Here is a 55,886-nt window from a genome sequence, read left to right as displayed (position 1 = left end):
CGCGACCGCATCGCGATGGAGGACGCACGGAAGCTGGACGCCATCATCTTCGACAAGACGGGGACGCTCACCGAAGGCGAGCACGGCGTCGTGGATATGGCGACCGTCGAGGGTGTCGACGAGGACGACGCGCTCGCGCTCGCGGCGGCCGTCGAGAGCGACTCCGAGCACATGATCGCGCGAGCCATCCGCGAGGCCGCCGACGAGCGCGATCTCAGCGCCCCTGATGCGACCGACTTCGAGGCGATCAAAGGACGAGGGGTTCGCGCGAACGTCGTTGGAAGCGAGGTGTACGTCGGCGGGCCGAACCTGCTCTCACAGCTCGATAGCGAGGTTCCGGGCCACCTCCAGCGGTTCGCTGACGATGCGGGAGAGAACGCACAGACGGTGGTGTATCTCGTCCGTGATGGGGAGTTGATCGCCGCGTTCGCGATGGCCGACGTGATCCGCGAGGAGAGTTTCCGCGTTGTCGACGCCCTCCACGAACTGGGGATTGAGGTGGCGATGCTGACTGGCGACTCCCAGGACGTCGCCGACGCCGTCGCGGACGAATTGGGCATCGATACGGTGTTCGCGCAGGTTCTCCCCGAAGACAAAGACGAGAAAGTCCAGGAGCTCCAAGACCAGGGGAAGCTGGTGGGGATGGTCGGCGATGGCGTGAACGATGCGCCGGCGCTGACACGAGCCGACGTCGGCATCGCGATCGGGAGCGGCACCGACGTCGCCGTCCAGTCGGCGGACGTCATCCTCGTCCAGAACAACCCCATGGATGTTGTTCGACTGGTCAAGCTGAGTACGGCGAGCTACCGGAAGATGCAGGAGAACATCGTCTGGGCGGCCGGCTACAACGTCTTCGCGATTCCGCTTGCAGCAGGCGTGTTGGCACCAATCGGAATTCTGCTGTCTCCCGCCGTGGGCGCCCTCCTGATGTCGCTGAGTACGGTGATCGTCGCAGTCAACGCACAGCTGCTTCGGCGCGTGGACCTGTCCATTCCCGAGATTCCGGGCGGGACACCATCGGCGGAGGCACAACCTGCAGACTGAAACGCTCCCGATCGCTTCGGACACTGCGTAATTTTGGTGGGTATCGCTATGCGGTCACCGATTCCACCGTTTTCCCGAGGGGTACGTAGTTCGGTATACACAGACGCTTCCTCTGATGGGCTACATAGCTACGCCAGCACTAGGTTTATACCGCTTGACGGACTTCTTTCCGGTATGACCCTCGAAGAGACGGTCGACTATCTCGCCGAGGAACTTGACCTCGAGCGAAGTGAACACGTCCGTGAGGTCGGTCAGTCGGTCGCCGAGCTTCGCGACTGATCAGAACATTTCTCTGAAGTCGCGTTCGACGAGTCCGTCCTCCAGATACGTGATGAACTCTTGTTTCGTTGGTCCTTGACGGTCGAGCAGATCGTTCCGCTCTGCACGTTTGAGGACTGCCTGCGCGAAGTCCGTACAGTGGGACTCATGCTGCTTAGCGTACTTTGAAAGGGCTTCTCGCCAGTGCATATCCAACTCGAACTCGGCTAATCGGATTTGGATCCCGTCTTTCCGTTCGACGAGGTCGACCTCCAAGTCTTCGAGTTGCTTGAATCGGAGATTGTTCCGGCGAACCGTGATGAGCCGCTTGGAATCAATGATGTAGGGATCGACCCACTCTCGCCAGGTATCGTCATCGACGTGTGTTCGTGGCATCGCAAAATCCGGGTTCACACTTTCAATACAGAACTGAAGCATCGCGATGCCAGTTCGATGATTCGCATTCGGGAGGGAATGTCGGAGAATCAAATTCGACATCACCTCTCCAGCGACGTTCGGGAGTGGGGCTCCCCAGGATACGTGATCAAGTGCCTGCTGGATCTTTCGTGGTTCGAACTCCTTGTAAAGCCGAAACTCATCCTCATCTCGAACATCGACAGCAGCTTCGAGCAATTCCACTAATCGGAAGGCGACAACTTGCCCAGGACGAGGGAGGTCACGAATACGGTCGGTCAGCCATTCCTGATCGAAGTCAATATCTTGGGCTGATTCAATCTCTGAATCGCCTTCGTAGAGCACATAGACCGGTGTCTCGAAGGGATATCCGATGAGTTTCGTCGACTCATCGGATTGCTTTCGCTGAGACCGGATTTCTGCTACCGATGCCGAGCTGTATTTGAGTGAAAAATTCTCGGCCTGTGGGTGATGATAGAAGACGAGCCGAGCCATCTTACTGTGTATTCGTCGGAAGTCGATAAAGCAGTCCCGCTTGTTTGTTGATTCTACGACTGGGTGGGAACGTTCACGTCCTCTAAATACTGGCTTTCCCACTCACGTCGCGCCTCGATCTCCCGCACTCCGCGTTGTGTGACCGTGTACATGTTCGTCCGTTTGTCGAGTTCACCTTTCTCCAGGAGGCCTTTGCCGACGAGGTCGTCGAGATTCGGATAGAGGCGGCCGTGGTTGATCTCTTGTTCGTAGTAGTCGTCAAGTTCGGCCTTTACTGCGAGCCCGTGTGGTTCCTCGAGCCCGGCGATCACGTACAAGATGTCCCGCTGGAACCCAGTTAGCTCGTGCATCCGTGTGTTCCCTATTTTTGAGGGGTGGCATATGTTCTCTCTGGTACTCAAAGGCGAAGATTCGGACCAAGGGTATCTACTAGTATACTCGTCACCGAACAGCGTTTAATATCGAGGCATCTGTATCACCGGTAATGTCCCTTCGGCTGAGGTCGCCGTTGAGGTTCCGTGGCTGTGATCGGCCGACTATCAGATGGTGGTAATCAATTGTGTCTCCATCTCAATCGCTATCTTCCACATGCGCGCTTTGTGGGGGGACTGTCCCCGATGATCGAGACGTAGCTGAAGACGACATCGTCTTCTGCTGTGATGGATGTCGAAACGTCCATCGAGTGCTCGGTAGCGATGGAGATCACAGTCGGATGGCTCCGACGGACGATATCATGCGCAAGCCTGAGTCTGGAACGGACGAGCGCGAGGCAGCCATGCATCGATCAGGAGCTGAGGACCGTGTCTTCCTCCAAGTCGACGGGATGCACTGTGCGACGTGTGAGGGATTTCTCGAATCGGTCGCCAAGGATTGCGAAGGCGTCGTCGATGCGGCAGCAAGCTACGTGACCGAGACGGTTCGTATCACATACGATCCTGATCGCGTCTCAAAGGAGACTCTCTGTGATGCCCTGAGTACGCTCGGTTATTCGGCAACCCTTCGTGCTGGAGGGAATAATGGCTCACCGACTGTAATCGGACAGTCACGGCGATCTGACGAGCCGAATGAACGAGGGATTGATGAGGTGCTGGGATTCCGTTACGCTGTTGGCGTCATTTTTGGGACGTTCATGGTCCTCCCGTATGCGGTTCTCCTCTATCCGGCGCAGCTCTCGTCATTCTTTGGCGATGGGACGCTCGATATGTACGCGAGTGCGTCCGGACTCGGCGGTGGAGATGGCCTGTTGATCCTGCCACTCTTCCTCGTTTTGACAGGGGTGGTTCTGTTATTCACTGGCCTCCCACTGTTACAAGGTGCGTATGTTAGTCTGAAGATGCGACAGCCGAACACAGACCTGCTCGTCGCACTTACCATCGTGAGTGCCTACGTGTACAGTACGATTGCCTTTCTCCTCGGTCGGATCGATGTTTTCTACGACCTCACGATTCTGGTTGCCGCGAGTGTGGTGGCTGCTATCTTCTACGAATCCCTGAGCAAACAGCGAGCGATGGATCGCCTGACGAATCTCACTATCTCTCACGTCACCGAGGCCAGGCGGTATGGCGCCGATGGGATGACAACGATGGTCGACGTACACGATCTGGAACCTGGGGAGCGTGTCCTCGTCTGCGAGGGCGAACGAATCCCGGTCGATGGAGTTCTCGCTGAGGGTGAGTGCACGGTCGATGAAGCGATCGTGACGGGCGAGTCGCTCCCGGTATCGAAGCGAGCGGGCGACGACGTCGTCGGCGGGGCGGTCGTCACAAATGGTGCTGCTGTTCTCACAGTGAGCGATGGGACAACCAGTAGTATCGATCGCCTCATCACCTCGGTCTGGAATCTCCAGAGCGGGGAGCACGGCGTCCAGCGGCAGGCCGACCGGCTCGCGTCGGTCATCATCCCGGTCGTCGTCGGTGGGGCGGTACTCACTGGATTGGGGTCGCTTCTGGTGGGGACTGGCATTCCCGTCGCCGTCCTGACGGCGCTGGGAGTTCTCCTGGTTGGGTGTCTGTGGGCACTTGGCCTGGCAACCCCGCTCTCGGTGGCAACCAGTATCGAACAAGCGGTAGAGCGGGGAATCGTCATCTTCGACGAGACCGTCTTCGAGCGCCTTCGGAACGTCGACGTCGTCGTCTTCGACAAAACGGGGACTATCACAACCGGCCAGATGGATGTCCTCGAGGCGGATGCACCGTCGGATCTCCTTGAAATCGTCGCGGCCCTCGAACAGCGAGCATCCCACCCGGCGGCCGCCGCGATCGTGAATACGTTCGTACAGGGGAGCCAGGACGACGACCGACCGAGGGCCGATGGGGGTGTTACCGATGGAAGTGACCACGAGCACGCAGCGGACATCACTGAATTCACGAGCCACGCGACCGGCGTCGAAGGAGTCGTCGCGGACACGCGCGTTCTCGTCGGGAATCTCGATCTCTTCGCGGACCTGGGGTGGTCGGTGAGCGAGCAGATCGCGACGCGGGCCACAGGGGCACGAACGGCCGGTCAGCTACCGGTCGTCGTCGGCCGTGACGGTCATGCAGAGGGCGTCATCGTCGTGGGAGACGAACCACGCCCGAGTTGGGATGACACACTCACGCAACTGAGTGATCGTGATATCGAGATCGTCGTTCTGACCGGCGATGACGAGGCCGCCACTGACTTTCTCGACAGCCACCCTGCCGTCGATCACGTGTTCGCGGGGGTCCCACCCGCAGGCAAGACCGCGACGATTCGGCGGTTGCAGTCCCGGGGACAGGTTACGATGGTCGGTGATGGAACGAACGATGCGCCGGCCCTAGCGACCGCAGACCTGGGAATCTCGCTCGGTGGGGGGACGGCACTCGCATCCGATGCCGCGGATATTTCTATCGTCGATGACGACCTCGCGGCGGTGGAGACGACGTTCGATCTCGCAGATGCAGCTCGTCGGCGTGTCACACAGAACAACGGGCCAGCGCTGCTCTATAATCTGGTCACGATGCCCCTCGCAGCGACGGGGTTGCTGAATCCGGTGTTCGCGATGGGTGCGGTCGTGGCGACCGGCGGTCTCCTCGCGGCGAACTCGTTTCGAGACCTGCTTCACGAGTAGCGGATCAAATCCTACGAAGCGGCAGATACCTACTGTAACCGGATGAAGACGGCCCCTATTGCTTCATTCGAGGAACTCGAAGGCACCGAGGCCCGCGTACCCGACTACAAAGCCTGCTACGATGATGCCTCCAGAGAGAATCTGGTAGAACGGCGTCGACGGCAGGAAGCCGGTCGCAAGGGTACCGACAACGATCAGTACCGCTGCCAGTCCAAACAATCCGTAGCGTCGATGTTTGCTCTCCATATCTTGAGACATCCGTCAACCGTGTTCTCACGGTAGATCTCTCATTTCAGTCGGCTGGGATGATGGCGGCCGATTGATCGGGCTGTCGGGCTGCTTGGACCGAGTAGAGTAGACTCCCGGTGAAGAGGATGAAGCTCCCGACAATGAATACCGCACTGAGCGGCGAAGCGGAATCGACGAACACCCAGTAGAGAGGGGCGGCAATCGATGGCCCGGCAGCAAGCACCGCGATCTTCGCGACGAGTGGCCCACAGCACCCACAGGTACACGTCCCGACGATTGCAGCACTTCCCGCGGTTCCTTCGGTCATACCAGCCCGTTCCTCAACACGCCAGTGCCGGGCGATGAGAGCGGCGTTCAGCCCGATGAGTGCGCTCAGCAGCCCGACGATGATGACCTGGCCGGGGGACACGGCCAGGAAGAACGGGATATGTACGTACGGGAGGTGCGGAATCGCGATTTCGAGCGTGGGCCACGACACCAGCTGATAGATCGCGGGCAGCACGACGACCGTCACCTCCTCGGGGAAGCCCTCCTCGGGGAAAAACGAGAGGTAGCCCGTCACGGTAACGAAAAAGAGCGCTAACACGATGCCGACGCCGATGCCGAAGCGACGCGCAACCGGATCACGCATAACTGCGCGAATGACACTCCCTGCGTCCTTCCAGACGACATACCCGACCAGGAGTGGCGTGCCGAGGACGATGGCGTACCCGAGTGGATGGGTATCGCTTGCCAGTCCATGAAGCAGGTAAGGGTACGAGATCCACAGTCCCATGAGGATACCAAGGAACGTGTACCGTGGCCGGGATGGCCAGCGGAGCCACCCAACGACGAAGCTCGCGACCATGATGCCCAAGCCACTCAGTAGGGCAAGTGGTTGATACCACGACCGGGGAAACGGCATCGAGCTCGCGGTATATGTGGGATCTGGCGAGAGTCCTTCGAAGAGTACGGCTCCAAGCGCAGTGATAGCGATACCGGCGAACACGCCGTACAGAGCGGTTGTCGCCGTGACTCGATCGAACCGTTTGAGGAGGACGAACCCTCCGAGGATGAGGGCACCGACCAGTGCCAAGATGAGTCCGTGTTCTTGGGAGAGTCCACCGCTTCCGGTTGTACCGTGGGCGGACGCGACTGGAACCTGAGTGAGCGTACCAATCGCGGCGAGAAGTACAGAGAGTGGCCGAACAGACCCAATTCGAGAGGCCTGTCCACGGGAGGATTCCCCCCGTTGTTGGCGCTCTTCCGGTGACATTATTCGACCTTGGATAGGGAGCCACTTCTACCTGACTGATTTCTCCTCTGAATCCCGGATTTGCCTGTCTTGTATCCTCAGGGTGTGGAAATACCCTCCTCCGAAAGTATGACCAACACGGTGAATTCACTCGCCGTCCAGAAACACGAGGAACTGTATGTGCTTGAGGAACCAGACCGGAAGAACGGCCCCAACCCCTGCAGCGAGTGGGAGACTATTCGATGCCGTCCACACAATCTGTCCAAGTACGGTTCCAATAATCAAAACGCCGTTGTATGCAATCGCATTCACCGCTAAATCGCCTTTCGACTCAGGTCGGGGCCACTTGATGAGACTGAGCTTGACCGCTGACGTCCGGCCGGAAGCTACTGCGACAAGAAGTCCGAGTAAGCCGGATACAAACCATCCGAGTACAGCCGGTGGCCAGCTATATACGACCGTGGCGGCGGCAAGAACAAACAGACACGGGCTAGTGAGTGTACCGATTTCTACAGAGAGATAGCGGGTCAAAATGTGTTCTTCGGTCTCTTGTTGTGCGGTGGCCATCTGTGATAGTTATGAGTAGAGCAGTGGAACGGATCAGGGATGCTCCGTCGAGGATTTGAACCCCGGTCCTCGACGAGAGATGCCGAGATGATTGGCCGAGCTACACCAACGGAGCATCTTGAACTCGCTGGTCACTCCTGTTAAGCCTGACCACTTCATCAAACGGTTCGATATACTCAGGCGCCTACGTGGAATCTGTAGTATCGATCACCCATTGTTTGATGAGCTCATTCACGTTGTAGAAGAGAATTCCAACCGAGACGAGTGTTGTGACAAAATAAATAATCAATCCTGGCGGGCCACCAATCGATGTGCCAATCGCACCTCCTCCGAACCCGACAACCGTAAGCTCAACCCACGTCACTACGATACGAGACAGCAATCGGGGTTCCGAACTGGATTGTATTGATACCATCGTCTCAGGTCACCATCTTCACGAACTGATGTTGATTTCTCATTGGATTCTATCCTCACAATTCAACGACACGCTGTTGCCTGATTATGCGTCTCATCCGTACGTTCCCTCAGTATCGACGGGACCACTGAACGCTGAATAGAGCACGATAAAGTATATGAGCACAATCGGCAGCAGCACGCTCGCCATGATCGACATGAGATTGAGCGGAAGCGTCGAGATGATCGCATCTCGGATGGTGAGTCCAGCCGTTCGATCGACGACGGGGAACAGTAGGGTCGCAACGAGCCCTACGAATCCGAAGACGAGCGCGACTGTCGCCGCGAACGCGGCGTAGTACCGACGTTTGCGGAGCGCGACGACGTAGATTCCCGTCAGAGTTGCAGTGAGAATTATAAGTGCAACGACGGTGGGGGATCGGAAAGAGGAGCGCAGCCCTGGTTCGGTCACGTATATCGCTCCGAGAGTGATGATTGCTCCACCAAGATAACCCACGGCGGCTCGAATACCGTAGGTCCGCATTTCGCCTCGCAGCGCGCCGCGGGTTTTCAGCCCGAGGAATGCCGCCCCGTCGACGATCGTGAGGGTGAGGACTGTGAGACCACCGAGGACCCCCACTGGGGTGATCAGGCTGGTCGCCCCGAGCAGCCAGTTCATCACGAACAGCCCTAGCAGAAACGGCGTCACGGTACTCCCGATGACGAACGAGTAGCCCCAGAGTGTCCGCCAACGGTCATTTTCGCGCTCCTCGTACATCTCGGGAGCGAGCCCTCGGAGCCCGAGTGCGGCGAGAATCGCGAACATCAACAGATAGTACCGGCTGAAGAGGTTCGCGTAGACGGACGGAAACGCCGCGAATAGTGCTCCACCAAAGACGACGAGCCAGACCTCGTTCCCGTCCCAGAACGGCCCAACAGCCGCCAACAGCTGTTCTTTCTCGTGGTCGTCGTCACGGGTCGCAAACAGGACGCCCACGCCGAAGTCGAACCCGTCGAGAAAGAGAAACATCCCGAATATGAAGAACAGCAGCGCGAACCAGAGCTCGGCGAGTGGTAATCCGAATAGCGGCTTCGTGGCCAGCGATCCGACGCTAGTCACTAGATGTCACCTCCGTTTTCGATGGAGGGGCGCGGTCACTCAGTCTGAGTTCATTGTAGGATGGTGGCCCTTCTCTGATGATGCGACTGACGACGTACGTGTAGAGGCTCAACAACAGGGCGTACCCGGTGGCGAAGCCGATGAGCGTGAACGTTGCTTCTGCACCTGTTAAATCGGAGGAAACGCCAGCACTTGTTTTCATCACTCCTTGAATGACCCATGGTTGTCGCCCGACCTCGGTAACGATCCAGCCGACTTCCACGGCGAGGAACCCTAAGAGAGATGAGGCCATCAAAGCCTTGTGTAATAGGTCGTCCTCGAAGAGTTCCCCACGCCACCATCGATAGGCACCCCAGACGGCCAACAGGATGAACCAGAAGCCGAGCGCAACCATGATTCGGAACGCCCAGAAGACGATCGCCACTGGTGGGGCTTTCGTCGAGAAGGATTCGAGGCCACGTATTGTCGCCTGTGGGTTTCCGCCACTCGCGAGCCAGGATGCTCCCCCCGGGATGCCGATGCCAAATAGCTCTTTCGTGCGTGGGTTCAGCAGGTCGTTGACGTCCGTGGGGAACGCGACAATATACTCGGGGACGTAGGAGTCTGTTTCCCAGACGGCTTCCATCGCGGCGAATTTCTGGGGTTGGGTTTCAGAGACGTGGCGGGCATACTCATCGCCCTGAATTACCTGTAGTGGAGCCGTGATGAGGAGAACAACGAGCGCGATTTTGAGCGTCTTCTCCCAGACATTGATGTGTTCAATTGGGTAGCCCCAGACGTGGTGCCGGAACACGTAGTAGGCCGCGACGCCGGCCATGAAGAGCGCCACCGACTCGACTGCGGCGTTCTGCATGTGGACGAACATATAGGGGAATCTCGGGTTGAGGTAGGCCGCGAGCGGATCGGTGAGTTTTACGACTCGCTGGCCGTTCTCGACGACGATCTCGAAGCCCCGAGGCGTCTGCATCCAGGAGTTCGCGATAAGGATCCACACGGCCGAGAGCCACGTCCCGAGCCCGACCGCGATACTCGAGAGGAAGTAGAGGCGGTCCGAGACGCGGTCACGGCCGAAGACGAAGATGCCGAGGAACGTCGCCTCCAGCATGAACGCCATCATCCCTTCGAGCGCGAGCGGGCCGCCAAACAGCTCCCCGGCGGTAGTCGAGAACGCGGCGAAGTTCGTTCCGAATTCGAACTCGAGGACGAGTCCGGTCACTGTGCCAACGACGAAGCTGACCGCAAAGATGCGCGTCCAGAACCGACGTAACTGTTCGTACACTGGCTGTTCTGTACGAATCTCTTTCCATGTAAAATAGATGAGAAACGGTGCAAGTCCCATACTCATCACTGGGAAGATGATGTGAACGATCGTGGTGAGCGCAAACTGGAGTCGGCTCGCAAGAACGGGATCAACCATCGGGCTCACCTCGACAGAGGTAGCTATTGGTCTGAACGGTGGCCCAGAGATCGAATGAAGAATGGGGCCATGCCAAGCGGAATGCCATCACTCCGACTTTGCGACTTCGGTACGTCAAACGAAGGCGGTGTCCTATGTATTGGGAATCCGCCTTCGACCCTTATATTGGGGAGTTTGATAAGTGGGTATGGAGCGTCGACAGGTCCTCAAGACAGCCGGACTTCTCGCAACAGGTGGCGTAACTGGTCTCGCCGGATGCAGTAGTTCGGGGAACGGAGATAGTGGCGGTGAGCCAACCACGACTGAAACGCAGGAGACAACTGGTGGGTCAGGAGACTCGAATACCGTTATGATGGTTACCGAAGGGAGCGAGTATTATTTCGATCCCATCGGTCTGTTCATCGAATCCGGGGAGACAGTCACGTTCGAAATCCAGAGTGGGAGTCACTCGGCAACTGCCTACAAACAAGGAACGAGTTCAGCAGAGGTGACACGGATTCCCGAGGGAGCAGAAACGTTCAATAGCGAAATCCTGAGTGAACAGGGGGCAACGTTCGAGCATACGTTCGAGACCACGGGGACGTACGATTATTTCTGTATCCCGCACAAGTCCCTGGGGATGGTTGGTCGGATTGTCGTTGGCGAACCCGGCGGTCCCGCGGAGGGGAGTATGCCGCCGGACGGAGACGTTCCCGAAAGCCAGACCATCGTCGATCAGGGCAGCGTCTCATACAGCTCGTTCTCCGGGTAGGCGGCCGCGTATACTGCGAGCTGTGCGCTCTGGAATCGCTTGTACACCATATGGCCGACATTGACTCTGCTTCGGACTTCCAGTATGGAGACATACGCTGTCGATGACGCTCGCACAAGGCTCGTGGCCGACATACACGGATGCTGCCCTCGATAGTGTTCGGCGAGAACGACGTGAGGTCGAACGTGAATGTCGAGCCTTCCAACGGTTTCGCCAGCGTATTCAGACAGTCGACACACAGACTCCTCGGTTCGAACGGTCCGTTGTTGGAGTGAATCAGAACTTTATATCCGAAGAGAAGTCGATCCGTGATGCCATCGAGCCGTGGTATCATGATACTGTAATGGCAGTCGACCACTACGGCGACGTGTACGGTGATTCGTTCGAGGCGAGCCTCAGTGCCGAGTTCGGGGTCGATGTGTTGGTTCTAATCTCGGAAGCGACTACGTTCTCACCAGTCATCAAACAACGACTCCTCGAGGCCGCACAGCAGTGTATTGACAACCGCCAGGTCTTTCTGGAGAGCCTCCAGGATGAATTCACTACGCTCAAAGATGCGCAATCTACAGTTCAGGAGATTCGAGAGGCGATAGCAGAACTTGATTCTACGGAATTACAGAGGGGCTCAGATACTGAACTGACCGACCGATACGACACGCTTCACACGTTGAATAGTGAATGTAAGAGTTGGATCCAGCAACGGCAGGAGGAAATCCACACTCATCGAATCGATCGATCGGCAGACGTGGATACCCACACTGATCTCTGTTCGTATCTCTATGAGGGTCTGGAGGTTGATTATCCGGTATTGGCGACGTTTGTCGATATCTTGGAAATCATTTCCCAATATGAGTAGTTCCTTCTTTCACTTCCTACTCAGTCGTCAGTGTCGGTTTCCAGCAAATCTACAGAGAAAGCAAGGCGAGTGCCTCGGGGCTTGACCCCGAGGTGGTTCACTTTGTTAACGGTTTTGTCTATCCGGTCACAACAGTACATATGGAATTCGACTTTGTGCGCTCGGTGGCTCCCCTTGTCGTAATTGTCGCCGTCGCGGCGATCGCGCTCACGACCGTGATGACCTCCTCGACAGTCTTCATGATGGTTCTGCCCTCGATGATCGTCTTCTCAGTCATCGCGTTCTTCTTCGGGATGAAACACGGCGAGTTCCGCGCCAGTCCGTAACAGGCCGACCCAGTAGCCGAAATCCGCCAGATTGCGATCCATGCTAGCCTCCAGCTGTGTTGATTCCGATTCATTTCGATGACCGATTCGCAGTCCTGGCGACGGCTGTTTCAACGGGGCGGTGTCGAACCAACGGTAGTCCACCAGGGGCGGTTAACCACTATCGTTCAGTTAGATCCAGTCCGGGTCGTCGTATAGAGCGTCTCTACGTGGAGTAGCCGGCGTACTCCATAAGCTGGTTGAAGATGTCCGTATCCATGACGGACCGATAGACCACTCCAGTAAGCATCCCGCCGGGATAGAATGTGCCGTTCATCACGTGGTTGACTTTGTGACAGTGCATCAGGTAGATGCCGGGGTCTGCATCGGCAGTAAATTCGATCGTGTGTCGTTCAGCAGGGGCAACGTTCGTGACGTCCATGTCGTGTCGGGCAGCCTCCGGAATCGTCCCGCCGTCCTTTTCGACGCGCTGGAAGCGGTGGTTATGGATGTGCATCGGGTGCGACATGTACCCGCCGTTGACGAGGTGGATACGAACTGAATCGCCCTCGTCGACGATGATCGGGGACCCTTCTTCGGGGTGCAGCGTCCGGGGCGCGCTCTTCCCATTGACGGTAAACACGTCTGGATTTCGACTTGCCGAATTGTAGGTGAAGTCCGCCTCACCGGCCCACTTCCGTGGAACCCGCGAATCCCAGTCCTTGATCGTCATAAAGTACTCGCGGTCCGCCGGTTCGTAGCCTTCGGGATCGACTCGGTAGACCCCGTACATGCCCATGTCGATATGTCGGTGGGTCTGGAAGTGACAATGGTAGAAATGCGTCCCAGGGACGTTAGCGGGTATTTCGTAGGTGTGTGTCTCCCCTGGCGGGACCTGAATGCCGGTCGTCGTCGGAACACCGTCGTTCTTCCACGTCTTGCGAACCCCGTGGAAGTGAATCGTGTGGGGACGTCGGCCATCGGTATTGTCGAGTGTCACCTCCATCGCGTTACCCTCGGTCGTTCTAAGAATTGGGCCGGGGACGCTGGGGTCGTTGTCGTCGGCCTGGAACGCCCAGACGCGTGGGAATTCGACGGGCCCACCCATTGTATCGAGCGGGTGGACGGCGTGGCGGGCCTGCTGAGTCCGCACCGTCACTTCGCCGCCCTGCTCGTCGACGTTGACGACTGTTGGAGGGCTGGTGTATGGGAGATTAGGCGAGTCAGTTTGTGCCTGCGTGGGCTTGTCGCTCGTTGCTGCTGGCTCGTTGGTTCCGCCCGCAGAACAGCCTGATAACGAAGCGAGACCAGTCGCGCCAGTTGCCGCGAGAAACTCACGCCGGGACAGTCCGGTTCCGGGTGCGCCGAAACGTGTAGTCATGATACACTCGGTATTTTGGTTGGCCTAAACATAGGGCGACTGCGGCGTCCCAATTCACGGGACAGCGCGTGGATATGTTCGGCAAAAGGCGAATGAAGATCGCGGCCTTTCGCCTATACTTGTTCGCCGTTAGGAGTCCGAAACTGAGGTTGAAAGCGATCAGACTTTTAGAGTCCGCCTGTCGCCGTCAGATAGGCCCCTGCGAACTGCACCGCGTTATACGTCCCGTGAATCACAGCCGGAACTGTGAGGTTGTCCGTGTACTCGTACGCTGCTCCCAGTACCAAGGCCAGGACGAATGCGATACCGATGTACACCAGTTTGCCTTCCCCTGACAACGAGAAGAGATGGATCGATGCGAACAGAGCGCTTGCGAGGATGATTGCACGAGCCGGATGGAGACTTTCACGGAGGGTGCCCTGGACGAGGCCCCGGAACAACAGCTCTTCTCCCGGGCCGACCAACAGAAATTGGAGCGGGATCAGAAGAAGGAAGACACTCGGATTTTGTCGCCCGACCTTGACGATCTGATTCTGAGCCGAGTTCAGACCCAGGGCCGTGATTACTGAGGACGCCACAAAGAGCAACCCAAGGATCGCTATACTCCCTCCGATAATCACCGCCCCCTCACGCTTGTCAGGCAGACGAACTGGAACGAATCCAAATCCGAGATCACGGCCTTTGAGATAGAGGATGGCGATGCCCCCAAACGTCACTCCTTGGAGGAAGAACGTACTCAAGACCAACCTGAGGGCTGGACGTGACGCGAGGTCGACTCCGAACACTCCGACGACCGTCGCGACGGCAAGGATTACGATAGCCCCCGCGACGTATGATCCATACGTGAGACCAATCGCCGAGGCGACAGACCGGAAACGAGATATCGACGACATACTCAGATGTGTGCGTAGGGCTCCACCCTACAAGCTGGCTGTAATAGGTCGACTCCGGCACTATCCATTACAGGACTTCCCGCGGTAGTAATTTTATTCATGGCTGATGTTCAGGTTCGACGAGGTTCGATCCAGCGAGGACTGTAATGGTCACGAGTACGAACGCGATCAGTGAGAGATTCGGAATCGTGAGTCCGAGCACCGGAGCCTGCCATTGGACGACTGCACAGGGGCCAGCAAAGGTGCATGAGGCCGTCGTTGCTTGGAGCACGGAGTGATATCCCGCGATTAAAACACCCACCACGGACAGTGGCACAACTGTTCGCCAGACTGTGTTGTGACTCTCGAGGGCGGCAACGCCGAGAACGACGACAAGCGGATACATGAGGATACGTTGATACCAACAGAGGGTACACGGAACGAGACCGAGGCCGAGACTGAACCAGAGGCTTCCCAGGGTCGCAACCGCCGCGACGCATGCCCCGCCTGCAAGCCAGAATCGTCCTTCGGACATCCATGATTCAGTTTGATCCAGTTGCATCTTCGATCAACTGTCTTGTTCGCTCTTCGTTTCCGAGTGGATTGACCGTCGTGCCATTGATGAGGAGCGTGGGTGTGGCGTCAACACCGGCATCGCTCGCAGCCCTGTCAGTCGCCCGCAGCGCGTCGTCGTACTGCTTTTCTTGGATCGCCGTGCGGATCGACGCAGTTTCCGAGACGCCTGCCGACTGCGCAAACTCGACCAATCTCTCGGCGGTCGCCCACTGGTCGCTTTCGGGTGGCTGATTCCGGAACACGTATTCGTGAAACGACCAGTACGAGGCTGGGTCGGTGTTCCAGACGGCTAATCCGGCCTGTCCAGCTGCCGGGGCATCGGGGCCCAAAAACGGGTCGCCACCGATATATGCGAGATTGCGGAACTCGAGCGCGATCGTGCCTGGTTCCACGTAGTCCGTCACGAGCTGTGAGAGCATCCCCGTACTGAACTGGGCGCAGTACGGACACTTCCAGCTCCCGAAGTATGTTACCGTGATATCAGCATCAGCGGACCCCATCGTCGCATACCGGAAATCGCTCGACGATTCGGGAATCGGGGCAGTGGCGACGGCGCCCCCCTCACCTCCAGCATTCGCACCGCCATCCGGTTCAGTACCCGTATCGGTAGAGAGAGCGGTGGCGCCGATCACGAGACCGGCAGTGGCGGCACTACCACCGGCGAGGAGAAGTTGCCGGCGGGTCAGTCCTCCAACAGCAGCTCCGACACCTCCCTCGGAGAGCCGCTCTGAGAAGGTGATTGAATCAACGACTGTATCGGCCCGTTTGTAGTCCACACGTGAGAGGTCGTCGGGATGCGCGGCGAGCCAGTGTCTGTAGAGTTGCTCGTCGGTTTCGTCACCGAGTTGTTCACCACAATAGTGGCAGGCGCTGTGATCGTTCCATGTATGGTCACGCGCTGCTCCAGCTGTTTCGAACTGATCTGTACAGATCGGGCAGGTATGGGCAGTCATTCGTGATCACTACTCCAGGTGGCAGATTTCATAGGCTCCGTGTTGTGCTCTCGTAGTGAGCTGAATCGTCGGTGTCTGTGGCATTATTTTATACGGAAGGTGTCATCAGCGGCGGAGATATGTGACAAGGAAGGTCGTCAGGAGACAGAGGAGAATAAGAATTGCCACGCCGAGATGAGTCGTCACGATGATCGGTTGGAGATTTTCCGTGACGGTCAGTCCTCCGAGGATAACCTGTAACGGAAGCAGGACAAGAGCAGCCGTGGCCGACCATTTGACAATCGGGGTATTCCGGTGTGTCACCCACGCTCCCAAAGTCGTGGCGACGATCAGAACCCCGGCCGTCATCGCCAGTCCACGGTGAGCCCACTCTGCGAAGATTTGGAGTGCAGAGTATGGCGAGTTAGTAATGATATCGGGTTGGAGGAAGGGGACCCACGTCCCGTAGCAGGTCGGCCAATCAGGACAGGAAAGTCCAGCACCGATTGCACTAGTGTAAGCTCCGAGAAGCATCACGATATACGTCACTAGTAGCGTGAAGCCGGCGATATGTCTGTACCCGATCGGAATCCTTGAAATCGTAGCTCGCACGTCGTGCCAGCGGAGTCGGGCTTGAGACATAATATTGGGTAGGGACGCTGACTGGCGGTGTGACTAGTTGATGTCTTGGAGGCAAAGTGTTAGGCCGGATTCCCAGCGAGTGGGACACCGCCTGCTATTCATTGAGGAGCCGTCCCACGGCACTGTTAAGAAGACCCACGGTTTGTAGGGAAACCCCCTATACGCCGATAGTATGATGGCTCAAGAACATACCCAGGAACGATCAATAGATGAACGCGACCGTGAGGTGAAGTCTGCTAACGACAACACCTGTCCAGAGTGTCAGGGCCATATTACCCTGAATAGCGACAGCGGTGAGGCGACCTGCGAAAGCTGTGGGTTGGTTTTTGAAGATGATCCAATTGACCACGGCCCGGAGTGGCGTGCATTCACGTCGGACGAACGCGATGAAAAGAGTCGGGTCGGTGCTCCGACGACGCAGCTGATGCATGATAAGGGCCTGAGTACGACTATTGGTTGGCAGGACAAGGATGCCTACGGACAGGCTGTCTCCGGTCGCAAACGTGCTCAATTACAGCGCCTCCGGACGTGGGACGAGCGGTTCCGGACGAAGGATGCCCACGAGCGGAATCTCAAGCAAGCGCTCGGGGAGATAAGCCGCATGGCTTCCGCTCTGGGACTTCCGGAATCGGTTCGGGAAACTGCAGGCGTGCTGTACCGGCGTGCTGTAGAGCAGAACCTGCTCCCAGGTCGCTCGATCGAGGGCATGTCGACGGCGTCGTTGTACGCGGCTGCTCGACAGCATGGAATGCCACGGCCGCTTACGGAGTTCGCCGATGTCAGCCGTGTCGAGAAAATCCGGATCCAGCGAGCGTACCGATATCTGTCCCGAGAACTTGGGCTGGAGATCGAGCCAGAGGATCCCATGCAATACATTCCCCAATTCGCGTCCTCGCTTGACGTGAGCGACGAAGCAGAACGGCGCTCTCGAGAACTGCTTGAGGTAGCTACAGATAATGCCGTCCACAGTGGAAAGAGTCCAGCTGGATTGGCGGCTGCCGCTCTGTATGCTGCGACCCACCTCACGAACGAGCAGCTCACACAGGAGACGGTGAGTGAGGTCGCCCACGTCAGTCGAGTCACGATCCGAAACCGATACCAAGAGCTTCTCGAGGTGTATGCGCAGCATGACTGACCGGATAGCCCCTGCCGGGCGAAATTCGGCCACTGATTGGGTCGTGACACGATATTTACCATGAGCGAGTTCTCAATACAGACCGAGCTCGAAGTATTGGAGCTGCTCGTGGAAGAGTCACCGTGCCATGTGATGGAGATCACTAACGCCGTCGATGGACACCCGATCACCATTGACCAAACGTGTGCTCACCTCCATAGTGAGGGCTGTATTGTTCCACTGGGGAGGGGTCTCTACGAGATCACAGACGCAGGCGAACAACGACTCGAAATTCAGCACGATTCATAACCGCTTCACAACTGTGTCACCATGTCTCCCCTCTTTCGATGGATCGGCCGTCATGATTCTGGAACCACGATCCCGACTGAGTTCGTGGGACCAATGGGATGCCTCTCCAGCAATCGGACACCATATCCCGAGGACCACGTATTATCGAATAATGGGAGATGATTCAGTGTCGTCCGAGGACACTCCGGAGGTACAAGATGTCCTTGATGCGCTGGATGATCCCGCGTGTCGGGCTATTCTCCAGGAAACTATCGAACCAATGACTGCGAACGAACTCCTCGACGCATGTGACATCCCCAAGTCGACGCTGTATCGAAAATTAGAACTCCTCAGTTCCGCTTCCCTCGTTCGAGAACAGGAGACGATCAACCCCGGAGGTGGACGGGTCACCTACTACGAGCGGTCGTTCGAGGACGTCACAATCTCTATGGACGACACAGGGACGTTTTCGGTGAGTGTCGACCGACCGCCGCAATCTACCGACGAACGGCTTGCAGATATCTGGTCGATGATGGGGGACGAAGTATGAACGGCGTCATCACGGCGATTGCAGTCGTCAAATTTGTAATTCTGCTTCTCGGTGGCGGGATCACCTACATTGCATTTAAAGCCTATCGACGGACGGGTGAGGACTCGCTACGCGTCCTTGGTGTCGGGTTCGGTATCATCACACTCGGGGCAATCCTGACTGGCGTGGCCAATCAGTTCTTTTCTGTCGGATTGGCCCTCGGCGTTCTCATTAACAGCCTGTTCGTCGCCCTTGGCCTCGCGGTCATCATGTACTCTCTCCACATACAGCAATGATCGTGGCTCAATATCTAACTCTGGGGCTAATTCCAAGAACTAACCCCGAACGAGAATTCAGCTAATGCACCGCATCACGATTCCAGAAAAAACCGATATCTCGCATCGGCAGTGGCAACAGGCGTGGAACCCAATAGACATATTGATTCGATATTTTGTGGCCAGTTTTGTCCTGGCCAGCGTACTCTTAATCCCGCTTGCATGGGTGGTCGATTCGTATGCTCTTGTTGTTTTTATATTATTCCCGCTTATTGGAGTTTCACTCAGTATTATCATTTGGCGACGCTCCTGTTCAGCAGTTAATACTACCTATCAAGAAGTTCTCGATGACATGACCAACTGGCGTAACCTATCTGAAGACGAGATGCAGGTTTGGACCTCTGAACTGAATGGCTCAGGCGAACAGTATGGCGTCGATCCGGCTCAAAAATATACGCTAACCTACGTTGAGGCGGCTGACGAGTATACACTGATTAAGGAGATAACTATTGATTTTGCTAATTTGGAGCCTTCCACGAAATCTGAGAGGATTCCATCTCAACAGATTATATCACAGTCATTTGAGTCGGGAACATTTAGACTTCGTTCGTCGAAAGGGATTTGGAACATTGATGGTCTCAAGAGACAATGATTGATCGTTCTGGAGTTTCAAGAATTTGGAATCGGATCTCATCTATCTCCCTTGGCACCTTCTTGTTCGTCGGGGGAATCATTCTCCTAGTAGGTACCTTCACCGTGAGTGCAGCGCTTGCCCCATCAATAGACCGAACAACGAAACTCGATTACCAGCCACATACGTTAGTCGGGTCTCAGGGGGGTGGCCCGGGCTGGCACGAATACGGCAGCGTCTACCTTCTCAACGGTACGAACACTACCTGGCGTGAATCGAGTGCTGATAGCTATTTCGACGTCACACAATCGGAGAACGGAACAGTGTTAGCTGGGTTTATGGATAGCGGATATACTTCGTGCGGACCGTACGAATCTCCCTGTACCCGAACGGGATTCCGAGTCATTGACCCCGGACAAGACCCACAGGTGCTTTCGGAGTATAGCTTCCCGGTCCGAACGAACAAGAACAGCGAAGTCCACGATGTCGAACGACTTCAGACAGGAGAATACCTCGTGACGGATATGGAGTACGAGCGTATATTTACTGTCAAGAACGGCGAAGTCACGTGGCAGTGGAATGCGAGTTCGTTCTACGACGCCCCACAAGATCCGACGACGACCGACTGGCTACACATCAACGACGTGGATGTCATCAGCACCGGGCGCTATCTCGTCTCAGTACGGAATGCCAACCAACTTCTCGTCATCGAACGCGGTGAGGGCGTCGTCGACGTCATCAACGAGGACACGACCGATTCAAACGATGCCAACTGTCGGAAGTCAGATCAGCTAGCCGACTATGACAGTGATGGCGATATTCGATGTGGTGACCCCGACGTGCTCAACCACCAGCACAACCCCCAGTGGCTCGGTGATGGTGCTGTCCTCGTCGCTGACAGCGAGAACGACCGTGTCGTCGAACTCCATCGAACGGAGACCGGTGAGTGGGAGCCAGCGTGGGCCGTAGATCAGGTAGAGGGGGTCGCATTAGATTGGCCTCGGGATGCAGATCGCCTCCCGAACGGAAACACGCTCATCACCGACACCCTCAATCGGCGACTCGTAGAGGTCGACGAATCCGGGACTGTCGTCTGGAGCGTTCGAACAGAGCGTATCCCATACGAAGCCGACCGGCTGCCATATGGCGAGCCTGTCGGAGCCCCGACCTACACGAATAACGGCAGCAGCGTCGACAGCCCTGACGCCGGCGTGCCGGGCCTCTCACTACTACTGGTCGGGCTTCGGGCAGTCGTTCCCTCAACGCCGTTCTGGTTCCGGGAACCACAACTCGGACTGACGCTTGTCTCCGCACTCCTCATCGCCGTCGGCGGAGGTAACCGAATTCGTAACTAAATTTCCTCTCGAAGCCAGTTGAGAGCTTGCTCGCGTTTCTTGACCTCAAAGTATCGCATTTCGTTGGGAGCAACTGGCCAGATCGGCCGGATTGCATACCACCAGTCGAACAAGAGTTTCGCCCATCGTGTATCGCCGACTGCGGCGTACCGGTCGATATCGAAGTCAGGGCCGTACCGGAGATCGGGAACCACTCCGTGGAGGTGTGTGAGAAACGTCCTGAACGTCCAGTTCGGAACTTCCTCGTACACGTGGATGTGCCCGTACTGGTCACTCTTTTCGACGAGCAGCGAGTACAGCTCTTGATAGCCTGTTCGCGTGCCCTGCCCGACGCGAATCGCAATGAGGTTCTCGTTCGTCTCGTCCAACACCTCGAACATTCGATTGGGTGCTGTGTGGGACATCGCTAGTGGGAGTGATTCGTAGTACCGACAGGGTCGGTATCTGGGTCGGTATGCCCGACGAGCTCGACGGTTGCATGGTCGATTCCTCGATCCGTGAGATGGTTGTGGACCTGTGACTGAATTGTCCGTTGCTCCTCAAGTGTGGTCGACGTATCGGTGAGCCGGACGGTTGCGACGGTGAGTTGACTACAGACTTGCCAGACGTGGAGATCCTCAATCTGGTCGACGCCGTCGAGTGTCGTCAATTCATCCCGGAGTTCTTCAGACGACACCGGGCTCCGTTCCAGCAGGATCGAGGTGCTTTCCCGGAGGACGTTCCCAGCCGACGCGAGTACCAGCAGCCCAATGAGTACGGCCGCCACAGGGTCTGCGATAGGGAGGTCGAACACTGCGACGGCGGCGGTCGAGACGATTACCGCAACAGAGCCACCGGCGTCACCGAGCAGGTGGTAGAACGCCCCGCGCTCGTTGAGACTCATCTCACCACCCTGCAACACGTACACGGAGCCGATGTTCACCAGCAGTCCACCCGTCGCGATGATCAGCGTCAACTCTGGATTGATCGCCACTGGCTCAAGGAACCGCTGGTAGGACTCCCAGACGATGTATCCGACCATTGGAAGGAGCAAGACGCCGTTCAGGAAGGCCGCAACCGGCTCCAGTCGGTGGAGACCGTAGGACCACGCCTCGCCACCCTCGAACCGTTCGGCGGTGTAGCTCGCGCCAAACGCCATCGCGTACGCAAGCATATCGAACAGCATGTGGAGTGCGTCGCTGATGAGCGCGACCGACCCGAACAGGAGTCCACCAGCCAGTTCGATGACGAATCCGAGGAAATTCACGACCGCGACGAGCGCAAGCCGACGCGTACTACCACTTGTTTCAGACGGGTGTTCGTGTTCTGCCGTATCCTCTTGTGCGTGCTCGTGGAGCGTCATACATTCACGTTGGAGGGAGTGCTATTTCGATTCCGGGGAATCTGAGGATTCCTGAGTAGACTCCTCCGACCTATCTTCAGTCGCCAACGTCGAATCCTCCGTAGAGGATTCAGTACGATCCGAGGAGTCAGACTCGCTATCCCGTTCCTCAGCTGCTGTGTCGGAATCTTCCGATTCCTCGGTGAGCGATATATCCTGGGCGGAGGAGCCACTGAAGTCGAGCGGACGAAGCCAGATGTACCAAACGACAAATATGGTTGTACCATAGCCGACGATCCACACGAGATCAGCTACGGCAGAGAGATTCGCCTGTTCGAGGGTGTATACCAGCAAACCGGGACCGATGAGCCCAACGAGCACAACGAGGACAGCAAACTGCGGAGACGAGAGTCCGAACGGGTATTCCTGCTGATCTGACTCCGTATGGGATGTTGCATTTCCCTCGTTCTCAGCACCCATCTTACCCCTCCGAAGCGTTGGTTTCGGTGTCTGTGTCTGGCGTAATTCGAGAGAGTCGCATCGCATTCCCGGTAACGGCCGTCGTCATCCCGGCGTCGCCAGCGAGGACCGCCAGCCAGATTGGGACGTATCCGAACGGGACTGCGACGGCCAGCCCGGCTTTGACAGCGAGACTCGACCAGATGTTCTGCCGGATGACACCGTTCGCATCGTTTGCGAGTTCGTAGAGGTACGGGAGCTTTGCGAGGTCATCGCCCATCAAGGCGATGTCCGCGGTCTCCAGCGCCGTATCCGTCCCGGCAGCCCCCATCGCCACACCGACTGTGGCGGTGGCGAGCGCCGGTGCGTCGTTGATGCCGTCACCGACCATCGCAACCCCATCGAACTCATCGACGAGTTCCTCTATCGCGGCCACCTTCTCTTCGGGGAGTAGTTCGGCCTGATACTCGTCGACACCGACCTGGTCGGCGATCGCGCGGGCAGTCCGTTCGTTGTCCCCCGTCAGCATCACCGTTCGGGAGACACCGAGTTGCTTCAGTCGCGTCACCGTTCGCTTCGCTTCCGGCCGAATCTCGTCGGCGACCGCGATGACGCCCTCGAGTTCGTCTTCGGTCCCAACGAGGACGACGGTCTTGCCTTCAGCCTGGAGTTCGGGAACGGTCTCTTCGAGGAGATCGAGACAGTTGTTCCGGTCACACATCTGCCGGGCTGTCTGTGTCACGACGCCACCGTCGGTCGTCGCGTGAACGTGCGAAAGATCGAAATCTAACTCCTCAAACAGACCCGGTTTGCCTGCGAAGTGTGGAGTCCCGTCGAGGTCGGCACGAACACCCTTGCCGGTGATGCTCTCGAAGTCATCGATCTCGCGCTCGGCGACCCCTGCGCTGCCGGCTTCGGCGACGATCGCCTCGCCGATGGGGTGTTCACTCCGTTGTTCGAGTCCCCGTGCACACCGGAGCACGTCCTCCTCCGAATTCCCGTTCAGAGGAACGACGTCCGTGACGGTGAGCTCACCCTTCGTCAGGGTTCCCGTCTTATCGAACGCGACGACGTCGACCGCACCCATCGCTTCGAGGTGGTTACCGCCTTTGATCAGGACGCCGTTCTTCGCGGCACTCGTAATTCCCGACACCACCGAGACAGGCGTCGAGATGACGAACGCACAGGGACAGGCCAATACCAGCAGCGTCAGCCCGTAGACGACGGCCGTGGACCAGGTTGTGCCGAGGACATATGGGCTTCCCACCGTCGTCAGGATGGCGAAGGCGACGACGACTGGTGTGTAGTACGTCGAGAAGCGCTCGACGAACTGCTCGCGTTCGGTCTTGTTCGACTGTGCATCTTCGACCAGCTCCACGATGCGCGAAAGCGTATTATCACCGGCTTCAGAGGTGACCTCCACTTCGAGATAGCCCTCCTCGTTGATGGTGCCGGCGTACACCTCGTCGCCCGTCGTCTTGTCGACGGGGACGCTTTCACCCGTGATCGGTGCCTGATTGACTGCGCTTTCACCGTCGACGACGGCCCCGTCCATCGGGATTTTCTCCCCCGGCTTGACGACGACGATGTCTCCCACGGCGACCTCATCGACGGGAATCGTCTCCGTGCTTCCATCACGCTTGACCGTCGCTTCATCCGGAGAGAGGTCCATCAGCTCGCGGAGGGAGTTCCGGGCGCGATCCATCGAGTACCGCTCCAGCAGTTCCGCGACGCTGAACAGGAACGCGAGGGTGGCGGCCTCGAAGTAGAGTGCCTCACCGAAGACGAGACTCGCAACGAGTGCGCCGAGGATAGCCACCGACATCAGAAAGTCGATATCGAGGTTCAGATTCCGCGCCGAGTAGTAGCCGTTGCGAAGGATCTCCTGGCCGCCGGTGGCCACTGCAATCAGAAACAGTACGTCGGCGACCAGCAGATCAGTACCGAGAAGGCCTGCGATCTGTATATTCTGGCCGATCAGGAAGAATTCGAAGAGTAAGCCGAGGGCGACGAATCCACCACTCACCCACGTCTTGAGTGCGCGCGAACTGGTCCAGATACCCTCGCGCTCTCCGCCCGCTTCCTGCCGTCCTGATTCGTCACCTGTCGTGGCTGTGACCTCGTACCCAGCGCTTTCGATCGCGTCGATGACATCAGCTTGCCCAGCCCGCGACGAATCGTACGTGACGACGACGGTTCCGGTCGTCGGCTGCGTCTCGTATGTTGTGACTCCACCGACCCGGTTGAGGGCGTTTTCGATTTTACCCGCGCACGAAGCGCAATCCATCTCTGGGACGGTGAATTTCGAGGTCACTTCGCCAGTGTTCTCGACGGTGTATCCAGCTTTTTCAACACGTTCAGCTATTGCGGTGGCGCTCGTTTGCTCGCGGTCGTACGAAACCGTCAGTGTTCCCGTCGTCACCTGTGGATCGACGCTATTGATTCCGTCCAGCTTTCCGACGCTGTTTTCGACCTTTCCTGCACAGGATGGGCAGTCCATCTCCGGAACGGAGAACTGTGCAACATCCCCTTGATCTATCGATTGGGCAACGTCATCACCGTCTTGTCCTGTGTGCCGGATATGCTCGTGCTCCTCGTGCTCGTGGTCATGTGTATGAGCCTGCTCGTGAGAATCCTCTCCGTGGTCGTGGGTGTGATCCGGTGGTTCACCACTTCCATCGTGGGATTCCTCGTCAGGTGAGGTCATTACATACCGCTAGCTACTACAGACTTATTAAATCGACTGCTACTAAACGGCCTTATTATGGCAGTCTCTAATAAAATATTCGGGCCGAGTTATTAATTCGGCCGGTAATCCGTCCCATTCTCCGGACCTAAGTCCGAATTGCTCGATACTCGCCGTGTTTGATCCCGAGGAGAAGGTACGGACTTCACACACGGTGAGACCGACGCTGACCACATCACCACTGGTACTCACCGGATTCAGTATCGTCCCCTCCTGATTCTGATAGCAAGTAGAACCACGAACGTGATCTCTCTCTTGTGGTATCGAATATTATTGTAGTACGGTACTGTCGCTCAATCAGATGTTGTTTCCGGTGTCTCGGTCTTCGACATTTTGGCGCGGGTCTTCTTCCGAACGAAGCCGACCCAGAGAGCTGCGCCAACGAGACAGATGATGCCAGCGATAGCAATCGATTGACCACGGATTGTTGTCCCAATCTGATTTTCTGTGATCAACAGGATTCCGATGCCGATGAGGACGAATCCTTGAATACCTGCAGCTTTCGCTGGGCCAGAGATATACCCCGCCTCCGTAAGAATGCCAGCAACAGACCCTACGAACAACAAAAGTCCTGCAACGGATACAGGACGAAGGCCGAGAACAACACCGACCTCCGAGAGAGCAAATCCAATCGCGACGAAGAGTGGCCATGGACTCGACCCGGTGAAGGTTGCGTCCGAGTCAGATGGATCGCTCATTATCTCGAATTGAGTTTCACGATATAATAAATCGGCTGTTATTGATCCCTTCATCGTTAATAGAATATGGCTGTGATTCAGACGTTAGTTAATATTCGTGCGATATAACGTCTCACTCTTAAGCCGGTAATGCTTCTTCATCCTAATTCTCCGCGATATCCCATCTTACGGTCAAATGGTTTTATAGAGACGCTCTGCCTACTCTTTTTCATGTGCATCTACTGCGACGCCTACGAAGAAGAGCGAGAAGCGAAGAGTCAGTCCCCGGCCGAGGACAACCACTCTGAACAAAAGGCTACTTCAACGCCGTCAAAGGGAGTGTTTGTACAGCTTCGTTCTTCGCTAGTAGATCTGTTGTAGCCGACCATTCTGCCCGCTGATATCGCCACGTAAGTCGATATACGAGCGGAGAAGTTCGAACGTCGAACCAGAACGGTTTCAACGCTGACTGGCCTACGGCCGATTAACAGCTTTCGAGAGTATGTCATACGAAGGCACTACGGTTCCACAGCGTGACTCTCCTGCAGGGGAGTGTGATTACTGTGGGCATCCGTTCCCAACGACCGACCGCCTCGTCCTCCACAAAGGCTTAGAACATCCCCAAGAGTTGGATGCCGACGAGGAAGACGCGTTCCTCTCTGCCAGAGCGGACGAAGAAGACGAGTTACGCACGCTGCGTCTGAAAGCACTTGGAGCCCTTGTGCTCCTATACTTCGGTTTCTTAATGCTATATGCCATCGTCGCCTGACTCAGACACGAATTCTGGAGCACGCAGGGAGGGAGACACAGACTCAGGGCTAGAGTCGAGGCTTCATAATTGGGTCGTATCGAACACAAAGCTCAGACTCCTGATTCAGTTTGTAACCTGGGTCTCGGTATTGACGCTGTTTACCGAAACAGTCGCTGCCGGGAACGGAATGACGCTCTCGAAGCAGCCACGGGATACCCTCGCCGTTCCCCGATGGCTGTACCTTGCCACCGGTGGTGCCACAATCGGAGCCTCCGCTTTGCTGGCGAGTTTCGTCACTGATCGGGCGTTTATCCGTTATCTCCACAGCTGGTCGGTTCCTGGCCCAACGATTGATGACTGGCGAACACCTGTTGTGTGGACCGGACGTGGACTCGGGATCGTCGTCCTCGGACTGGCAGTGTACCTCGGAGTGACGGGCCCTCAACTCCCGACAGCGAGTTTCACCATCTTGGTCACGTTCGTCGTCGTTCGTGCAGGCTTGCCGATGCTCACGTATCTCGGAGGCAATCTCTGGCCAGTGCTGAACCCCTGGCGAGGAATCGTCTCGCTACTTCCAACTGGATTCCGGACGTATCCAGAAGGATTAGCCCGATGGCCAGCTGTTGGTGGCCTATTACTTCTCGTGTGGGTTGAGGTGATTTTTCCTGTCAGCACGATTCCGTCCGTTCTTTCGATTGCGATCCTCGGCTACAGTGTCGTCACAATCGCAGGCGCGGTACTCGTCGGTCCCAACGCATGGTTCGGGAACGCAGATCCGTTATCCGTCCTGTTCCGATTCTTCGGGGCTGTCGCCCCTGTAAAACGGCGGGATGGGAAGCTTACTGTAAAACTGCCCGGTAGTGACCTGACCAACGCAGACGTAATCACTGACACATCCGATGTTGCGTTCGTCATTGCGCTAATCTGGGAACTCACGTACAGTGGCTTCATCACGACGCAGACGGGCGCAGCAACTATCGAGACACTCGTCAGCCACTCCAATATCGGAGTGGGAGCTGTACAAATTCGTGCGATCCTCATCTACACGCTCCTTTTCGTCAGTGGCTACGTCGTTTTCTTCGGCGCGTATTGGTATGCTGGCGTACTCTCTCGGCGACGGACTGGGACATACATCTCAGCGAAACGCATCGCCTTTCGGTTTGCACCCTCGCTATTGGCTATCGCAGCGGGATATCACCTCGCTCACTACACTGGACTGGCCGTATCCCTCAGTCCGGCTCTAGGGATGGCGATTGTCTCCCCACTGTCGCCTCCAGCGAATCCCCTGACATTGTCTCCACCTGGATGGTTCGAGGGCTTGAGTATCGCCTACGTGCTCGTTGGGCATCTCCTCGCTATTTGGGCAGCGCACGCGACCGCCTACGAACTCTTCTCGAGTCGTCTCGTCGCGATCCGGAGCCAGTACCCATTCATTCTTGTGATGATCGGTTACACCGTCATTAGCCTCTGGATTCTCTCACTTCCAGGAGCGACGCCCCCTTATCTACCCTGATTCTGGTGGATTCGAGGGTACAGCTGGTCGCACACTGGCTGACAGAAGCCACCCTTCGGAACTTCACTCGACAGTGAACTCAACCGGATCCATATCGAGAAATGCGGTTTCGTAGCCATCGTGCCGCGCCAGTTGGGGTGGTGTCTCGACGGTGAGTCTGACCGTATCGCCCGTCTCGAGTTCATCGAGACCCATCCCATAGAAACTCCCGAGGTCGGGATCGAGGGACGCTTGGAGTGTCCCTTGTGTGATTGTGTCCCCTCCTCGGTCGAGTGTTGCTGAAAGAGCCATCCTCGGGAGCATCACGCGATTGTACGGTGTTCGAGGAGAGACGATCAGGAAGGGACCGTCACTATCACTAAACCGATGGTCACCGTCAACGAGAGCAACGAGTATCGTCGCATCACTGGATTGCCCTTCGTGGAGAAGTCGACCAGGAAGCTCGGATTTTGTCGGTACGACCGGTTCAGGGACCATTTCCATGTCCATTAGATCGACTGTCCCACGGGTACCGGCTTTGTCGCCTAACCGGCGAATCTCCAAATTGTACGTCTCATCCGTATCGAACGTGAACTGCATCGTGGCAGACTGTCCCTCTGTAAATCGCCCGTCGATTGGATTCGTACGAGCTGTCTGCAAGGGGCCGACCTGGAGCGTCACATCGTACTGTCCTTCCCCCGGAAGCGCGATATTGTCGCCGTAGTGGAACCCCATATTCGGCGAAATCATCGGCCAGAGGTTGGTCGAAGACACTCGACCGTCGCTGTTACTGATTTCGACAGAGACGTCGACCGGGAGGATCGTCTCCGTCTCGGTGTCCCAGACACTCGCCATCAGATGCACCGAATCATCCGACTGAACGACGACTTTCGTCTTTCGTGAGCCAGTGAGATTCCAGAAACGGTGCGGGAAGGAATGCATCAGTGCAAATCCGAGATCGCCGGCCGTCGTCGTTCCGTACATTCCCATCCCTTCGATGATTGCCGGATAGTAGACTGCGTCAGGTCGATCCTCCACCAGCGGTGGATCACGCCACGCGGACTGCGTCTCGAACCCGAGCTGACCCAAGCAACCAGACAGCAGCAGTCCTCCCGAGAGGGCGGCTCCCTGTCTGAGAAACGTTCGTCGATTCATCGTCCCATCTGCGATGGTATGTTTGGTTGGTTCATATTGAGTCGACCTCGCTGTCATCAACCGGAAGTATCTGAAACTGCCAGCCTCGGTCACTTTGTGACTGTCTACGCCAGGCGAACGACGAATCCGGTGAGTACCAGTAGTGAGACGACGCCGAGTAACGCCGCCAGTAAGAGGTGTTTCTCTTCCATGGGTTTGGCTTCGATTGGATTTCTAAAGACACCTTTGAAACTACAACGTCACCTGCACATCTGGCATATCAACGAAGGCTGTCTCGTATCCTTCATGGCGAGCCGTTTGTGGGGGCGAATCGACTGTGATCGTCAGTTCATCTCCCGTCAGTACGTCCGCAACCGTCGTCCCATAGTGATAGCGGAGATCTGAATCGATGGTTGCCTGCAGAATTCCGTCGAATACCGACGTACCGTCGCGTTGTAGTGTTGCCGATAGTGACATCATCGGCAGCATGGTCCGATTGTAAGGCGTGCGCGGAGACACAGCGAGGTACTTCTGCTCCTCGTCACCACCGAAACGCGACGCGTCTTCGACGACCGTAATCGCGAACTTCGCGTCTCCGCTCGTCTCCGAGCCACGCACGTCGCCGGGGAGTGCGTCTGGTGTCGGCACCTGCGAGTTCGGTAACATCTCCATGTCCATCAGGTCGACAGCACCCTTCGTGCCTTCCTTGTCGTCGGGGATATCCGTGTACGAGATCTCATTGAGCGTCGATTCGCTGAACTCGAACTCGAACGTGAACGATGTGTTTCCTTGGTTCTCGGCCAGCGAGCCGGTCCGTCGCGTCGACGGCCCGCCGATGCTGACCTCGACAGTGTATGTGCCGTCGCCCTGAAGTTGTGCGTTATCACCGAAGTGAAAACCCATCGGCTGGGAGAGCATCGGCCACGGCGCGAACTGATCAATCGACTCACCGTTCTGTGTAATCGTGAGCTGTGGATTGATATCGGGTGGGATAATCCCCGTCTGTGTCTCCCAAACGACCGGCATGAGATGAATCGAATCCTCGGGTTGAATCTCGACCTTCGTGATCCCATTCGGCTTCATCAGCCAGAACCGGTGCGCATACGAGTACGTGATCGCACACCTGTACCCGCCCTGTTCCTTCATCCCGGGCATTTTCATGCCCTCATAGTGGGTCGGATAGTATACTGCGTCCGGCCGGTTCTCGGGGAGCGGTGGTGCCCGCGCTGATCGCGTCTCGAACAGGCCGGCACACCCCGCGAGCCCTATGAGTGACGTGCCCCCGACCGCTCGAAGTACGTCACGACGATTCATGCGTCACCTCCTGTGCGTCCCCAGCCGGCTGTCCAGGCGGCAGCGCGCGCAACGATCGCGGGGGGACGAGGAAATTACCGCGACGCTCCGTACGGATGTACTGCAGGATGCCGTTGTTGTTTCGCTGACCGACGGCCGACTGCTCGGTAACATCAGTTCCGTTCATCGCTTCTCTCGTGTCGTCGAAGTCGGTGATCCGTCGCTGGAGCGCTAAAAAGTGGAGACTAGCGGCTCCACCGTCGGTAGAATCGAAGTCACGCCGAAGGATGAGCGGTGAGTCATCGTCGTCGCGAGCGCGGGCGGATTTTTGAGAGTGGCCGACGACGCCCATCTCGCGGGCCGTTTCATCCGTCGGCTGACAGTCGTCGATTTTGCTGCTGGTCCCGAGATTGTCTCCAGCCCCCTCGATGACGTCGTTCTCGGCGTGGTACGGACAGAACATCTTCGCCTCACGCTGCCAACGATCGTCCTGATTGTACCACTGGTTGAGGTTGAGCTGGAGCTTGGAGATGTGCTGAGTCGTGCCACCGGCGAACGGCCCCGACTGGATCGTGACACGGTCTTCACTGGCCTGGTTCTTTTTGAATCCCGATTTGAATCCCGATTTGAATCCCATAAACAGGGGTGCGTCCTCCGGGACTTTGTCGGCCGGAACACCCTCCGCATCGTCTGCATTCTCCGCCGGGAGTCCATCCCCGATAAATCCAGTTCGCCGGTCGGCGAGTGAGAAGACATCGGTCAGTGCAGCGTCAGGCTGATCGACACCGTTGAGGGTCGATTTGTTCCCTTTGAGGGCTTCTTCGGCACCGAGCACCACCTGTGCCGTGTTACTTGCGAGATGGACGACCGCATCGGGCGTATCGAACTCGGGTTCCTCAAACGGAGCAAGTGCTTCCGGATCGGGGAGGTCAACGTCGTCGGGAAGCGAGTCGTCGAATCGGTAAAAGTATGCCGGAGAATAACTCACCGTGAGCAATAACCCGTCCCCGCTTCGCTCGTAGGCGTGTTCGATGCCACGGAGAGCTGTTTCAACTTGGTCGCGGTCGTCTTCGTTCGGTTGCCCGTCTCGTCGGTAATTCAAATAGAGAAGCACACGATGGCTCGGAGCGATGATGTTCCCATGGTCGTCCCGTGGGAGGACCTCATTCCAAGCGTGTTGACGTTGTGGATACGACGAGAGATCGTCCGGGCCCGTCGGGACATCGACTTCTTCACGGCCTAGACAGGCACTAAATGCCGCTGTTCCTCCGATAGCGATGGCCGACTTGAGGAATTCTCGGCGAGGGATACCTCTCTCATCACTCATTACCCGGCAATTAGGAAGTCAACGGAAAAGCGGTTCTGGTAGAGTTCTTGAATCCTCCCCTCAAGGCCGGTAGCGGACTATCTGGTGAAGAGCTTCTTCACCAAGTTCCACCCGATAAATCGGGGGGTCCGCTCGCGGTATTCATCGTATTCCTGGCCATACTGCTCTCGCAGCCACGGTTCTTCGGCAAACGGGAACAGTGCGTACACAAGGATGGTCAAGACGCCGTGTACAGCCAGTTTCCTGGAGTTCACTGCGATGATCGCGCCGACGATGAACGTAATGAATCCTACGCTCTGTGGGTTGCGCGTGTACTGGTAGATACCGTCCGTCCGAAGCTCCCCTTCTCTTCCACTGCTTTCCATCCACCCGAGTTCAAAGAGTGCTGAGAGGGCAAATCCCATACCGAGTGCGGCGATACCGCTACCTGCGAGTTTGCTCCAGCGTTCGGTGAAAATGAATGAATCCCGATCAAGCGCGGCCAGCACGGGAAACCCAGCGAACACGACGGAGAGCGCTGACCAATTGAACCACCACCGCCACGAGCTGTCGCCGATGGGCCACACTCGACGGTCAGGATGAACCGCACTGATGGCGTACCCGAAAATCAGCGTGACATCCGCGACGACTGCCGTCAGCAGCGCGCGATCTGAGAACGAGTACATATGTTTATGTGGTGATTGTGCAGGACAAAAAAGTGAGTCAATCGTGGTTCGTGCCCAGAGACTGCCCCCTCAGAAGAAGTTTGGAACCACCACCCACTCGCTATAATTCTAACATCCGGGGGTAATTCGAATCGACGTTCTCAGGTAACTGCGTTTCAAATTCAGCCCACATGGCGGGATTTATCCCACTTCATAGTGGGTTCATCGATCCGTGGTCCCTTCCGTTGCTCGCGGTGCTCACCATCGCGGCTGCCGGTACAGCGGTGCTTCTGGGACTAGCGATCGGCGCGTTCGTTCAGCGCCAATCTCGTCCATATCTGTTAGTTGTCGTTGCGCTAGCTGCCCTTTTTGGACGCTCTGCAGTTGCGGGGATCACCATCGTCGGCCTGTTTTCACACGCCGAACATCACCTACTCGAACACGGACTTGATGTTATTCTTGTTGCGCTCGTTATTGCTGCGGTCTATCACTCTCGAACCACTTCGAACGAGACCAATTTGGACACATGACACACCAACGTGACCGGATTCACGAGTATATTGCCATCCATCCTGGAGAACACTTCAACGCACTCACGCGGAGACTCGACCTTGCACCGGGACAGGTACAGTACCATCTCAGGGAACTCCAGAATCAAGGGAGAGTGGTGGAACTGCCTCTCTATGGCCGGACCCACTATTACACACCTGAATATGATGCGTGGGAGCGGGGAGCAATCGCTGTCATTCGCCGGGAAACAGCACGCGATATTTTATTCTGTGTTCTCGAACAGGGGCCATCCAGACCGAACGCTGTCACAGAGTCACTCGGGATTGCTCGGGGAACCCTCGAATGGCACTTGAATCATTTGACGGAGCAGAATCTCATCGAGAAACACCGAGATGCCAATAATCACGTGACGCTGGTCGCAGCCGAGCCGATTGAGACCGCTCGTCTCCTCGAAGAGATTACACCCTCGCTGTCCGATCGGATGATCGACCGATTCACCCGCCTCGTCGATAATCTACTAGCGGAGGGATCGTGACGAGTTTGCGGACGTGTTTCGTTGGAACGGGAACTTGATTGTTCGATTACTTTACCCGAACCGTCCCGACCATTCCGGACCCCTCGTGTGGGATACAAAAGTACCCGTACGTGCCTGGTTCCTCGAACGTGTGCTCGTAATTCTCACCCGGAGCGATGAGCCCCTCGGTGACCCGATTCCTCGCAGCCCGCTCTGATTCAAAGCCACCACTTGCGAAGTACGCGGCCTCGTCCGGAATCTCGTCTTCATATGCTGTGACTGTGTGCTTGATTTCGCTCTCGTTCGTCCACGTTACCGTCTCCCCCGTTTCTACCGTCGCAGTCTTCGGCTCGAACGTGAGGTTGTCGGGCATCGTGACGGTCTGGCCTGACGACGTCTGCCCACTCAAACACCCAGCCGTGCTGAGCGTCGCTAGGGTGGCAGTGCTGAGTCGCAATACCGTCCGCCGATCGTAGAATTCGGGTGTCATTGATACAGAGATGAGTAGTGCCGATTAGAGCGCCACGAAGAGGTCGGTCACGTACATTATGCCGAGACCGAGCAGAAATGCGAGTAGGTTCGTCGCACTCGCCACCCGACCGCCGGCGTCGCGAACCATTCGCGCGATCTCCCAGTCAACCTGTAGGATTGCACCAACCCCGATCGCGAGGAAGAAGGCACCGATCGTCGGCGAGTATGCGAGACTACCAATCCAGCCACCGAGGATGACTGGTGCGCCGGCGATTACGCCGAGCGCGGCGAAGTGCTTGAGAGCCGGACGTTCTCCTCGGGCGACTGGCGCGACGACAGCCGGACCCTCCGTCACGTTGTGGAGCATGAACCCGATTACGAGGAATGCGCCGAGCGACACACGCCCGAGTGCGAACGAACTCCCGATTGCCAACCCCTCCGCAAGGTTGTGTAGACCGATCCCGACAGCGACTAGATAGGCGATCCAGAGACCGCTACTCGCCTGTTTATCACCAGCGGCGACACGCCCCTCACGCCACGCACTGATCGCCTGTACCAAGAGGAGTGCGCCGAATATTCCGAAGACGATCAAGAGGTTGCCCTCATACGCACCCGGAACTCGTTCGGCGAGTTCGAACGCCTCGAACCCGGCGTCGAACGCCAAAAAGCCCAGTACGCCAGCCGCGAACAAGAGCACGGCGTGTAGCCACCGATCGCTCATCGTCTTGATGTAGGGGAACCAGAGCATCCCTAAGGCGACCGGGATCACGCCGACGAACAGTCCGATGACTGCGAGCGTCCCAAGCAGACTGAGGCTAAACCCGGGGGACTGGCTCGGCGCGACGATCGTGTTATCGAATGTCGCTCCGTCGGAGAGCACGAGAGTGACGTCGAGATCCCACCCTGGATTCCAGTGATACGGAATCACGATCTGTGCGCTTTCCATCGGGGCGAGTGTTTGGTCACCACCGGCTCCTTCGACTCGGAAATCCCAGTAGGCCTCATCGACGAGAACCTGTGATATCGTCACAGATTCGGGCCCGTTGTTCGTCACGTGCAGGACGACCGTTTCGTCGCTCGGAAGCGTCGTGTGCGTGATCGTCACGTCGGGAAGTGGTTCGCCGCTCTGTACTCCGGCGAGCGGGGACGTGAACGCGAACACGCCTAAGACGAGCACGAGCAACACGATTGGGAGTAACGCGCTGACCCATCTCGGAAGGCCAAGCGGTCGTGTAATTTCTTCCTCGGCTGGAACACCACCGTCCGTTGTCGAATTCCGTGTCTTGTCCGTCATGTTAGACCACCTCGAAGAAGCTCATCCAGCCGAGTTCGGCGAACTCAGACTGGTGGGCGTGGAACATGTACAGCCCGGGCTCGTGATCCGAGTAGTCGATCTCGAGAATACCGCGCTGGGCCTGACACTGCATAATCGTGTCCACAGTCTTGTTCGTCGGCGTCAGGGTCGTCCCATGGTCGTAGTAGTCGAAGAACTGCGAGTGTGTGTGGAACGAATTGATGAGATCGAACTCCGTCGCATTAGAGAGGTACACTCGCTGGCGTTCGTTCTTGTCGATCTGGATGGGGCGTTTGGTCTCGCCCGCCGTCCAGTTGCCGTTGCCATCGGTAGCACCGACGCCGTATCCGAACGCCCGCGTGTTCGCTGCGTAAACCTCGTTTCCGCCGTCGAAGTTGGTATCGAACGAGTTCATCACCATCACCATCTCGTTGACGGCGTCGTTTTCGGCGTACTCGTGGTTACGACTCTTCGCCTCAGCGACGAGTTGCTCTCGGAAATCATCAGTAATCGGGCCCGGGTAGTTGACGTACTCGCGTGGGCTCTCCCTAACGCGTTCAGGGTCCGGATCAACGATGATCGTGCCGTAGAGTCCGCGGTGGATGTGCTCTTTCAGGGGGAGCGAGTGGCAGTGATAGAAGTGCGTACCGGCGGGCTGTGCGATCCACTCGTACGTGAATGACTCACCCGTATCGAGAACGCCAGGCCCATTTTGTGGGATCCCATCCATTCGCGGGTTGAGGTTCTTCAGGTGTGGGTGAATCGTGTGCGCGTGTCGTCCCAAATTCGTGAACTTCACGCGGATCAGGTCGCCCTCGACGGCGCGAATCGTCGGCCCCGGCACCTGGCCGTTGTACGCCCATGCCGAGAACTCGACGCCCGGCGCGATTGCTATCGTCGTGTCGACGGCAGTGAATTCGAATTCCCGTACGGTTCGGCCGTCCTCTTCGTAGACCTGTTGGGGAACGTTATCCTGTCCGCTCTCTCCGGTATTGAACGCAGTGAGGAACTCGTGCGGGTCGAAGTTCAAATCACGATATTCGCCCACCGCTCCGAAGTTACCGTGTTCATCCCCATTGTCGTGATCGGGGGTGGCACTTGCCCGGGAGCTCCCGAGTCCGACAGCTGCACTCCCAGCGACACCGAGCCCGCCGAGGACCGTGCGGCGACTGACACTCGTTTCACCAGTGAGTGATTCGACCAATCGCTCCTCAAGCCGTTTTGTGATGTCTGCTGCGCTATTGTAATCTATCGATGGCATGATCTCCTCCGCTGGTCAAGCCTTCGCATACCCATACACGTCCATTGTCCCACCCAATACATAAATTAGACCCATCTAAACTTAGATTGAGTCTAAACTAATATCCTCGCTCATGGAGGCTCATCAGTTTAGTTTGAAGCTCCAGTGAGCGTTTGAGTGGTTATAATTCGGGCAACTTCCTCAGGAAGTGCAACTCGTTCGTCAGTGCCATCAGGATCAAGCGTCACCATCCCAAATGAGGTGGTCTCAACAATTTCGACTACCGTTGTTGGGGTAATCCCGTGTTCAGACAGGTACCGGAGTAGATCTGGGTCATGGTCTGGCACCCGTTCGATTCGAACCTTTTCGCCAACCTGCTGATCAGCGAGTGTTTCACCGGATTGTGGCGGTGAAACGTCCAGATCCGCTGTGGGAATCGGGTCGCCATGCGGGTCAACTGCCGGATTCCCTAACTGCTCTGCAATTCTGTCGGCAAATTGACTACTGATATGGTGTTCGAGGCGATCTGCTTCGTCGTGTACCTCAGCCCAATCGTACTCGAGGCGCTCCGTCAGGTATCGTTCTAAGAGCCGATGATGGCGAATGATTTCGAGAGCGATACGAATTCCAGTGTCTGTGAGTACAACGCCCTTGTAAGGTTCGTAATGGACAAAATCGCGCTCGGCCAATTTTTTCACCATACTGGTGACTGAGGGTTGTTCTACGTCCATATGCTCAGCGAGCGTCGAGGTCCGCACCCGTTCATCCGTTTCGTCTTGGAGGTAATAGATCGCTTTGAGATAGTCCTCCATGATGGCGCTCAGCATTAGAGCGAAATTAGATGGGGCTAAGTTTATAGTTTGCCACGGGGTGGTTTCTGATGTTGCCAGCTGTGGGCGTAATTCTGAGATGGGTCCGGTTATCGCCACGTTCAACACTGGCGCATTGACTTTCCGTATCTTCCTGTTGTGTTACTCACTGATGCTCAAAATGGTAAATCGAAAATTCGAACCTTTATAATATAGACGAGAGAAGTCCGCGATGGAATGTCTGACCTAATCGTCAAAGCAGCCGTGAAGGACACACTCTCGGACCACAACGTCTCGGCGGATTTCTACGATGCGCTCAACGAAGAGGTCGCCGAACTGCTCGACGACGCCGCAAAGCGTGCCGAGGCCAACGACCGAAAGACTGTCCAGCCCCGCGACCTGTAGGCCTGCGTAACACAGCCAACCCCATCACTCGAACGTAGCTTTTTGAGGTTCCTGTTCAGAAGTTAGTAAACGAAGATGGCGGACGCACCGGATACCGAACGGCAGGCAACTGAACCCGATACAGGAGAGGTCCTCAGCGTTACAGAGCTGAACGACCGGATTGCGGCGGTCGTCGAGGAAGCGCCTGCCCTCGACGGTGTCCGCTGTATTGGCGAGGTCACGGATCTCCATCAGAACAGTACTGCACTCTATTTCACCCTCACTGACGGCGACGCAGAACTCCCCTGCATGATCTGGGCGAACCGCTATCGGACGATGGATGCTGACCTCGAGGACGGAACGGAGGTCATCCTCGAAGGCGATATCGACTACTGGACAGAGGGTGGGAAAATCGACCTCAAGCCGTGGGAGGTGATCGTCGTCGGCGACGGCGACCAAGCAGCTGCCGTCGAGCGACTGCAAAGTGAACTCGGGGAACGTGGTTGGTTCGACGACGACCAGAAACAGCGCCCGCCGGCGTTTCCAGAGCGGGTTGGGGTCGTAACCTCCCTCCGCGGCGATGCCCGCTATGACATCCAGAACGCGATCCACGAACAGGACCCTACCGTCGACATCCTGGTGAAGGACGCCACCGTCCAAGGGTCGGAGGCGCCCACGTCCATCGCGAACGGCATCCACCATCTCGACCGCTCGGAGGACATCGACGCGGTCATCGTCGGTCGTGGCGGTGGGAGTGATTCGAACCTCCAAGCGTTCAACACCGAGCGGGTCGCGGAGGCGATCTTCACCGCGAACGCCCCGATCGTCACGGCGATCGGGCATACTGACGACCGGTTAATCGCCGATCAGGTCGCGGATGTAGCGACGATCACGCCGACGGCCGCTGGCGAGTATATCGTGAATTCCCGCGAGGAGTTCTTCGCGGGCGAGGTCAAGCCGCTGGCACAGCAACTCGACGCCGCGTACGAAACCTTCCAGCAAGAGCATGAACATGAACGGAAGCTTGCCGAAGCAGTCGACGAGGCGGCCGCACCCGAGGGCCTCCCGTCGGTCTACTACAAGGCCGCAATCGCTGTGCTACTGTTGCTGTTGTTGGCCATCACTGGGCTTTGGTTGGGGGTGATCTAAGCGTGGCAAACGACCAAGAGATCCACGACCGGCTGGCCCGTGTCGAAGAAATCATTGAGCAGCTCGATGCGGAGGAGTGTGACCTCGATGAAGGGACAAGGCTCCACGAGGAAGGTCAGGAACTCTTGGCCGAGGTGCGAGAAATCCTCGACAACGGGCGTGGAGAGGTCGTGGAACTCGAGTAGAGCGCCATTCCAACCTTAACCAACAGTCAACGGAATCTAACCCCATTGTTGGTTAACGGTACCTTTGCGAGGTGAACGAACTTTCCGGTTATAATTTACTTTAGCTTTTTGCGCCAGTTGGTGGCCAGAAAGCATATACCGATCTTCTAGCTATCGCACCACCATGGACCGGGGCTCAACCGGTGCATACCCACCCCGCACATATGATCACACGGGCAGTCACCATCGAAGACATCGATGATCTGTACCTGACGTGGAACAGCCATATCAACGGTTCCGCCCTCTATCGCCGCGCCCTCCGAGATGAGATGGAGCTTCGCGACGTCGACCCCGACGAGCTTCGAGATCTCTTCGAACGGGCCCGCGAACAGGGCTACACGAAAGACGAGATCGTCGACGAGACCAACCGCTACGCTGATCTGAAAGCACTCGTCGACGACGCAGAGGAGTAACCCGCTATGTCACAGGACAATACGCCCTCCGAGACGGCCCCGAATCGCGCCGACAGCCAGTCCACGGCGGCAAGTAGGCTTCCCAGGCAAGCTATGTTCATCGTCGTCGTCCTGAGCCTGTTCGCTGTGGAACCCGCCGCCGCACAGACGAATGCCGTCTGTAGTGCGGACAACCTTCCCAGCATGATCGAGGGCTTCTTCCAGCTTACCACGGCGCTGGGCATTGTCGGCCTCGCAGTCGTGTGGCAGGCCGACTCCCTTATCGAGATGTTCACGATCACGCCCGACCAGAAGAAGGGACTCAAGCGCCACAAACGGTCGGCGATGAAGTCCGCGGTCGTCCTCGTCGCCCTCGGGCCACTCTACACCGTCGCTGGGTCGATGATGAACCTCCCGTTGGCGCAGTGCGTCGACCTCGCCCCCTGGTAGGCGACTACCACCCCCGTCGCGAGCCCCCATGACACAACGAGAGCTCTCCGTGCTAATGGCCGCCCTGTTCGTGACGAGCTTAGTCACGGGTCTCGTCACTGCAAGCCCGCCACGGCCAGGCACGGAGGGAAATGGGCTCACAGAGAATGAATCAGCCACGCTGTGGTCTCGCGACGCGGACAGCTACATCAGCCAGGAGGAGTACCAGCAGCGATACGGCGAGAGCCGGACCGCGATGCACCAACTCGCAAACGGGACGGACATCACGTTCAAGCGCCCGCCGGCGACAGCTGCAACGTGGACGCGAAACGATTTCGCTGATCTCGAACCCGGTGGGTCGGATACGTCCGTGCATCCGCGCCACGCGTCGCTCGAAGACGGGGTTTTCATCGAGGACGCCCACGCCACGGTGTTCGCTGTGCAGCCGTCGACGCGAGGTCACTTGGAGTCGGGTGAAACACCGCTCTATATCGCACCGAACGGCACGATTCGGGGGTTCGTTGACTATCGTGTTCGCGTCCCGAACGGAAGCTCTTCAGGGAACACGACGATCGAGTGGTCGCTCGCGAGCAACGAGGTCGAGGAGGTTCGATTGAAGAAGGACGGTGAAACCATCGTCGAACGTGATGGCTCGCACACGCCGGCCCTCGACTACCAGATCGAGGATGACTGGAGTGCAAATCTCACGCTTGAAGCCGAGATCAGCGTCCGGTTGAAGAAGACCACGCGAATCGACCGAGGCGACGAGACCGATGTCGAGGTCACGTATCGTACCGAGTCGCTCAACGTCTCGGACTCGATTGCCGTCGAGATCTACGACCTCTCGGCGTACCCCTACTACGCCGAGTATCCCAATGGTGACGCTGGTGTGGCTATCTTCCAGTCCAGACCGTGGCAAGGGTACACGCTGACGGAGAATGGAAGCGCACGAGTGCGTGGCGTCTGGCGGTTCTACACCGCTCGGAACACCAACTGGGATACACTCGTCAGGTCGAACCGGACCGACAGCGCCACCGTCAAGTCTGACGCGATTCCGGTCTATGTTCACGCGTATCCGTCGCGAATCGGCCCGCGTGCTGAACCAGTTCGCGATGGCCCAGAGATCATCGATACATGGGGCACTAACCGACCGTCTCCGGACGGAACGCTCGGTGAGAACATCAACATCGACATCGTCAACCAGTCGTACACAACGACGTACGGTGTTGCGGTTCGCGCGGAGAACGTCGACCGCAACGCGCTCCAGGTAGCGGGGATCGTGCGGGGTGTGAACGCCTCGATTGTGGCACCTGACGCTGGCTCAGAGCGGCAGCTCCGGCGCAGTAATCTGACCGTTGAGGTGCTCCAGCAGAACGAAAGCCAGGCCACACTCCGCATCGAACTCCGAGACAACGAGACTGGCGCACCAATCATGCTCAGCGATCCCGACCGACGATATCCAATCGGTGGGAACACTCGCAACGGGTACATCACCGTCGCAGAGCAACGCGTCGAGACCAACGCCTCCGGGGTGGCGGTTGTGACGATCGACGAACCGGGCATCTACACGGCTCGGTACCACCCAGGTTCGTGGCTCGGGCACAACCCCGCGTATGTGAGTGCGACGGCAACTGTTCGCTGGCACCCGCTCGGCACCATCGACGGTTGGTTCGCCTTCATTTTCGAGGTCGGCTGGCAGCTCATCCCGTTTCTTGTGATGTTCTACGCAGGCAAGCGGCTCCTCCGAATGCTCGGTCCAGAAGACATCTTCCAACGGAACCCATAGTCCATGACTAGAAACCACCCACACATCAGTCGGCGAACCGCCCTCCGAACAGTCGCAGGTGCTGCCCTCGTGAGCGTCGCGGGCTGTCTGAACGACAATGGCGGTTCTGGGCCGCCTGGTGACGGAACGACCTCTCCAGATGGCAACGGCCCACTCACGCGTGTCGCTGTCGAGGGAACCACACTCGTCGTCGAACTCTCCGAAGAGGCCGACGTCGACCAAGTCAACCTCATCCAACCGAACGGCGAGTTATTCGGGAAGCGTGACGTAGCCGCAGGTGCTCAGCAGGTCTCATTCGAGATCGGCACCGCATATGCGCCCGGTGAATACCAAGTGATCGCACTGAAAGGGGAGGAGACAGTCACGGAAATCTCCGCGGAGATTCGGCCAGAGGTTCAGATTCGCGACGTTGGTCTCTACCGTAATAACCCCGACAAACCGTGGGATGAGGTCTATGGCGACACTGAGACAGATAGAAAGAAAAATGGGGAGGCGTTTGTCACCGTAGAAAATACAGGTAGCGGTCCAGATGCTGCCGTCGAACTACGATTCTCTGGAGATGTACCCAATCCAATTGAGAATCCGAGAGGCAGTGGTATATACGAAACTGAACAAGTTGTAATCGGCCCCGGAGAGACGACCGACCTGTTCAGTAGTTCGTTCCCGTTTGGCACAGAAACTGAGGACGGGATGGGATGTTCCCCAGACGGGAATAGTGGCCAGTTTACTGTTATCGTTGAGACACGAGTAAGTGGAAATCAGGTCTCAAACACCTACAACGTTCAGTACACTGGCTCCGACGATATGACTGATTGTGAGGTCACGATCCCTGAGGCATAACGATGGTCGATCTCATTGATGTCGTCCTTGAGGGGATAAAGGGCGTCGTTGAGTGGTTCATCGGGCTGTTCATGGACGGTCTCAGATCAGGGTATGAGACTCTAACTGAGGAAATGTTCGGGACACCCACTCCAGAGACTAACGGGGCCTTTGTCTTCGGTGAACCGACCAACGCACCCTGGCCAGCGATTCACGATGCTCTCATCGGCGGCGAAATCATGTTGGTCGCCCTTTTGCTCCTCGTGATGAGCGTCCAAGGGCGTCACACGGTTCGAATCTTCAATATCGGAAGTGCCTACGATGCCCGAAAAACGAAGAAGACAGCCTGGGTCGGAGCCTTTCTGATTATTACATGGTACTGGATTGGGACTCTCGCTCTCTACCTCGTCGACGGATTCACTATCGCCCTGATGCCGGAGCTTTCCTCGGTTACGGAAGCGATGCTTGGATTCTTGGAAGTATCTATCACAAACCCCGGACTGGGGCTATTGTTCGCCGTGATTGGTGGAATCTCTATGTGGGCGCTGGAGGCGCTGTTCTACATCCGGATGATTCTGCTGTATGTCTACCTGTACGGAATGCCGATTGCATTTGCACTGGCCTACGGAAACATTCCGGTCGTATCCGATATCGCGATGGGGTTCTGCAAACGGTTTGTCCCGTTGGCTGTCCTCCCGCTCCCCGCAGCGATGGTCCTCAAGGGGTACGACTTGATCTACGGCGGTGGGACGCTCACACCAGGAACAGCGTTCCTCAAATATCTCGTTGCGGCGTCCCTCCCGCTGGTCGCCCTCTACATTACGTGGAAGACGTTCAAATACGCGACGCCGTTGACGGCCAAAGTCGTCGGCGGTGCGACAAAAGGCGCGGCACTCGTCGGCGGTGTCGCCGCTGGAGCCTACGTCGGTGGCGCCGGCGTCGCGACGACCGCCGCTCGGTGGGGGCCGAAAGCCGCCGCTGGCCACGCCGTCGCGCAAAAAGCAGCTGCCCGCGGTGGACATGGAGGAGACGATGGCGGGACGCCATCGTACCGTCGAACAGAGAATGACCCTGGTGGAGCGACAGCGGAATCGGCGAGTGACGACCGTGGGATGGAGTTTGATCGAGGAATCCACTAACAATGTCAGCAGATCAAGACGCGGCCGCACGGCGCATCATGGATCAGTTCGGCGAGGAGAGTCGCATCCCGTATCTCAATATCGAGGAAGGGGACGTCGGCATGCTCATCGCCTTCCCCATTATTGGGCTGTTTATCGCTGGCCTCACCGGGATCGAGTCGCTTGCCCTCCCGTTCGTTGCTGGCGGGCTTGGCTTTGGCGTTGCCGTCATCTACGTCTCACCAACCCACCTGAACGCCTGGACGTGGACGAAAGACGTCTATCGGTACCTCAAACGCCCTCAGGTCACGTTCAGTGCGCCCGCCGACGCCGACACGAGTACCAACGAGTCAGAGCGGAACGAAGGCGGACTCGCGAACTACACGCCGTTCAAGCCGGACGAGCGAACGCAGGACCTCACAAACATCAAGCGGGCGTGGCCGGGCGCTGGCGCGATCCAGCGTGAAGACGGCTCGATGGAGGCATTCATCGAGATCGATCCGGCCAACATGGATTTCGCGATGTCCGACGACTGGGCACAGCTGCAAGACGCCGGGGAAGAGTTCGCCAACAAAGAGCTGGACTCGAAGCTCAAACTCCACGCCACAACCCGTTCCTTCCCGGTCGAGCAGATCACCGAGACCATCGAGGATCGACTCACTGACGAAGACGTTACGGAGAACCCGATCTTCCGGGAACTCCTCGAAGAATATCGGGAAACACGGCCGAAGGAGATGCGTGACCGGGGCATTCAGCAGGTCCGGTACTACATCGGCGTTGAAGTCAGCCCGATAGAAGTGTACGACCGTTTCCGCGATGAGGGCACCCCCGCAGAGAAGCTGACCCAGTTCCCGGTCATCGGCTTCCTGTTCAACCCGTTCGTCACCCGCCGCGAGGACCTCACCGACGTCGAACGTCGTGCGCAGATGTTCGAGAAGCTCGACAGTCGCGTGAACGACGTGCGATCCGAGTTCATCCAGCAAGCGTCGGGGTGGTCCGCACGCCGCCTCAGCACGGTCGAGCTGTTCGTCCTGAATATGGACTTCTGGAACGGCCGCGAACACGACTACGACGAGGCAGAACGTGTCGTTCGCGACCAATCGATCATCGGCCACTCGCGCCGGGAGGACCCACACGATGCGTAACGTGATCCTCCAGACCAGTGGTGGTGCGCTTGGCTCCGTCGCCGGGTGGCTCCAGAATCTGACGCCAGCAGAGAGTGCAGTACTTGCCCTTGCAGTGGGTCTCGGCCTTGGCGTCGGCAGTAAGTACCTCTGGGACCGCTTCACCGCGGATGATGAACCAGACGTGGACTTCGTGGACGTCCTCGACGAGGAGACACTCAAAGAAGGTGAGGCCGAACGCCAACTCCTCGACGATATCTCCGAGTCGCACAAAACGGTCACCGCGCCCGGAGCTATCGAGTGGGAAACGCGAGCCGCACGAGTCGGGGAGCAGTGGACGACGACGCTGTATATCGCTAACTATGCCGACTATCCCAACGACGGGTATCTGAGCGACCTCTTCGAGCTGACCGATGTCGAATTCGACCTCACTGCCCACATCACGCCGAAAAATCAGGAGCGAGCCCGGAACGAACTGCAGGACATCGCTGACGACCTTCAGGTCGATGCTGATCTCGAACAGAGTATCCGGAGCGCCTATCTACAAGAACGCGCCAACGAGGCCGCAGCGACGTACAAGGCCGTCGAGAACGGCGCGAATGTCTTCGACCAGGGGATGTTCATCACCGTGCGGGCCGACGAGAAGGACGAGCTCAGAGATGCCGTCCAGACGGTCAAGAGTGCGCTCCGTGACGACCCGTCGAACCTCACGCCGAAGACCGCAATTTGCCGGCAGGATCTCGCCCTCCAGTCCGCCGCGCCCATCGGCGACAACGAGTTCGGCCGGACGTCGATTGCGCTCGGCGGCGCCATCGGCGCGTTGCTGTCTTCACCGCACAACGCGACGATCCTCGAGGAGGGCGGCGTCGAGTTCGGGATTCACAAGGACAACCAGAGCCCCGTGGTCATCGACCCGTTCGCCCGAGATAACGGGTACGCGATGTTCACCGTGGGCGACACCGGCTCGGGGAAGTCGTTCAGCTCGAAGCAGAACTTCATCCGCTCCATCGAGCAGAGCAAGGATCGCATCGGCATCATCCTCGAACCGCTGAACAACTGGGCTGGTGTCTCGGAAGCCCTCGACGCCAAACGAATCACGGTTGGCGGGACGCTCGGCCTCAACCCCTTGGAAATCCGCGAGACGCCCGAGCACGTCCAGCGAGCGATGGGTGAGGACGCCAGTCCGTTCAACGAGAAACTCGACGACGCGATGAGCTTCCTCACGAACTTCTTCGCCCTCCGGGGTATCTCACTGGGAGATCGGCGCACCACGCTCGAACTCGCCCTCAAACGTGCCTACCAGCGCAACGGGATCACCGACGACATCTCGACGCACAGCAATTCGAGTCCGACCATCCGCGAGATGATGGACGTGTTCGAAGATATGGTCGACGACCCCGAGGAGTTCGTCGTCCGGTCCGACGAGGAGGCCGGAAAGATCAAAGAGGACGCAACGTGGTTGCTCGATCAGCTTCGCCCCTTCGAGGACGACGGTCGCCACGCCAATCTCGGCCAGGAGTCCGACTTCGACATCCGGGACGAGAAGGTGATCTACCTCGACCTCGCCCAGCAGGAGGGCAGCGTCGACAGCAGCACGGCGCTGACGATGCAGCTACTCATCTCGTTGGTGTACGAACGGGCGAAGGTTTCGGAGAAGGAGGTCGTGTTCTACATCGACGAAGCGCGCTACATCATGCAAGACGCTGCGAGTCTGGCGTTCCTCGAAACGGTGTTCCGGCACCACCGCCACCACGACCTCTCGATTCGGCTGGTCACCCAGACCGTCGACGAGTTCTTCGAGCACGCCGAAAGCGAAGCTATCCTCGATCAGTGTGCCGTCAAGCAGTTCCATCGGCTGGACGGAATGGACAAGGAGTGGGCCGACGAGTTCGGGCTGAACTACGCACAGATGCGGTTCGTCCAGGACGCCGTTCCTGGCAACGAAGATGCTGGCTTCTCCGAGGCACTGGTCGGCGTCGACGGCGAGTGGCGTGGAATCCAGGTCAAAGCGATGCCCAAGGAGAAGCAGGTCATCGACTTCGAGCCAACCGAGCAACGGCGAGACTCACTCCCCGGGACTGGTGAGAATGCTGTGGACGCGGAGGTGCAAGCGTTCCAGGACGATATTGAAAGCCGAGCGACCGACAACGGACAACGCCCACCTGAGCGGACGCCAACAGAGACTGATGGCGGCGAAACGGGAGGTGACGACGATGCGTGAGTACCTTCGCGTGACGCCAACCTCCGAACGGCTCAATCCGGAGCGTCTGCCGCAGGCACTGGAGAGCCTCCACAAACTGACCTCAACGGACTCGACAGGGCTAGGTGACAAACTCAATCCGCTACATAGCGACACACCGCTACGCTTCGAATTCCTCGCGCTCAGCGAGGGGAAAAATGACCCCGTCGAATTCTACTACGGTGCCGACGACCATCTGGATACCCTGGAGAAACGTCTCCGGTCGATCTATCCCGAGACGTTCGACATCGAGCGTACCGAGGTCGACATCGCATCCCGACTCGTACAGCCTGTCGAATTCGACCGCGAGACATTCGTCGAGCACTATGAGTCAGGCGACCTCCAGTACGAATTCGACCCTGACGAGCAATACGAACGTGGCACTGACGACAACAAACAATCGGGGCCAGGGGACGCCGAATCAGTCGCGGATGGAGGAACAGTCGGCAACCAGTCTCTCGACCACTTCATCGAGATCGGCGATACTGCCCTCGAACTCGCTCCACCAGATGCGATTCCCGAGGATGAGCCACTCATGACACTTGCCAAACCAACGGTAACATCAGAGGGGACGATACTCGCGCGGCCAGCGACCGAATCCGTCTCCCCACTCGGCGTGCGGTGGCAGGGGTCGGCAACTCGGAAGCAAGACTGGATGACCTCACTCTCGCCATTTACTGCCGACGACGAAGCGGAACTCCCAGCCGTCGATCAGCCAGGGGGTGCGCTCGCGTCGCTTGTCGACCACCTAATGGAGGCGACAGCACCAGTAGCGTTCCAAGTCGTCTTCCAACGACGCGAGAGCTGGCAGTCCGATGCCGACCTCCGCAAGGAGGACGTCATCGACGGACGGGACACACTCGCTCAGGAAATTATTGGCTCCCTTTTCGAACTCGACGATCAGTCGGAGAGCCGGGACAGAAACCAGCTGAGCGACGCCGTTGCAAAACGTGTCGCGGCAATCGAGGCGAAAAATCCGAAACGGTCGTTCACCGCGAACATCCGAGCAGTCGGGATTCCATCCGGTGGTGACGGTCGCGATGATCTCGATGAGCGAATGCAATCACTTGTCCCAGTATTCGACCCGCTTGACGGGCCGTACTACCAAGTTGCGGCCGAACGATTACGTGACAGCGGCTTCCGGGCAGCCACGAAAGAACGGAACGCACGAGCGGCGCTGCAGCGGCTCTTGGATCGTGAGATCACGACTGGCCGTGGAAAGACCCGACCGGAGTTCGTCCTGAGCGGCCGAGAACTCGCGCACTTCGTACTCGTACCTTCCTCGGAACAGCTTACTGTCGAGGGGACACGGGGGACGCGTGCGGAACAGCAGAGTCGGAATCCGTTGCCCCGTCCACACCAAGACCTCATGAGTGAATTCCGAGACGGGATGGCAATCGGGTATGCCCTCGACGACACCGGCGAGGCCGAAGATGTGCCGACACACATTCCACCCGGACTGCTGCCCACTCATTACGGCCGGTTCGGAACAACCGGCTCTGGGAAGTCGAAAGCCCTCATCAACGACCTGCTGTCGCTGTACGACAACACCGAGGGGCCAACGATCCTCATCATCCCGAAAAACGACGATATGGCCCAGAATTATATGCGAGCTCACGCGCGTCGGTTCGGAATGACCGACCTCGAAGAGAACGTCGTCCACTTCCCGATCCCGGACGTCCTCCCCGGGTTCTCGTTTTTTGATCTCGAACCGTCGATGGAGAGCGGACGGCGCCGCGAAGACGCCGTGCAACGGAAGGCCGACCACTACGAAGAGATTTTGAAGCTCGTGATGGGAACCGACCGCTACGAGCGGGCGACTGTGGCCCCAACTCTCATCAAGACACTCATCAAGGCACTGTTCGACGAGGAATACGGGCGTGAAAACGGGCTATACCGAGCGTCGACGGATTACTTCGCTCACCGACAGCTCGAACACGTCGTCGACCAGCTCTGGGAGGCCGGGCCACCGAACGAAAACATCGGCGACGCTCCACGGTCGAGCGACGAGGAAGTCACCCGGACGATTCGACGGCAGCTCCAGTTAGATCCGAACACCTTCGCGAACGTGATGGGCGGTGTCGGAAACCGCCTTGCGTACATTTCACAGGATACGCACCTGCGGCAGATCTTCAACAATACCGAGAACCAGTTCGACTTTCGGGATGTCCTCGACGAGGATACGGTCATCCTCTTCGACCTCGGTGACCTCCGCGACGATGCCGCCCGGATCATGACCGGTGTGATCCTGACCAATCTCGATGCAGCCCTCAAGGACCGCAAACAGGCCCTCTCCCAGCACTCGGACGACTACGTCGTGAACTTGCTCGTCGACGAGGCAGCATCGGTTGTGGTCTCCGACATCATGAACGATCTCCTCGAGAAAGGCCGGGGATTCCGGCTCTCTGTTGGCCTGTCGATGCAGTTCCCCGAACAGATGGAGGCCGAAGGCGGGCGGAAAATCTACTTGAACGCTCTGAACAACATCGGCAGTTCGCTCATCGGGAAAATCAACGTCGACCGGGAACTGGCGCGAGCGATGGCCCACGAAGAGATGGACCCCGCGGATTTCGCCAATCGAATTCGTTCGTTGCCACGAGGGGAGTGGATCGCCAGCTTGCCAAGCCCGACGTTCGGTGAAACGGGGCCGTATCCGTTCAGTCTCGAACCACTCCCGATTCCACCGGGCCACCCCGAGAGCGAATCCCCGCTCACTGAGCGTGAAGAGGAGCAGTTCACTGAGACGCTCTCCTCGATGCACGAGCACATCAGCGACGAACACGGCGTGCCGGCTGAGCCAGACACCTCAACAACGAGCACACCTGCCGACGGACACGAAGTGCTCGATATCGCGAGCGACGACCTGGACGTCGCGATTGCGAACGTGGTTCGGAGTCTGCAGCTTCGAGAGGGCTGCCGTGAGGAAAACGGCTGGGTGGCCGTCGAAGCAGGTGACGACGAACTCAGACGGCTCTTCGACGACGTCGACGCCGAGCCGCCATCGTATGATGCCCTCGCGGACATCCGAGAACGATCACGATACCTCGATACGACCGTCGATATCGACGCTGACGAGCTCCGCATCCGGCTCACTGACGCCGGAGAAGAGGTCGCGACACCCGATACTGGTGGCGTGCAGGCCGCTGGTGGGAGTGCCCACGACGCAGCACTCCTCCAGATCGAAGAAGAGCTTACCGCACTCGGCTTCACTGTCTCGATCCTCGCACAGGATGGCAGCGAGAAACCCGACGCGAGGGCGAGTCACCCCGACGTTGACGACCGATTCGCCATCGAAGTCGAAACGACGACACCCGAGAATCCCACAAAGGTGCTCACGAACCTCCGGAAGGCCCAAGCAGCAGGGGATATCCCGCTGTTTGTCGTTCGACCAGGAAACGACGAAACTGAGTGGGCCGAGCGTGTCGACGGCATTCTCACACCACCCGTCCGTACCCTCCAGAATGGTGAGACGCGGTTCTACACGACTGACTCGAATCTCACGTTCAACGGCGGAGCGACCGAAGAAGGTGGAGTGACGGCCGTCCGCCCGGCGACCGATGACGAGAATGGGACCCAGAATATCTGGCAGCGTGATGGCGACGAGATCGTCCTTCGTGATGCCAGCGAGACGGAACACATCCGCCTCCCGTCGCTTGAAAAACTCTCGAAAGATCGTGTTCCGGCCATCTACAGCTACGACCACGCTGCCGACGAGTACGTCGTTTATGAGCATGGTGAGCAACACATCTACGAGACGAAACCGGCGTTCGAGGATGACTGGGTGCGTGTCAAGAAGCCATTCGTCCCCGAAGCCGACCTCCCCGTACCAGACTACACACGTTCGACGTACGGCATCCTTATCCTTCACGATGAGGCGAAATCGGTCGTGTATGAAGACGGTGAGAAGCGGCCACTCTCGGCAATCACTGACGGGGCATTCCGTCCCGCATCGCCTGAATCAGCGGCCGCTGACGAACCACCCAGTCAGACCGACCAGGCCGATGAGAAAGTCGAGAAAGACCAATCGCCACCGTCGTTCGAAGCGTTTGTCGACGAATATCTCGTCGAAGACGCGGATGAAGCCGTGCCGAAAGACGATGTATTCGGTCTCTACAACGACTGGGCAGAGGCACACGGCATCGACGATCCGCTGAATAAGAGTTGGTTCACCCGGAAGCTCAACACCCACATCAAGGTGGACTCCACGAAGAAGCGAATCGACGGGGAACCCGTCCCGCATTACACTGGTGTCCGCATCCGGTCTGAAGAGGACTTTCAGCCATGAAATGGACGTACACGGTCCAATTCCCGATATCATCGGGACTTCTTGAGACCTGTTCCACCCAAGCTGAATCATGACCTCATCCAATCAAACTCGAAGGTCGGAAATCACCCGACTGCGGCATGTTCCACCCAAATCTTCAATGGGTGGAACAGCTACGAAACGGCCGAAATGGGTGGAACACGCTCACGTCCAGCGATTTTTAACCTGCTATAGCGGGTGTTCCACCCAACAACCAACTAAGATAGAACGGGGGGTCCCCGTTGGGACCAAGGGATTGGATCGCGACGTACAGCAGAGAGCGTTCTGTGCTGGCTCAGAGCCAGTGAGAGCCATGCGAGGTGCTACGTGAGGATGAGTGAGCCTATGATCGACGAGCCGGAGGCGATTCCGGAGACGTTACGCGAACGCGACCAGTGGGTGTGCTGGCGCGAGGAGGAGCGAGACGGCAAACCGACGAAGATTCCGGTGACGCCAGGGGCTGGGGGGTTCGCGTCAGCAACAGAGTCGGAGACCTGGGCGAGTTTCGAGGCAGCACTCGACTACAGCGAGACAGAGCACGCCGATGGTATCGGGTTCGTGTTTACTGACGACGACTCCATCGTCGGCGTCGATCTGGACGACTGCCGCGATCCCGAGACAGACGACGTCGACGACGCGGCGCTGGACATCATTGAGCGACTCGACTCCTACACCGAGGTGTCACCGTCCGGTACCGGCTATCACGTCCTGATCACTGGCGCACTCCCCGAGGGGCGGAACCGGCGCGGGAGCGTCGAATTGTACGACACGGCACGCTTTTTCACCGTCACTGGCGACCACGTCGAGCGGACACCGACGCGCGTTGCACGCCGGCAGGACGCGCTCACAGCGATTCACCGCGAGTACGTCCAGGACACAGAGCGTGACACAGCCTCCGAGTCCGAACAGCGTGATGGCACTGACGCCCGGTCACCGACGACCGACGCAGCCGACGTCGACCTCGAAGACGAGGACCTCCTCGAGAAAGCGCGAAACGCATCGAACGGCGAGAAGTTCGAGCGGCTCTGGAACGGGAATACGGTCGGCTACGACAGTCAGTCCGAGGCCGACATGGCGCTGTGCTGTTTGCTGGCGTTCTGGACCGGTGGTGACCGGACCCAAATGGAGCAGCTGTTCCGGCAGTCGGGATTGATGCGGGAGAAGTGGGACGAGGTCCACTACGCTGACGGGTCGACGTACGGCAAGAAGACCATCGAGCGAGCGATTGCGACCACGTCGGAGTTCTACGACCCGGACGCTGGCGGCGATACCGAAGATTCTCACGGCCAACCTGACGGGGTCGCAACTGGCGGGACGCCTGACGAGGCAGACCGGAGTCGTGCGTATCTGGCGGAGAAAAATCGCTTGTTGAGCGAGCGCGTCGACGAACTCGAGGCAACACTCGAACAGAAGACTGAGCGGATCGAGACCCTCGAAGCAGAAATTGAGCGGCTCACCGACGGACTCGCGGCTCGTGACCAGGAGACTACGCAATCCCACAAGGAAGAATCCGGCACGGGTGACGAGACCGGTGATGACCCAGAGCCAGCCTCCATGTTGCGTCGATTCTTCGGTGGTCGGTCTGAGTAGCAGCGGGGACTGAAACGTCAGGACAATCATCCCTGTCTGAGGAAACTACTTCCAGAGCCCTGGTTCCGTGAACGAAGGCGGATTACCCAACGCGCTCGTTATATCGTGCTCCATCCCCCACCCACCGCCCCGACGCCCGGTGACGATGACTCCTGCCGGTCGACCATCGTGATGTCCTGCAACTGGTCCTCGACGAGATCGAAGACCGGATTGCAGCACTGTGGGACGACTAGACGACTCCCTCGCAGTGGCGTTTATCGCGCCGACCAAGGGTGACGGCGCTCAGCCCGATGGGCACCACACGAAAGCCGCCGTGGTGTCCAGCCTGGTGTCAACTGAGCGCGGTCACAGGTGAATCCATGTCTACGTTTAGTAACTCCGAGACAGCGAGTGCATCGCCGTCAGAAAACCACACGAGCCCACCCCGAGAGACCGAGGACACAGAGCCACAGACATCCTGGCCAGACGATACGAGCAGCGAGGATGGAACACCAACGCTCAGGATGGACCAATGTCCGGAGTGTGGGAACCGTCGCTTCGTCTCAAAACTCCTCGTGTACGAGGTCACCGGCTACGACGAGGGCGGCGAGCAAGAATTCCGCCGCCAGCACGTCCGAGCAGAGTTCGAATACACCTGCAGCGAGTGCCAGACGATACTCCGGACGCTTCCCGCAGATCGCCGCGATTACTACGACGAAGTCGCGGTCCTCGAAACAGAACGGCGGGCAGCCCTCCGTGATCAACTCCGTCAGCTGGGGAGGCGGGTTTGGCAGCGCCTTGCAGCGCGGACGACGTGGATGGCACTCGGACTCGTGACACTCGTGACCGGGCTCGTGATCGCACTCTAACAGACCGACAGCAAGGGGTGGCTCACAGTAGGTGTTGGAGTAGCGTCATGCTCCCTTCCAACCAGAAACGAGGCTAGCTGAAGGCAGATCGCTGACGGAGGACATCGTGCCCGCACCGCAGGTGTGTCTATCGGCGCCAAGAGGCGTGGGGCGCGCTCGAAGCGCGTGCAGAAGCGTGATTCCTATGTCTGGTCAAGATACCATCGACGACACGACAGGCGACTACAACCGGCTCGAAACCGAACTCGTTGCACAGGACCGGGATGCGTCCCGGGTCGCGACGGCGGACATCGACGAGGCGACTGCCCGCCGTCTCGTTGGTGACCTCGTCGAGGACGATGTGGTGACGCCGATCCCTGACCAACGCATTCTCGTCCACGAGCCCAGTAGCAAGCCCTTCGAATCGATCACCCAGCTCGCCGTGTTCCATCGTGGCTGGCGGGCTGCCACCGACGCCGACGCGGAGGACAACTGATGCAACAGACGCTTTCTGGGTGTGCGTTCTGCGATTCACCGCCCGGTGCAGAGATGGGCGAGGCGCATACGTGGGGGAAAGACGAACGGGTGACGCACCCAATCTGTGTCGACTGCGCCACCCAGACGCGGTCGGATCCCGACGAGCGCGACCACCACGCCTGCGACGGGTGCGGACTGGTCGTCGACGCCCTCGCGGCACTTACCCGGTTCCGCGTCGAACTCGGCCGTCTCGAGGGGCCGGTCCAACTGTGTGCTCGCTGTAGCCCTGGTGGGCTCGCGACGTACTGGACGCGTGACCTCACGGAGCACCTCGTGGCCGAGTGACGCTTGGCCGCGTGAGGCTCACATCGTACACACGAAAACGGCTAAGTGCGTTGGCTCACAATGTACACATTATGAGCACCGATAAGAAGCGCGTGCAGTTTCGGGCCCCCGATCGGCTCATCGACCGGGCCGACGCACTGGCCGCAGTCCTCGGGGAAGACCGAACAGACATCCTCGTGACCGCGCTTCGGGAGTACCTCCAGGACGCCGCTCACGACGACGCACTCACCCAGGAGATCGCTGCCGCCTATTACGACGATGAGATTACCTTCGAGCAACTCAAAGCGCTCGTCGGCGCCGAGGAGGCGGCAAATCTCCGAGTGTTGAAACAGCAGTTGGACGAGGACTTCGTCGACGAGGTCGCCGACGCATAGATGTCGCGGCTTATCGCAGACGCCTCCGCCCTCGTGAGTCTCGGCATCGTTACTGACGACGATCCCGATCCACTCGCACTCTGTCTCTCCCGGTACGAGGTCGTCGTCCCAACGGCGGTCATCGATGAACTCCGAGAGATTGCATCCTACGAGGACGTCCATGGACACGCCGCGTCCGCCGTCCTCGACCAAACGGAGTCATTCACGACACAGTCGGTCGACCTCGATGCCGAGTTTCCGCTCGATGACGGTGAAAACGCGGCTGTCACCCTCGCGAACGATCTCGACGCTGCGCTCTTCCTCTGTGACGAGTTCAACCAACTTGGCTTGATCCACGCCTCACTTGCTGATACCCGACTCGTCACAACACCGACACTGCTCTCGGTTCTCGTTCGAACTGAACACCTATCAGTTGCCGATGCGCGGATGCTCCTCGATGAGATTAGCAACGCCCGTAGCTGGGGCGCGAACAGTTACGTGCAGCGAGCTCGCTCGTTGCTCAAGGAGCCCTGACACCATGGAGGATCCTTCGAAGTGATTTGGAATGTCCGATAACGACGCTCTCTACGACGTTTGTGAACGAACCAAGAATCCCGAGCACGCATCAGTTGATGACGTGGTCGAACTCACCCTCGAGCGCGCACAGCATCCCCGGACGGAGCACCGGGACGCACATCTCGACGAGATGATGGCGACTGTCGTCGATAGGTACGGGACCGATCCCATCCGCACCATCGTTCACCGTGTCCTCGTCGACGGCACGCCTTTCCGGACCGCTATTCACGACCTCGAAATGTCCAACGTCGACGGTGTTCGTGTCGGGACGACCGCTGGCCAG

Annotated in this window: 58 protein-coding genes and 1 tRNA gene (1 of these 59 running past the window's edge); 33 read left to right on the top strand and 26 right to left on the bottom strand. The window is 58.0% G+C overall.

The genetic code is table 11. From position 1 onward, the window contains the following. A protein-coding gene (locus NJQ98_RS17665; RefSeq protein ID WP_262181303.1) for a heavy metal translocating P-type ATPase crosses the window boundary here: on the top strand, positions 1-1,044 show its 3' portion. The gene continues 972 nt to the left of window position 1, outside the view; only the last 1,044 of its 2,016 coding nucleotides appear in the window; its start codon lies off the left edge, out of view; the stop codon is at positions 1,042-1,044. 279 nt (positions 1,045-1,323) lie between these two features. Here NJQ98_RS17665 and NJQ98_RS17660 read toward each other — a convergent pair whose 3' ends face one another. Together NJQ98_RS17660 and NJQ98_RS17655 are read right to left on the bottom strand one after the other, a co-directional pair. Continuing rightward, the gene (locus NJQ98_RS17660; protein ID WP_262181104.1) at positions 1,324-2,211 is read right to left on the bottom strand and encodes a DUF8172 family protein; all 888 of its coding nucleotides are present in this window, start codon (positions 2,209-2,211) and stop codon (positions 1,324-1,326) included. A gap of 53 nt (positions 2,212-2,264) precedes the next feature. Beyond that, positions 2,265-2,561: a PadR family transcriptional regulator gene (locus NJQ98_RS17655; protein WP_262181103.1), complete on the bottom strand. Its 297-nt coding sequence runs from the start codon at positions 2,559-2,561 to the stop codon at positions 2,265-2,267. A gap of 362 nt (positions 2,562-2,923) precedes the next feature. Here NJQ98_RS17655 and NJQ98_RS17650 point away from each other — a divergent pair, with 362 nt between their 5' ends. After that, complete coding sequence (locus NJQ98_RS17650) at positions 2,924-5,299, top strand: heavy metal translocating P-type ATPase (RefSeq protein WP_262181100.1); 2,376 nt, start codon at positions 2,924-2,926, stop codon at positions 5,297-5,299. Between the two features lie 63 nt (positions 5,300-5,362). Here the strand turns inward: NJQ98_RS17650 and NJQ98_RS17645 are convergent, their stop codons facing one another. From NJQ98_RS17645 to NJQ98_RS17620, 6 genes are all read right to left on the bottom strand, one after another. Then, positions 5,363-5,545 carry a hypothetical protein gene (locus NJQ98_RS17645; RefSeq protein ID WP_185903333.1) on the bottom strand — a complete coding sequence of 61 codons (183 nt, stop codon included), beginning with the start codon at positions 5,543-5,545 and terminating at the stop codon, positions 5,363-5,365. A gap of 46 nt (positions 5,546-5,591) precedes the next feature. Continuing rightward, entirely contained in the window at positions 5,592-6,623 is a 1,032-nt protein-coding gene (locus NJQ98_RS17640; protein WP_262181096.1) for a hypothetical protein, read from the bottom strand. A 306-nt stretch (positions 6,624-6,929) separates the two neighbouring features. Next, complete coding sequence (locus tag NJQ98_RS17635; RefSeq protein ID WP_142980612.1) at positions 6,930-7,349, bottom strand: DUF8215 family protein; 420 nt, start codon at positions 7,347-7,349, stop codon at positions 6,930-6,932. Between the two features lie 40 nt (positions 7,350-7,389). Continuing rightward, positions 7,390-7,464, bottom strand: a tRNA-Glu gene (locus NJQ98_RS17630). Between the two features lie 393 nt (positions 7,465-7,857). Then, positions 7,858-8,862, bottom strand: coding sequence for a cytochrome d ubiquinol oxidase subunit II (gene cydB, locus NJQ98_RS17625; protein ID WP_262181092.1), 1,005 nt, complete (start codon positions 8,860-8,862; stop codon positions 7,858-7,860). Beyond that, positions 8,855-10,279: a cytochrome ubiquinol oxidase subunit I gene (locus tag NJQ98_RS17620; RefSeq protein WP_142980615.1), complete on the bottom strand. Its 1,425-nt coding sequence runs from the start codon at positions 10,277-10,279 to the stop codon at positions 8,855-8,857. Before NJQ98_RS17620 ends, cydB begins: the two co-directional genes overlap by 8 nt. 187 nt (positions 10,280-10,466) lie before the next feature. On the opposite strand from NJQ98_RS17620, the gene NJQ98_RS17615 reads away from it, so the two are divergent. The 3 genes from NJQ98_RS17615 (at position 10,467) to NJQ98_RS17605 (ending at position 12,212) form a co-directional block, all read left to right on the top strand. After that, complete coding sequence (locus NJQ98_RS17615; protein WP_142980616.1) at positions 10,467-11,030, top strand: plastocyanin/azurin family copper-binding protein; 564 nt, start codon at positions 10,467-10,469, stop codon at positions 11,028-11,030. A 103-nt stretch (positions 11,031-11,133) separates the two neighbouring features. After that, positions 11,134-11,886, top strand: coding sequence for a DUF7260 family protein (locus NJQ98_RS17610; protein WP_142980617.1), 753 nt, complete (start codon positions 11,134-11,136; stop codon positions 11,884-11,886). A 140-nt stretch (positions 11,887-12,026) separates the two neighbouring features. Beyond that, on the top strand, positions 12,027-12,212 hold the full coding sequence (locus NJQ98_RS17605; RefSeq protein WP_092635601.1) for a DUF7333 family protein: 186 nt from the start codon (positions 12,027-12,029) through the stop codon (positions 12,210-12,212). 205 nt (positions 12,213-12,417) lie between these two features. On the opposite strand, the gene NJQ98_RS17600 is transcribed toward NJQ98_RS17605, so the two are convergent. The 5 genes from NJQ98_RS17600 to NJQ98_RS19025 all read right to left on the bottom strand — a co-directional run bounded on the left by NJQ98_RS17600 (position 12,418) and on the right by NJQ98_RS19025 (position 16,594). Beyond that, positions 12,418-13,572: a multicopper oxidase domain-containing protein gene (locus NJQ98_RS17600; RefSeq protein WP_142980618.1), complete on the bottom strand. Its 1,155-nt coding sequence runs from the start codon at positions 13,570-13,572 to the stop codon at positions 12,418-12,420. A 167-nt stretch (positions 13,573-13,739) separates the two neighbouring features. Further along, positions 13,740-14,465 carry a CPBP family intramembrane glutamic endopeptidase gene (locus NJQ98_RS17595; RefSeq protein ID WP_142980619.1) on the bottom strand — a complete coding sequence of 242 codons (726 nt, stop codon included), beginning with the start codon at positions 14,463-14,465 and terminating at the stop codon, positions 13,740-13,742. A 97-nt stretch (positions 14,466-14,562) separates the two neighbouring features. Beyond that, positions 14,563-15,006: a disulfide bond formation protein B gene (locus NJQ98_RS17590; RefSeq protein ID WP_220619819.1), complete on the bottom strand. Its 444-nt coding sequence runs from the start codon at positions 15,004-15,006 to the stop codon at positions 14,563-14,565. Continuing rightward, positions 14,987-15,973, bottom strand: a complete 987-nt coding sequence (locus NJQ98_RS17585) for a thioredoxin domain-containing protein (protein ID WP_262181084.1) — start codon at positions 15,971-15,973, stop codon at positions 14,987-14,989. Before NJQ98_RS17585 ends, NJQ98_RS17590 begins: the two co-directional genes overlap by 20 nt. Before the next feature lie 105 nt (positions 15,974-16,078). Beyond that, positions 16,079-16,594, bottom strand: coding sequence for a COX15/CtaA family protein (locus tag NJQ98_RS19025; protein WP_142980622.1), 516 nt, complete (start codon positions 16,592-16,594; stop codon positions 16,079-16,081). A 172-nt stretch (positions 16,595-16,766) separates the two neighbouring features. On the opposite strand from NJQ98_RS19025, the gene NJQ98_RS17580 reads away from it, so the two are divergent. From NJQ98_RS17580 to NJQ98_RS17555, 6 genes are all read left to right on the top strand, one after another. Next, on the top strand, positions 16,767-17,729 hold the full coding sequence (locus NJQ98_RS17580) for a transcription initiation factor IIB (protein WP_142980623.1): 963 nt from the start codon (positions 16,767-16,769) through the stop codon (positions 17,727-17,729). A 60-nt stretch (positions 17,730-17,789) separates the two neighbouring features. Continuing rightward, the gene (locus NJQ98_RS17575) at positions 17,790-18,017 is read left to right on the top strand and encodes a transcriptional regulator (RefSeq protein ID WP_142980624.1); all 228 of its coding nucleotides are present in this window, start codon (positions 17,790-17,792) and stop codon (positions 18,015-18,017) included. A 151-nt stretch (positions 18,018-18,168) separates the two neighbouring features. Then, the gene (locus NJQ98_RS17570) at positions 18,169-18,546 is read left to right on the top strand and encodes a winged helix-turn-helix domain-containing protein (protein WP_142980625.1); all 378 of its coding nucleotides are present in this window, start codon (positions 18,169-18,171) and stop codon (positions 18,544-18,546) included. Then, complete coding sequence (locus tag NJQ98_RS17565) at positions 18,543-18,821, top strand: DUF7521 family protein (RefSeq protein ID WP_142980626.1); 279 nt, start codon at positions 18,543-18,545, stop codon at positions 18,819-18,821. The genes NJQ98_RS17570 and NJQ98_RS17565 overlap by 4 nt, the downstream gene beginning before the upstream one ends. A 64-nt stretch (positions 18,822-18,885) precedes the next feature. Further along, complete coding sequence (locus NJQ98_RS17560; protein ID WP_142980627.1) at positions 18,886-19,452, top strand: hypothetical protein; 567 nt, start codon at positions 18,886-18,888, stop codon at positions 19,450-19,452. Then, complete coding sequence (locus tag NJQ98_RS17555; RefSeq protein WP_142980628.1) at positions 19,449-20,786, top strand: arylsulfotransferase family protein; 1,338 nt, start codon at positions 19,449-19,451, stop codon at positions 20,784-20,786. Before NJQ98_RS17560 ends, NJQ98_RS17555 begins: the two co-directional genes overlap by 4 nt. Here NJQ98_RS17555 and NJQ98_RS17550 read toward each other — a convergent pair. The 5 genes from NJQ98_RS17550 to NJQ98_RS17530 form a co-directional block, all read right to left on the bottom strand. After that, entirely contained in the window at positions 20,783-21,166 is a 384-nt protein-coding gene (locus NJQ98_RS17550) for a SpoIIAA family protein (protein ID WP_142980653.1), read from the bottom strand. The two genes, NJQ98_RS17555 and NJQ98_RS17550, sit on opposite strands and share 4 nt — an antisense overlap. A gap of 26 nt (positions 21,167-21,192) precedes the next feature. Next, positions 21,193-22,128, bottom strand: a complete 936-nt coding sequence (locus tag NJQ98_RS17545) for a cation diffusion facilitator family transporter (RefSeq protein ID WP_142980629.1) — start codon at positions 22,126-22,128, stop codon at positions 21,193-21,195. Positions 22,129-22,149: 21 nt separating this feature from the next. Then, positions 22,150-22,587, bottom strand: coding sequence for a DUF7996 family protein (locus tag NJQ98_RS17540; RefSeq protein ID WP_220619818.1), 438 nt, complete (start codon positions 22,585-22,587; stop codon positions 22,150-22,152). Between the two features lies 1 nt (position 22,588). Then, entirely contained in the window at positions 22,589-25,273 is a 2,685-nt protein-coding gene (locus NJQ98_RS17535; RefSeq protein WP_262181077.1) for a heavy metal translocating P-type ATPase, read from the bottom strand. 332 nt (positions 25,274-25,605) lie between these two features. Continuing rightward, positions 25,606-26,010, bottom strand: a complete 405-nt coding sequence (locus NJQ98_RS17530) for a DUF7541 family protein (RefSeq protein ID WP_220619816.1) — start codon at positions 26,008-26,010, stop codon at positions 25,606-25,608. A gap of 481 nt (positions 26,011-26,491) precedes the next feature. On the opposite strand from NJQ98_RS17530, the gene NJQ98_RS17525 reads away from it, so the two are divergent. Together NJQ98_RS17525 and NJQ98_RS17520 are read left to right on the top strand one after the other, a co-directional pair. After that, positions 26,492-26,758, top strand: coding sequence for a DUF7410 domain-containing protein (locus tag NJQ98_RS17525; protein WP_220619815.1), 267 nt, complete (start codon positions 26,492-26,494; stop codon positions 26,756-26,758). Further along, positions 26,742-28,253: a hypothetical protein gene (locus tag NJQ98_RS17520; RefSeq protein ID WP_220619814.1), complete on the top strand. Its 1,512-nt coding sequence runs from the start codon at positions 26,742-26,744 to the stop codon at positions 28,251-28,253. The genes NJQ98_RS17525 and NJQ98_RS17520 overlap by 17 nt, the downstream gene beginning before the upstream one ends. A gap of 63 nt (positions 28,254-28,316) precedes the next feature. Here the strand turns inward: NJQ98_RS17520 and NJQ98_RS17515 are convergent, their stop codons facing one another. The 4 genes from NJQ98_RS17515 to NJQ98_RS17500 form a co-directional block, all read right to left on the bottom strand. Continuing rightward, the gene (locus NJQ98_RS17515) at positions 28,317-29,387 is read right to left on the bottom strand and encodes an iron transporter (RefSeq protein WP_262181075.1); all 1,071 of its coding nucleotides are present in this window, start codon (positions 29,385-29,387) and stop codon (positions 28,317-28,319) included. 231 nt (positions 29,388-29,618) lie between these two features. Beyond that, positions 29,619-30,680, bottom strand: a complete 1,062-nt coding sequence (locus NJQ98_RS17510; RefSeq protein ID WP_220619812.1) for an iron transporter — start codon at positions 30,678-30,680, stop codon at positions 29,619-29,621. Then, positions 30,667-31,986, bottom strand: a complete 1,320-nt coding sequence (locus tag NJQ98_RS17505) for a DUF7405 family protein (protein ID WP_262181074.1) — start codon at positions 31,984-31,986, stop codon at positions 30,667-30,669. The genes NJQ98_RS17510 and NJQ98_RS17505 overlap by 14 nt, the downstream gene beginning before the upstream one ends. A gap of 77 nt (positions 31,987-32,063) precedes the next feature. Next, positions 32,064-32,651, bottom strand: a complete 588-nt coding sequence (locus NJQ98_RS17500) for a methyltransferase family protein (protein ID WP_262181073.1) — start codon at positions 32,649-32,651, stop codon at positions 32,064-32,066. Between the two features lie 170 nt (positions 32,652-32,821). Here NJQ98_RS17500 and NJQ98_RS19160 point away from each other — a divergent pair, with 170 nt between their 5' ends. Both NJQ98_RS19160 and NJQ98_RS17495 read left to right on the top strand, forming a co-directional pair. Next, the gene (locus tag NJQ98_RS19160) at positions 32,822-33,160 is read left to right on the top strand and encodes a DUF7471 family protein (RefSeq protein WP_220619809.1); all 339 of its coding nucleotides are present in this window, start codon (positions 32,822-32,824) and stop codon (positions 33,158-33,160) included. Further along, positions 33,157-33,675 carry a winged helix-turn-helix transcriptional regulator gene (locus NJQ98_RS17495; RefSeq protein WP_262181072.1) on the top strand — a complete coding sequence of 173 codons (519 nt, stop codon included), beginning with the start codon at positions 33,157-33,159 and terminating at the stop codon, positions 33,673-33,675. The genes NJQ98_RS19160 and NJQ98_RS17495 overlap by 4 nt, the downstream gene beginning before the upstream one ends. A 46-nt stretch (positions 33,676-33,721) precedes the next feature. Here the strand turns inward: NJQ98_RS17495 and NJQ98_RS17490 are convergent, their stop codons facing one another. From NJQ98_RS17490 to NJQ98_RS17475, 4 genes are all read right to left on the bottom strand, one after another. Continuing rightward, a complete protein-coding gene (locus tag NJQ98_RS17490; RefSeq protein WP_348533585.1) occupies positions 33,722-34,063 on the bottom strand; it encodes a cupredoxin domain-containing protein in 342 nt (113 codons plus the stop codon). A gap of 105 nt (positions 34,064-34,168) precedes the next feature. Continuing rightward, positions 34,169-35,419, bottom strand: a complete 1,251-nt coding sequence (locus tag NJQ98_RS17485) for a ZIP family metal transporter (protein WP_220619806.1) — start codon at positions 35,417-35,419, stop codon at positions 34,169-34,171. 1 nt (position 35,420) lies between these two features. Further along, complete coding sequence (locus tag NJQ98_RS17480) at positions 35,421-36,680, bottom strand: multicopper oxidase domain-containing protein (RefSeq protein ID WP_220619805.1); 1,260 nt, start codon at positions 36,678-36,680, stop codon at positions 35,421-35,423. A 128-nt stretch (positions 36,681-36,808) separates the two neighbouring features. Continuing rightward, complete coding sequence (locus NJQ98_RS17475; RefSeq protein WP_262181071.1) at positions 36,809-37,486, bottom strand: metal-dependent transcriptional regulator; 678 nt, start codon at positions 37,484-37,486, stop codon at positions 36,809-36,811. A gap of 219 nt (positions 37,487-37,705) precedes the next feature. Between NJQ98_RS17475 and NJQ98_RS17470 the strand changes: the two genes are divergently transcribed. The 18 genes from NJQ98_RS17470 to NJQ98_RS17385 all read left to right on the top strand — a co-directional run. Then, positions 37,706-37,873: a DUF1931 domain-containing protein gene (locus NJQ98_RS17470; protein WP_262181070.1), complete on the top strand. Its 168-nt coding sequence runs from the start codon at positions 37,706-37,708 to the stop codon at positions 37,871-37,873. A 75-nt stretch (positions 37,874-37,948) separates the two neighbouring features. Then, positions 37,949-39,001, top strand: a complete 1,053-nt coding sequence (gene xseA / locus NJQ98_RS17465) for an exodeoxyribonuclease VII large subunit (RefSeq protein WP_262181069.1) — start codon at positions 37,949-37,951, stop codon at positions 38,999-39,001. A 2-nt stretch (positions 39,002-39,003) separates the two neighbouring features. Continuing rightward, positions 39,004-39,186, top strand: coding sequence for an exodeoxyribonuclease VII small subunit (xseB, locus tag NJQ98_RS17460; RefSeq protein ID WP_262181068.1), 183 nt, complete (start codon positions 39,004-39,006; stop codon positions 39,184-39,186). Between the two features lie 203 nt (positions 39,187-39,389). Beyond that, positions 39,390-39,638, top strand: coding sequence for a hypothetical protein (locus NJQ98_RS17455; RefSeq protein WP_049987855.1), 249 nt, complete (start codon positions 39,390-39,392; stop codon positions 39,636-39,638). 6 nt (positions 39,639-39,644) lie between these two features. Then, positions 39,645-40,067: a DUF7985 family protein gene (locus NJQ98_RS17450; RefSeq protein WP_220619799.1), complete on the top strand. Its 423-nt coding sequence runs from the start codon at positions 39,645-39,647 to the stop codon at positions 40,065-40,067. Positions 40,068-40,095: 28 nt separating this feature from the next. After that, positions 40,096-41,832, top strand: coding sequence for a DUF8186 domain-containing protein (locus NJQ98_RS17445; protein WP_262181064.1), 1,737 nt, complete (start codon positions 40,096-40,098; stop codon positions 41,830-41,832). A gap of 3 nt (positions 41,833-41,835) precedes the next feature. Continuing rightward, positions 41,836-42,672, top strand: a complete 837-nt coding sequence (locus tag NJQ98_RS17440) for a hypothetical protein (protein WP_284438660.1) — start codon at positions 41,836-41,838, stop codon at positions 42,670-42,672. Between the two features lie 2 nt (positions 42,673-42,674). After that, entirely contained in the window at positions 42,675-43,790 is a 1,116-nt protein-coding gene (locus NJQ98_RS17435) for a TrbL/VirB6 family protein (protein ID WP_262181060.1), read from the top strand. A gap of 2 nt (positions 43,791-43,792) precedes the next feature. Beyond that, complete coding sequence (locus NJQ98_RS17430) at positions 43,793-44,914, top strand: TraC-like domain-containing protein (protein ID WP_262181058.1); 1,122 nt, start codon at positions 43,793-43,795, stop codon at positions 44,912-44,914. Then, positions 44,907-47,114, top strand: coding sequence for a VirB4 family type IV secretion system protein (locus NJQ98_RS17425; RefSeq protein WP_262181056.1), 2,208 nt, complete (start codon positions 44,907-44,909; stop codon positions 47,112-47,114). The genes NJQ98_RS17430 and NJQ98_RS17425 overlap by 8 nt, the downstream gene beginning before the upstream one ends. Beyond that, a complete protein-coding gene (locus NJQ98_RS17420; protein WP_262181054.1) occupies positions 47,080-51,417 on the top strand; it encodes a primase-like DNA-binding domain-containing protein in 4,338 nt (1,445 codons plus the stop codon). The genes NJQ98_RS17425 and NJQ98_RS17420 overlap by 35 nt, the downstream gene beginning before the upstream one ends. A gap of 351 nt (positions 51,418-51,768) precedes the next feature. After that, positions 51,769-53,025, top strand: coding sequence for a phage NrS-1 polymerase family protein (locus tag NJQ98_RS17415; RefSeq protein ID WP_262181053.1), 1,257 nt, complete (start codon positions 51,769-51,771; stop codon positions 53,023-53,025). A gap of 503 nt (positions 53,026-53,528) precedes the next feature. After that, a complete protein-coding gene (locus NJQ98_RS17410; protein WP_262181051.1) occupies positions 53,529-53,873 on the top strand; it encodes a hypothetical protein in 345 nt (114 codons plus the stop codon). 184 nt (positions 53,874-54,057) lie between these two features. Further along, the gene (locus NJQ98_RS17405) at positions 54,058-54,348 is read left to right on the top strand and encodes a DUF8069 family protein (RefSeq protein WP_262181050.1); all 291 of its coding nucleotides are present in this window, start codon (positions 54,058-54,060) and stop codon (positions 54,346-54,348) included. Beyond that, entirely contained in the window at positions 54,348-54,674 is a 327-nt protein-coding gene (locus NJQ98_RS17400; protein WP_262181048.1) for a DUF7558 family protein, read from the top strand. Before NJQ98_RS17405 ends, NJQ98_RS17400 begins: the two co-directional genes overlap by 1 nt. A gap of 71 nt (positions 54,675-54,745) precedes the next feature. Continuing rightward, complete coding sequence (locus NJQ98_RS17395; RefSeq protein ID WP_262181047.1) at positions 54,746-55,048, top strand: hypothetical protein; 303 nt, start codon at positions 54,746-54,748, stop codon at positions 55,046-55,048. Beyond that, positions 55,049-55,561, top strand: coding sequence for a PIN domain-containing protein (locus NJQ98_RS17390; RefSeq protein WP_262181045.1), 513 nt, complete (start codon positions 55,049-55,051; stop codon positions 55,559-55,561). A gap of 31 nt (positions 55,562-55,592) precedes the next feature. Then, positions 55,593-55,886 (top strand): DUF8158 family protein (locus NJQ98_RS17385; RefSeq protein WP_262181043.1); only part of this gene is annotated, 294 nt, incomplete at its 3' end.

It is taken from the genome of Haloarcula laminariae, from assembly GCF_025457605.1.
In the GTDB taxonomy this organism is placed as follows: domain Archaea; phylum Halobacteriota; class Halobacteria; order Halobacteriales; family Haloarculaceae; genus Haloarcula; species Haloarcula laminariae.
This window is presented reverse-complemented; position numbering and strand designations above follow the sequence as displayed.

What these genes read in the sequence shown, in the direction of transcription:
- NJQ98_RS17660 (WP_262181104.1), bottom strand. Translation starts at nt 2,211, where the DNA reads ATGGCTCGGCTCGTCTTCTATCATCACCCACAGGCCGAGAATTTTTCA.
- NJQ98_RS17655 (WP_262181103.1), bottom strand. Translation starts at nt 2,561, where the DNA reads ATGCACGAGCTAACTGGGTTCCAGCGGGACATCTTGTACGTGATCGCC.
- NJQ98_RS17650 (WP_262181100.1), top strand. Translation starts at nt 2,924, where the DNA reads ATGGCTCCGACGGACGATATCATGCGCAAGCCTGAGTCTGGAACGGAC.
- NJQ98_RS17645 (WP_185903333.1), bottom strand. Translation starts at nt 5,545, where the DNA reads ATGGAGAGCAAACATCGACGCTACGGATTGTTTGGACTGGCAGCGGTA.
- NJQ98_RS17635 (WP_142980612.1), bottom strand. Translation starts at nt 7,349, where the DNA reads ATGGCCACCGCACAACAAGAGACCGAAGAACACATTTTGACCCGCTAT.
- NJQ98_RS17620 (WP_142980615.1), bottom strand. Translation starts at nt 10,279, where the DNA reads ATGGTTGATCCCGTTCTTGCGAGCCGACTCCAGTTTGCGCTCACCACG.
- NJQ98_RS17615 (WP_142980616.1), top strand. Translation starts at nt 10,467, where the DNA reads ATGGAGCGTCGACAGGTCCTCAAGACAGCCGGACTTCTCGCAACAGGT.
- NJQ98_RS17610 (WP_142980617.1), top strand. Translation starts at nt 11,134, where the DNA reads ATGACGCTCGCACAAGGCTCGTGGCCGACATACACGGATGCTGCCCTC.
- NJQ98_RS17605 (WP_092635601.1), top strand. Translation starts at nt 12,027, where the DNA reads ATGGAATTCGACTTTGTGCGCTCGGTGGCTCCCCTTGTCGTAATTGTC.
- NJQ98_RS17600 (WP_142980618.1), bottom strand. Translation starts at nt 13,572, where the DNA reads ATGACTACACGTTTCGGCGCACCCGGAACCGGACTGTCCCGGCGTGAG.
- NJQ98_RS17595 (WP_142980619.1), bottom strand. Translation starts at nt 14,465, where the DNA reads ATGTCGTCGATATCTCGTTTCCGGTCTGTCGCCTCGGCGATTGGTCTC.
- NJQ98_RS17590 (WP_220619819.1), bottom strand. Translation starts at nt 15,006, where the DNA reads ATGCAACTGGATCAAACTGAATCATGGATGTCCGAAGGACGATTCTGG.
- NJQ98_RS17585 (WP_262181084.1), bottom strand. Translation starts at nt 15,973, where the DNA reads ATGACTGCCCATACCTGCCCGATCTGTACAGATCAGTTCGAAACAGCT.
- NJQ98_RS19025 (WP_142980622.1), bottom strand. Translation starts at nt 16,594, where the DNA reads ATGTCTCAAGCCCGACTCCGCTGGCACGACGTGCGAGCTACGATTTCA.
- NJQ98_RS17580 (WP_142980623.1), top strand. Translation starts at nt 16,767, where the DNA reads ATGATGGCTCAAGAACATACCCAGGAACGATCAATAGATGAACGCGAC.
- NJQ98_RS17575 (WP_142980624.1), top strand. Translation starts at nt 17,790, where the DNA reads ATGAGCGAGTTCTCAATACAGACCGAGCTCGAAGTATTGGAGCTGCTC.
- NJQ98_RS17570 (WP_142980625.1), top strand. Translation starts at nt 18,169, where the DNA reads ATGGGAGATGATTCAGTGTCGTCCGAGGACACTCCGGAGGTACAAGAT.
- NJQ98_RS17565 (WP_142980626.1), top strand. Translation starts at nt 18,543, where the DNA reads ATGAACGGCGTCATCACGGCGATTGCAGTCGTCAAATTTGTAATTCTG.
- NJQ98_RS17560 (WP_142980627.1), top strand. Translation starts at nt 18,886, where the DNA reads ATGCACCGCATCACGATTCCAGAAAAAACCGATATCTCGCATCGGCAG.
- NJQ98_RS17555 (WP_142980628.1), top strand. Translation starts at nt 19,449, where the DNA reads ATGATTGATCGTTCTGGAGTTTCAAGAATTTGGAATCGGATCTCATCT.
- NJQ98_RS17550 (WP_142980653.1), bottom strand. Translation starts at nt 21,166, where the DNA reads ATGTTCGAGGTGTTGGACGAGACGAACGAGAACCTCATTGCGATTCGC.
- NJQ98_RS17545 (WP_142980629.1), bottom strand. Translation starts at nt 22,128, where the DNA reads ATGACGCTCCACGAGCACGCACAAGAGGATACGGCAGAACACGAACAC.
- NJQ98_RS17540 (WP_220619818.1), bottom strand. Translation starts at nt 22,587, where the DNA reads ATGGGTGCTGAGAACGAGGGAAATGCAACATCCCATACGGAGTCAGAT.
- NJQ98_RS17535 (WP_262181077.1), bottom strand. Translation starts at nt 25,273, where the DNA reads ATGACCTCACCTGACGAGGAATCCCACGATGGAAGTGGTGAACCACCG.
- NJQ98_RS17530 (WP_220619816.1), bottom strand. Translation starts at nt 26,010, where the DNA reads ATGAGCGATCCATCTGACTCGGACGCAACCTTCACCGGGTCGAGTCCA.
- NJQ98_RS17525 (WP_220619815.1), top strand. Translation starts at nt 26,492, where the DNA reads ATGTCATACGAAGGCACTACGGTTCCACAGCGTGACTCTCCTGCAGGG.
- NJQ98_RS17520 (WP_220619814.1), top strand. Translation starts at nt 26,742, where the DNA reads ATGCCATCGTCGCCTGACTCAGACACGAATTCTGGAGCACGCAGGGAG.
- NJQ98_RS17515 (WP_262181075.1), bottom strand. Translation starts at nt 29,387, where the DNA reads ATGAATCGACGAACGTTTCTCAGACAGGGAGCCGCCCTCTCGGGAGGA.
- NJQ98_RS17510 (WP_220619812.1), bottom strand. Translation starts at nt 30,680, where the DNA reads ATGAATCGTCGTGACGTACTTCGAGCGGTCGGGGGCACGTCACTCATA.
- NJQ98_RS17505 (WP_262181074.1), bottom strand. Translation starts at nt 31,986, where the DNA reads ATGAGTGATGAGAGAGGTATCCCTCGCCGAGAATTCCTCAAGTCGGCC.
- NJQ98_RS17500 (WP_262181073.1), bottom strand. Translation starts at nt 32,651, where the DNA reads ATGTACTCGTTCTCAGATCGCGCGCTGCTGACGGCAGTCGTCGCGGAT.
- NJQ98_RS19160 (WP_220619809.1), top strand. Translation starts at nt 32,822, where the DNA reads ATGGCGGGATTTATCCCACTTCATAGTGGGTTCATCGATCCGTGGTCC.
- NJQ98_RS17495 (WP_262181072.1), top strand. Translation starts at nt 33,157, where the DNA reads ATGACACACCAACGTGACCGGATTCACGAGTATATTGCCATCCATCCT.
- NJQ98_RS17485 (WP_220619806.1), bottom strand. Translation starts at nt 35,419, where the DNA reads ATGACGGACAAGACACGGAATTCGACAACGGACGGTGGTGTTCCAGCC.
- NJQ98_RS17480 (WP_220619805.1), bottom strand. Translation starts at nt 36,680, where the DNA reads ATGCCATCGATAGATTACAATAGCGCAGCAGACATCACAAAACGGCTT.
- NJQ98_RS17475 (WP_262181071.1), bottom strand. Translation starts at nt 37,486, where the DNA reads ATGCTGAGCGCCATCATGGAGGACTATCTCAAAGCGATCTATTACCTC.
- NJQ98_RS17470 (WP_262181070.1), top strand. Translation starts at nt 37,706, where the DNA reads ATGTCTGACCTAATCGTCAAAGCAGCCGTGAAGGACACACTCTCGGAC.
- xseA (WP_262181069.1), top strand. Translation starts at nt 37,949, where the DNA reads ATGGCGGACGCACCGGATACCGAACGGCAGGCAACTGAACCCGATACA.
- NJQ98_RS17455 (WP_049987855.1), top strand. Translation starts at nt 39,390, where the DNA reads ATGATCACACGGGCAGTCACCATCGAAGACATCGATGATCTGTACCTG.
- NJQ98_RS17450 (WP_220619799.1), top strand. Translation starts at nt 39,645, where the DNA reads ATGTCACAGGACAATACGCCCTCCGAGACGGCCCCGAATCGCGCCGAC.
- NJQ98_RS17445 (WP_262181064.1), top strand. Translation starts at nt 40,096, where the DNA reads ATGACACAACGAGAGCTCTCCGTGCTAATGGCCGCCCTGTTCGTGACG.
- NJQ98_RS17440 (WP_284438660.1), top strand. Translation starts at nt 41,836, where the DNA reads ATGACTAGAAACCACCCACACATCAGTCGGCGAACCGCCCTCCGAACA.
- NJQ98_RS17435 (WP_262181060.1), top strand. Translation starts at nt 42,675, where the DNA reads ATGGTCGATCTCATTGATGTCGTCCTTGAGGGGATAAAGGGCGTCGTT.
- NJQ98_RS17430 (WP_262181058.1), top strand. Translation starts at nt 43,793, where the DNA reads ATGTCAGCAGATCAAGACGCGGCCGCACGGCGCATCATGGATCAGTTC.
- NJQ98_RS17425 (WP_262181056.1), top strand. Translation starts at nt 44,907, where the DNA reads ATGCGTAACGTGATCCTCCAGACCAGTGGTGGTGCGCTTGGCTCCGTC.
- NJQ98_RS17420 (WP_262181054.1), top strand. Translation starts at nt 47,080, where the DNA reads ATGGCGGCGAAACGGGAGGTGACGACGATGCGTGAGTACCTTCGCGTG.
- NJQ98_RS17415 (WP_262181053.1), top strand. Translation starts at nt 51,769, where the DNA reads ATGAGTGAGCCTATGATCGACGAGCCGGAGGCGATTCCGGAGACGTTA.
- NJQ98_RS17410 (WP_262181051.1), top strand. Translation starts at nt 53,529, where the DNA reads ATGGACCAATGTCCGGAGTGTGGGAACCGTCGCTTCGTCTCAAAACTC.
- NJQ98_RS17405 (WP_262181050.1), top strand. Translation starts at nt 54,058, where the DNA reads ATGTCTGGTCAAGATACCATCGACGACACGACAGGCGACTACAACCGG.
- NJQ98_RS17400 (WP_262181048.1), top strand. Translation starts at nt 54,348, where the DNA reads ATGCAACAGACGCTTTCTGGGTGTGCGTTCTGCGATTCACCGCCCGGT.
- NJQ98_RS17395 (WP_262181047.1), top strand. Translation starts at nt 54,746, where the DNA reads ATGAGCACCGATAAGAAGCGCGTGCAGTTTCGGGCCCCCGATCGGCTC.
- NJQ98_RS17390 (WP_262181045.1), top strand. Translation starts at nt 55,049, where the DNA reads ATGTCGCGGCTTATCGCAGACGCCTCCGCCCTCGTGAGTCTCGGCATC.